Below are 57,671 nucleotides of genomic sequence, written 5' to 3' on the forward strand. Positions count from 1 at the left end.
ACTTCTCCGGCGAGCGGTGCAGGTCCGCCGACTGCTGGTCGCACGCGCTGGTGTCCTTGCGCTGCGCCGCGGTGAACGACGACAGGCCCGCCGCGATCGCGTTGTTGCTCCGCGGCTCGACCTTGACGTTGTACGGCGGATCGGTGTTGACCAGGTGGATCACCGCGCCATCGAGCAGGCGATCGAGGTCAGTCTCGCTGCCGCTGTCGCCGCACAGCAGCCGATGCTCGCCGAGGGTCCACAGATCGCCCGGTTGCGTGATGGCCGCATCGGGCATGGCCGGCACCGGCGCGTCGATCTCGCCGTCGCCGAGCAGCAGGCCGTGGGCGCGGCCGAGCTCTGCGAGCATCGCCGTCACATCGTCCGAAGTGAACACGAGATCTTCGAGAATCGCGCCAAGTCGATTGGCATCGGTCGTCGCCATCGCCGCCAGCGGATCGAGCGTGACGAGCAGTTGCTCCGCCTCGGTCGCGCTGACATCGAGCACGAGCACGGGCACCAGTTCATCAGGCGTCGTCTCGGCGCGCAGGTGGCCGTCGATGAGTTCGAGCGTGCCATCGTCATGCTCGCGGCAGAGCAAGGCGTCAGCGTACCCGATCTCCTCGAGCACGCCACGCAGGACGTCTCGTTGGGCCTTTGGGTGCGTGCGCCAGTTGCGCGGGTGCGCCTTCAGATCGCCCGCGCGAACGCGCCGCAATTCACGAACTCGATCCTTGATGGTCATGTCGAAATCCTTTCGCTCAAGTGTGAAATCAAGCAGCGCCCAACGCCGCACGATCCGTCATTGCCATTGGCCCGTCGGGCCCACGGGCGTGAGGCCTCCAGCCAGCGACGAAGCCCCAGGGCGCACGCCAAGCGAGCCCCACGCCGTCGCGGGCGTTTGTTTCCATCTGAACCACCACCCCCCAGCCCACGGCCACGCCCCCCCCCGGGGGGCATTGCAAAACCCGGGAAAACTCGCGCACAGCCATCGCGTCGGTCACCTGCACATCGGCAGAACTTTCGATCCCCCCCGGTCGCGGGGAGTCGAACAGGCGGGTGACCGCTGCGCACTGTCGCGCACTGTCGCGACAGTTGCAATTGTCACCTATGCACGCGGGCGCGCGCGCACGCGCGCACACGCGCACGCGGAATGACTTGTGGTACGATGGGGACTGTCGCGACAGTTCGTGACAGTGCGGTGCAGTAGCGTGGTTCATCGGGCACCTCCGGCGAGCCCGATCCCCTCGTAAAATGCTTGCTGCCCCGTGCCACGACGGCGTGCCACGCCGGGGGCGGCGGCCATGAGATCACGCCCGAATGCTTGCTTGGTGCTCACGGCGTTACGGCCATCCTGTTCGCACCACCCCTTCCATGCTTGGTAAAGATCGTCGATCCATGCCCGGTGCCCCACGCCGACGACGCAGCAGTCACGAATGAAAGCACCGACGGGGGAGGCCAAATCCTCCAGGTCACGGATGGCGTCCTCGCCGCTCTTTGGCTGCACAAACCGACCGCGCGCCCGCAGTCGCTTCCACCCGTCGATGGCCCATTGGAGGATGCCCGGCAACTCCGCGAGCAGTTGGTCGGTGAGCGTGACGTCTTCGTGGCCATAGAAACTCGTGCTGAGCCGGAGCACGAGGAAGCGACCGGCGAGCGCCGTGCTAGCGTCATTGAGGCGAGGCAGTTCGTTCGTCAGAAACATGAACCGCGTGGGCAGTTTCATGCTCACCGAGCCCAGGAACTTGCGGTCGACGGTCAACGTGTCCTCGCCTGAGATGCACAGGAGGCGCTCGACCACCGTACCGACGTTGTCGCCGCCAAAGCGAGCATCGCTGACAATGGCCAATGACTTTTCGATCAGGGGCTGGAGGCCGAAGTTGCCAGCGAGGCTGCTCGTGGTGGGCCCAACGACGTTGCCCGCGCCGACCAGGCGGGTGATGATGCGTCCGATCGTCCCCTTGCCTGACCGCCTGGGCCCGACCAGCAGCAGCATTTTCTGCTGGCTCGTGTCGCCCGTGAGGCAGTAGCCCATCCACTCCTGGAGGAGGGACACCGATTCGAGATCGTCGCCGAACAGCTGCTCGAGGAACTTGATCCACCGCTCGGGCGGCTCGGGGTCGGGGTCGTAGTCGAAATCGAGCGCGTTGATGGTGAACAGCGCGGGCGTCGGGGCCAGCACGCGCCCTGTCGGGATATGCAGGTTCAGCGACTTGCAGGGCAGCAGTTCGAGCGCGGGCGGACGGTCCTTGCCGCCGCCGAGCCATGATGGAGACACCGTCGAAGCGGGGAGGTGAACGAAGGCGCGGATGGTGTCGAGCGCCTGCTTGACGGTGGTCGGGTTGGACTCGAAGTCCACCAACTCCAGCTCGCCGGTGCTCTTGTTGACCACGTACCGCAGCGCCCTGTGCAGCCACGGCTGGAGCCGTTGCTTGAGCCATTCCTCTTCGACCTGGCAGTAGCGATTGTCGCGCCACTCCATGAGCAGGCCAGCGTAGCCGTGAAGCGTGCATCCACCAGCGTGCTGGTTGAACTCACGCACATACGCCTCGGCGGTCGGAAGCGTGCGCCGCGGCGACAACACCAACCGTCCCGTAGCGGGATCGTGCTGGCCGAGAGGTATGAGCAGGTCGTCCGAATGGTCGTCGGTGTTTAACGGTTCAGACTGGGTGCCCACCGACGCCCCAGCATCGAATCCGCTCCCAAACGTGGTCCGCGTCGGCTCCGGCTCTTCGTGGAGCAGACCGCACAGTCGTGCGCCGAGCGAGCACAGTCGCCACGCCTCGTCACGAGTTACGCCTTTGGACGCGAGTGCGAATGCCGCCTTGTTGAGGGCCTCGTTGCGCCCCGGCGCGCGGACGAAGCCGCGCAGGAAGTTGAGCGTTGTCGTGGTGAGCCTGGTTGTCGGAGCCTCGGGCAGCGACTTCACGACGCAGGACTCACACGAACCACTCACATAGGCGTCGCCCCCATGCTCGTTTGGCTCGTTCGGAAGCCACGCCTGCGTGTTCTTGACCGTCTTCGGAAACACCTCCGGCTCGCCGTGCCGATTGAAGCCCCAGGCCTTCGACCAGGCAACAAACGCATCGGCGTCCATCGGCTGGGCAAGGCGGAAGAAGCAGTGCAGTCCTTTGCCGCCCTTGGAGGTGAAGACGATCGGCTCGGCTGCGAGAAAGCGAGCCACAGAGTCCGCCAGCGGCACGGTGCCGCCGTCGCCAGTGTGATCGTCGAGGTCCACGCAGAAGACCTGCACGCGGCCTTCGCGGTGTGGCACCAGTCCCAGCCGCACAGCACCATGAATCCGATACGGTTTCCCGCCCTTGTTCTTCGACTCGAAGGACTCATCGGCCAGCGTGCCGCGCCGGTAGGCGTCGATCGCACGCTCGGCATCCGCCCGCGACATCACCCATCCAGGAGACAGTTCGCCTTCGCGCATCGGGTAGAGCAGCGCCACGCGATCCGGCTCGCAGTTGGGCAGCAGCAACTCGAGCAGTGAGAAGCGATCGATGCGGCTGGCGTGATGGCATTGTGCGTCTGCCAACATTCAAACCTCGCCGTTCTCGTACTCATTGTTGGCCGTCACGCGGTGGACATGGAAGTCACTCGGACCGATGCCCCGCTCGGCCAGTCGCGTCAGGACCCGAGCCAGACACCTGCCGACATCCGTGCGATCATCGATCTCGATGCTGCGGCGCCCCGTGGCGATATGAATCGATGGATCGATCCTCATCGCGGTGCGGCCACACAACCCCTCCACCGCCGTCGTCGCGACCGCAACCAGATCCTCGATGTCTCGCGTTTCGACATTCTGATCGAACTCGAACTTGAGCCTTGAACGGACCATGCTGTCATTCTCCTGTCGCACCACGTCACGGCCGCCGGACACGCTCTATATCTGCATCCGCAGGTTGTTCTGTCGCACCTACAGCGCGTCGTCAAGGCCGGATTCGAGCAGAATGTGACGAATCTGGGCGATCTTGCGATACACAGTGGATCGATGGATCTTGAGATTGACAGCCAACTCAGCCACAGACTGGTGCTTGAGTCGCTCCGCCACACGTCTCAGATCGAGGGGCAGCACGCTCAGTGCTTCATCGAGATCAAGTCGCGTGGCGACTGCATCTGCGACCTGAGTGGCTCGCTCCACGACATCAGCATCGTCAACAAGTGAGTGATGGTGTCGCGACCTTCGCAGCCGTCGCGCGATATGCCGCGCCTCAAGTTCAACAACACGACTGGCAAATGTCTCTGCTGATGCCAACTCGGGATTGAACTTTCCCATGGCGCGGCAGAGTCCGCAGTGCAAATCCTGCGCTGCATCGTCTTTCGCCGACTCATCCAGATTGAACTTGCGTGCCAGCCTGCTCACCTGGAACCGCACACGCTGATGCACATACTCGCCCGCGAGAAACGCGCCATGATCGTCCGCCGTCATTGAAACTGAACCCATTGCACCACCAATGGCCCGGGGGCCAAGGTGCACCGGCAGCAGCGCAGGGCTTGCACGGTTTTGGCTGCGTGCGGGAGCGAGACCAGGAGCAAAGCGGCCCTGCTCCCAGTACCTGAGAGAACTCAGTTTTTCAGGCGTGCACGGCACCACACGCAGTCCCAAACGCGGCGGCCCCAAGCACTTAGAGCAGAAAAAAATATGGCTGAATATTGGACTTGCGAATCGAAAGTTCAGCGGCACCAGTCAGAGCACGGCACCAGTTTGAACGCGCATCGCCACGACCCGCGAATCGCGACGATCGGATCGCCTTCGAGCCCAAAGTTGCGACGCAGTGATATCGCGAGCTCGCTCCGTTGCTTGTCCCATCGCCCTCGTGCGGTCAATGTGGACCACGAGTAGACCCCATCACCCTTCGCCAGCGTCTGAAGCAACTCCCACTGCTTCAGCGGTCGATCGGTGCGTGCATCAGTCATCCCGAGACTCCTTGCATTCCACTCACGCACGTACCCTTTCGTCTCAACCTTGATGTCTGTCTCGCTGAGAAAGCGAATCGTCAGGTCAGACCACTTCGTGCCTTCGGGCAAACCAATCGATGCATGTTCGATGGCTGGCTTCTTGCGACTGGTCCGTAGCACCACGCGTGCTCGTTCGTTGAGCCAGCTCGCCAAATACTCCCGGATCTGATCAACCGGAGCCTGACTCGGCTGAATTATCCACTGAGGCCACGTCACGACTTCCACGGAGATCGGGGCAAGATAATGATGGACGACGAGCACTCGACGCGCGGGTCGCTCAAACTCCTTCTCGATGCGCACCTCAAAGACCGGCTTGTTCCCGAAGCCTGCTTCTCGACACAGCGCGTTGATCTCGTCGATATTGAGCCCCTTATCCCATGACGGCACCTTCTCGAAGAGAATCCAAGGCTGACTCACGAGCGCTTGATCCGCCCGGGCCAACGCAGACCACACAGGGTCCTGCCACAATCGAGGGTTCGTTTCGATGCTCATCGTGCTGCTCCCGAGCGAGACCGCAGCACGATCGTAGAGCCAAACCTCCCCCGTCTCAGGTGCAACCGCTCTCTCTCGTCGCTCCAGGCCGTTGGCCATTGCTCGAACGCATCGCTCTCCACATCTCCCGCTGCCTCCCCCACTCAGTCTCGGCCGCGATCGGCCTCAGGTCGCGTTCGGCTACAGGGTCACGCCCCTCGCTCACCGGCGGCATATCAAGGATCGCTTCCTGGATGTCCGGAGCCAGATGGAGCAGATTCATGATCTGGGTCGCCCGCGCCCGTGTGATGCACCCCGCCCGGGCTACCTCCGCCTGATCCGTCATCGCCCCCGATGCAATCAACCCGTCGATCTTGATCGCCAGCGCCATGAGCCGCGTGACCCGTGGAAGCGGCGCTGGGGCTGTCGGCGGGGGTGCGGCCGCGGGCTTCATCAGGCGCCGTCCCCGCCCCGCCGTGGTGAATGACACACGCCTCGATACCGTCAGATCAGACACACATCCTCCTCCCATACCCCGCTGTCCGCATTGAACGTCACCGTGACCGTCTCGGTCACGGCGTCCCACTCCACACACTTGACGAGCAGACGCACCAGCCGCTCACGCTCGGCCGCGTTGAGCTGCTCCCACAGCGGATCGAACGACTCGAGCGCCCCGGCCAGTTCATCCTCATCGATGGCGCGCTCCCGCATCGACGTCAGGCGAGCGTCCAGCTTCCGCCCCCGCGCATCAAGGTCGCGGATGCGTTCACGCAGGTCGGCGGCAAGCGAAGCGCTGCCGTTGCGGTCGCGGCCGTCCGCGACCAGATCGCGGAGCTCTCGCCGGGCCTCTTCGACCTCTGCAGCCAAGCCCGCCCGATCGCCTTGGAACACGTCCAGCCGCTCGCGCAGTCGACGCTGCGCCGCTGCCATCGCATCGGCCACTAAGCCGTCGTCTCGCCCGATCGCCCGTAGTTCATTGATGACAAACGACTCGAGTTCCGCGGCAGGCAGAGACGGACCCGGACAGACAGCCCAGCCTTCTTTCTGCGCCCGGCTGCAGACATAGTATTGGTACCGCTTGGTCCCCCCACCGCTCAGCTTACAGCTGGCAAAGTGGTGCCCCATGGCGCATTGGCACGCCCGGCAGCGCACCAGGCCCTTGAGCAACGCCCCGTGCTTGTTGCACGGCGAGCGGCCATCCCGCGCTCGCCGTGTGGACAGGAGCTCACCCACGGCTCGAAACACATCTTCGTCGAGGATCGCCTCGTGCTCGCCGTCATAGAGTTCGTCGTGGTGCCGGACCCGTCCAATGTAGACCGGATTCGTCAGCATCTTGTGCAGCACCGCCTTGTCAAACCGACGCCCGCCCTGGTGCTGGCCGTTCTTGGCCACCCAGCGCTTCGTCGTCCAGCCCCGGTCGTTGAGTTTCGCCGATGTACGCAGCAGGGACTGTTCTGCAAGGTACAACTCGTAGATCGCCCGGACCCGCTCGGCCTCACGATGGTTGACCTTGAGTTTCGACCCGCCAGGCCCCGGTTCAAGATCGTAACCCAGCACCGGTCGACCGCCGGCCCACTTGCCCTTCTTGCGGGCTGCCGCGATCTTGTCACGCGTGCGCTCGGAGATGATCTCCCGCTCAAACTGGGCAAATGACAGCAGGATGTTGAGCGTCAGCCGACCCATCGAGTGGGCCGTGTTGAACTGTTGGGTGACGCTCACAAACGACACCCCGTGCCGCTCAAACGTCTCCATCATCCTCGCGAAGTCGAGCAGCGAACGGCTGAGCCGGTCCACCTTGTAGACCACCACGCAATCGACCAGCCCGGCCTTGATGTCATCGAGCAGCCGCTGCAGCGCCGGGCGCTCAGCGGTGCCGCCACTGAAGCCGCCATCGTCGTACCGCTCGGCGCTGCACACCCACCCGGCTGACTTCTGGCTCGCGATAAACACTTCGCCCGACTCACGCTGGGCATCGAGCGAGTTGAACTCCTGCTCGAGCCCGTCCTCGGTGCTCTTGCGGGTGTAGATCGCGCACCGGATCGTCTTGGGCGGCTCCGCCTGGCTCTGCCGATCGCGCGAGCGCGTCATGCCGGCTCCTTCCCGGCGCCCCGGTTCATCTGAGGCTTGCTGAGCCCGAAGAAGTGGAACCCGTTCCAGTGCGAGCCGCTGATCGCGTGGGCGACGGCGCTCAGCGAGCGGTACAGGTCGCCGCGGTACTCGAAGCCAGTCGCCCGGACGGTGACCCGGTGCTCCCGGCCCTTGAAGACCCGCACCAGCACGGCCCCGGGCGGGGGCACCCGCTCGTCCCGACCCGGCGACACCGTCCCCACCACCGTGCGCAGGGCCCCGCCCGCGTCGTCCGGGGACGAAGGCAGCCGGACCCGCAGGTCTGCGTCACGGGCCATCGTCGCCGCCTTGGCGCGCGTGCGTTCAACCGTACGAGCCGCGAGGTCGCCCTCAGCGAGCACCTGGATCCGCCACGCAATCCGGCGCTGAAGCCATCGCCGGTTGCTCGAACGAGCCGCCTCGCCAAAGACCTGCTCGTACCGCTCTCGAAGCTCCCGCGTGCCCATCGCTTCGAGTGCAGCCAGATCCTTGTGCACACGTGATTTCACGTTCCGCATCACGCTCCTCCTGACTGACATGTCTCGCTCGCCGACCCCACGCCTTCGATCACACTGAGGCCTGCATGTCCTGGCATTTCCACTCGCGTGACGGAGGAATCTGAGAGCGCCGGGCTGTCGCACAGCTCAGTGGGCTGCAGGCTGCTCCGCTCGATGACCCGCGCGAGCCCATCGCCGAGCAGATCGACGATGTCTTGGCGTCTTTCCCGCGTGCGTGCCGACTTTGGCGCATGAGACCGCTGACCCGCATTCCGTGCGTTGCGTCTGGCCATGTTGGTTGCCTCCAGCCCCGAAGGTCTGCTCACCAACAGGGCTTGCATCTTCTATATCTGCAGTTGAGGGCGGGATGTCGCAGGACTTGCGCGTGAAGATGCAGCATGATGCGAGCCAGGATGCTGGCGATCTCGCTGAGGCGCCGATTCGTCGTCATGCCCGTCAAAGCGGTCGGTCGCACGGCGTCATGGAAAGACATCGTCATTGCGCACATCTTGGGAGGTCTCACCTGTGGGCAGTCGGCCGTGGTGATCAAGGATTGATCGCTGCGGCACGACGCTGGCGGCTGAAGACCTACTCGAAGCCATGCCGAATTTGCCCGCTAGGGGGTGAGGGCAACCATGCTGCAGCCGTCCCACTTTGAGATTCGCCTTCGCGACTGAACGCACTAAGCAAGGATCGAAGGGCCGCAAATTCTCGAAACTGCACACAAGAGCACCCCTTGCACGCCATGTCGTTAACCGAGAGTGAGAGAGCGCGAGAGTCCAACCCCCAGTGGCTCCACACATCCGGGGTTCCGCTCGGCACCCATGCGTCGATCCCGAAACCGAGAGCGCCGGACCCCGGCCCGGACGCCCCCAATGGCCCCGATTTCGAACCCTCCCAGTAAACAAACAGGCCCGCGTCCTTTGGACACAGGCCTTGAAAGCTCCCCGAGTAGGACTCGAACCTACAACCTAGCGGTTAACAGCCGCTCGCTCTGCCATTGAGCTATCGGGGATACGCGATACGAACCGACATGCCAATCCACCAAAATAAACCAAACAAAACCGACGTAAACAAAATCCTATCTCCACTGCACGGCAGCGGCTCAACCTGCAACTTCCGCCATAGGGCCGAAAGTGCACATAGCCTAGCCAACGTCGGCCCATGGTCAAGTTCAATCGTGTTCCCAGGCCATCAGATTCACCGTTCAGGTCCGCCTGCAACACCTACAGGTCTTTTCACAGCCTGCCACGTCCGAAAGAGTGGCTGCTGACAAGGCACCAAAGGCTTCTGCAGCACAATCCGCCCGCCACATACTGTCGCATGGCCGACGCATTATGATCGCACAGCCTCCCAACGCTTCTCGAGCCTCTTATCCGACACAGGCTCAATAGTCCTCAATTCCTGTGCAAACAGCGAAACACGAAGTTCTTCGATCAACCACCGGAATTCTTCAAGCGCCGGATCGACGACACCCGCTGCATCGTGCCGGGCCAGACGTTCGGCATATATCCCCCACCACTTTGCTACCTGCCGCGCGAGTTCGAGGTCTCGCGCAGGTCCCTGTTCGCGCAGCCTCTCAAGACGCCGCTGAACCGCCCGCAAGTATCGCGGATAATGCTCAAGTCTCGCATATGGCACTTTGGTCAAAAATCGCTTTGGCAACAACTGCCCCAACTGAAAACGCACATCGCCCAGACTCATCACCCACCCTTCGGGCGATGGCTCTGCCAATCTCAGCGAAAGATCGTGCACGCGCTCGAGAATCTTCTCGATCAACCCGCACACCTCATCGACTGTCGGTCGGAGCCGGTTCCAGCCGAGGTCGAGCCTGGCCGCGAACTCTTCGCGAGTGCGCACTGATTCATCATCGCCGATGAAGACCCGATCGGCCACAAGTAGCAAAAGATCACGCCGCAGCTCATCACCCGGGCCGAGTGCGGCATAATGCAGCGTCATCTTCTCGATGTTCGGCAGATGACGTTCGTAATACTTGAACTCCTCGCGCAGATGCCGCACATACAGCCGCGCCAGCCCGGCTCGAAACGCCCGCCTGGCTTCGATCCTCGAACTCAGCACCCGCAGCGCCACAGTCTTGCCCTGATCGACCAGAGTCGGGTACCCATGCAACACGAACGATCCGCGACGGATCTCGACCTCTGCTGGCAACTCACCGAAATCCCAATCAAGCAGGTCATCGCGCTCCATCGCGTTCTCGGTCGCGTGAGCATAACTCGCCGCGATCTGCGCACGCAGCGACTGACGCAACTCGCCGAGATCGCGCCCGATCGCCAACTCGTGCCCGGCTGTATCCACCACGCGATAGCGCACCCACAAATGTGGCGGAATCTCGTCGGGTTTGAACGCCTCGCGTGGCACGCTCACGCCCGCACGCCGACTCAGCGCATCGGCCAACGCATCGATCAACGGGCGCTGACCAATCTCCAGCGTCTGCGTCAGTTCGCCCGCAATCGCCGCAGCATCAAAGTGCCGCCTGTACGTGCGCGGCAACGTGCGGATCAACGCCGCGATCTTCTCCTCAACCATGCCGGGGACCAACCAATCCAGTTTCGCAGGATCGACTTGACCAAGAAACTCGACCGGCACAGTGATGGTCAATCCGTCATCAGCCGCTCCGGGCTCGTGCGCATAACCCAGCGGCAGGTGAATTCCTTCGACCAGCATCTGATCCGGATACCGCTCAACACCAACATCCTCTGGAGTCTTGAGCAGCAGATCGTCGAGCGTCATGTACAACACGCGCGGCTCTTCACGCTGCGCACGCCGAAGCCAACGTTCAAAAGTCCGCGTGCTGTGCACATCCTCTGGCAGGCGCGCGTCGTAAAACGCGAATCTCGCCATTGCGTCGGCCAGAAGATCGTTGCGCCGGGCCTTGGCTTCGAGCCCGCGCACGCTCGCTTCCAGCTCTCGATTGTGTGCCAGGCACGGCGGGTCGATTGTGATCGCCCCTTCCACGAGCGCATGATGAATGAAAATCTCCCGAGCTTTAGCCGAGTTGACACGCCCAAAATCAACCGCGCGCCCTGCAACGAGCTCCAGCCCAAGCAGCAAAACCCGCTCGCGCGCCATCACCACCCCACGCCTCTCATCCCAGTACGGATCGTTGTGCGTGTGCTTGAGAAGATGTCGCCCAGCCTCCTCGATCCATGTCGGCTCGATGCCCGCCACACAGCGAGCAAATAACTTCGTCGTGCGCACAATCTCGGCTGCCATAATCCACTTCGGCTTGGAAGCGAACACCACCGAACCCGGAAAGATATGAAACCGCGTCGAGCGCGTTCCCTCATACTCGAACTTGTCACGCCGATATCCCACATTCGCGATCAGCCCCGCAAGCAGCGACCGATGAATGGCGTCATGATCCGCTTCGGCCGCACTCACATGCAGTTTCAACTCCGCTGCCACTTCACGCAACTGCGACAGCACGTCACGCCACTCGCGCATGCGCACCATGCTCAGGTAGTTCTGTTTCAACGCCTTGGTCAGTTTCGAACGCGAGAGCGTGCGTTCCAACCCGTGATAGAAGTGCCACAGATTCAGATAGGTCAGGAAATCCGATTCCGCATGCTCGAACTGCGCGTGGGCTTCGTCGGCTGCGTCGCGCTTGTCGTGAGGCCTCTCGCGCGGATCCTGCACCGACAGTGCCGCCGCAATGATCAGCACCTCGCTGACGCAATCCTCTTTCGCCGCTGCCACGATCATTCTGCCGATCTGTGGGTCGATCGGCAGCTTTGCCAGTTGCCGCCCGGTTTCCGTCAGTTTCCCTTCCTCATCGACCGCACCGAGCTGGAACAGCCGCTCATACCCGTCGCGGATCATGCGGCTGTCGGGCGCTTCCAGAAACGGAAACTCCTCGGCTCGCCCCAGACCCAACGCCATCATCTGAAGGATCACACTCGCCAGATTTGTGCGAACAATTTCGGGCGGAGTGAATGCTTCACGCGATTGAAAGTCGCGCTGGCTGTACAAACGAATGCACACACCCGGCGCAACACGCCCGCATCTCCCAGCACGTTGATTCGCTGATGCCTGCGAGATTGGCTCGATCTGCAAGCCCTGCACCTTTGTGCGTGCGCTGTATCGACTCAGTCTGGCTTCACCAGGATCAATGACATACCGAATCCCCGGCACAGTCAGCGAAGTCTCCGCAACGTTTGTTGCAATCACCAGCCGCCGCCCGCGGTGCGGCTTGAACACACGCTGCTGCTCCGCCATCGAAAGTCTCGCATACAGAGGCAGTATCTCAACCTCGTCCCCAGGCCCGATCCGCTCGCGCAGCGCGCGAGCTGTCTCACGGATTTCGCGCTCACCGCTCATGAAAATCAGCACATCGCCCGAGGGTTCGCTGGCCAGTTCATCGACCGCGCGCAGCACGCCTGCAATCTGGTCGGCGCCCTCAGCATCACCCGCATCCAGTTGCAACGGCCGGTACCGCACCTCCACCGGATACGTCCGCCCTGAAACCTCCACGATCGGCGCGTTCCAGAAGTGCGCACTGAAACGCTCCGGGTCGATCGTCGCCGACGTGATGATCAGTTTTAAGTCGCGCCGCCGCGGCAACAGTCGATGCAGATATCCGAGAAGAAAGTCGATGTTCAGGCTGCGCTCGTGTGCTTCATCGATGATGATCGTGTCGTACGCTTCGAGACTGCGGTCGCGCTGCGTTTCGCTCAGCAGGATGCCATCGGTCATGATCTTGATCATGGTGCGGTCGCTCGTCTGATCGCCGAATCGCACCTTCGAACCGACCACTCCGCCCACCGCAACGCCAAGTTCATCCGCAATCCGGGCTGCAACACTTCGAGCTGCAATGCGCCGAGGCTGCGTATGCCCGATCACCCCGGCAACACCGCGACCCAATTCGAGGCACATCTTGGGCAGTTGCGTCGTCTTGCCCGAACCAGTCTCGCCACAGATCACGACGACCTGGTTCGACTCGATCGCGTCAAGAATCTCGGCCCTTCGTTCGCATACCGGGAGATCTGTCGGGTATCGGACCTTCGGGCGTGCTTCCAGCCGCAACTCCCGCCGTGCGATCGACGCCTCGATCCGCTCAGTGATGCGTTCGAGCATGCGTGGTGTGAGCTCGCGCCCCGCGCGCTCGACCTGCCGAAGCCGACGCCGAATCTCGTGCTGATCAGTTATCATGCACGCACCCAGCCTCGCCCGCAGGTCATCCAGATTGTCAGCATGCGGCTCAGGCATATGCAGTAGTACTCAAAAACACCCCAAAATTCCCTCGCGGGCAGTGTGAAGAATCATTTGCGGGAAATGAATCGTCTTCGTGTTGACTCCGAAAGAAAAAATGCTAACCTTTTCGGCAACCCGGACCGATACAGATCCGGACAGTATGTCCAGAGACACCGTCATGAAACGTTATCACCTTTGCGACACCATGCTTCAAACGATCCAGATTGGGTCGCGGTGGCTCGTCTGCGAGGGTGAGATCGGGTAGCAAAGTCCGAATCTCAACCAAGGCACACGCAAGCCACCGCACAAAACGCGGTGGCTTGTTTCGTTTCTGGTCCGTGAGTTTTTGCCCTGTCGATGCACAATGCAGGAGTTTCCCATGAGTCTTGACAACGCAATCGTGCTGGCTGTTTCCGGCAACCTCATCACTCTCAACCGAGAGCAGACGGTCGCTGAGATCCGCGACTGCCTGCTGCTCTCCGATCGCGTGATTGCCGTTGTCGGTGCTTCGCAGGCCGAGACGCAGGCCTCGCTCGCGCAAGCCAATCTCCTGCCCCCGCACACTGACCCCGCAGTGTTGGCGTGGGTCATGTCGTCGCCACAGCGGCGTGCCGCGTCGCTACTCGTTGAAGGCCTGAGAGAAGTGGGTATCAGCGCCAGCGTCGCAGACACTGCACAAGTCGGACCAACCACACGGGGTCCGATGCTCGACGCTGAACCTCGCACCATCAAGGCTCGCCCTCTGGCCAAAACCTTCGAGCAGGTGCAGGTTATCGTCTTCCCAGCTGGTGCCGCACGCTCCGAAGACCTCCGCCCCGCACTGGTCGGGAGTGGTCACCCACTCATCACCGCCTCTTTCATCGCAGCCACGCTCGCCTTGCCAGCACGCTACCTCGTCGCCGATGACGAAGCCGCACGCTTCGACCACGCTGAACTTCTGACGAGCGACGCGATCTGGTCGATGCTCCCAAGACTCGATCAGCATGCCATCTTGTTCGCGCAGCGTCGGGGGGTCTCCTTCAGCATCGCCTCGCCAGCCGCACGATCGCTCTCACGCTGCGGCCACACACGCACCCCTTCCATGGCCGACGGTGATCGACAGCCTCTCGCCACACCCCTTCAGGCGTGGCATGCTCTGAGTGAAGTCAAGCGCGATGGTCGGGCACAAATCGCACGTTCAACTTCCAGCCTCCCCGATGCCGCACAAACATTCCGCTTCATCAAGCATGAAGCCCCACGAGTGCGCAGCGATGGGCGCGAAGCCGTGTAAGTCATCCGCCATCTAATTCTTCGATCCCTCTGCACCGGGCGAGTCGAGCGGTCCTTTTGCTCGCCCGGTGCGCTTTTTTCCACGCCAATCCCCGCCTGTTCCTCAGATCAACCCCAGATGCAACTTCGCTTCGTCGCTCATCATGTCCTTGGACCACCGTGGCTCCCACACAAGTTCCACTCGCGCAGCCACAACCCCTTCCGCCGTCTCAACCGCTGCCTTCACCGCAGCCGGAATCGAATGCGCCTCCGGGCATGCCGGGCTCGTCAGCGTCATCGCAACTCTCACCTGGCCATTACTGTCCGGCTCAATCGCGTAGATCAGCCCAAGATCAAACACATTCACCGGAATCTCCGGGTCGTACACCGACTTGATCGCCTCGATGATCCGCCCGCGCAGCGTCTGGGCATCGGGAGTCGCAGACGGCGCAACCCGCTGCCGCTCTCGCTCTGCACCCGAATCAAAGATGCGCATCTCGCTCATCGCCCAGCCTCCATCTCGACCGCCAGAGCCCGAATCCGGCGAATCATGGCCTCAAGCCCATTGCGCCGCGTCCCGCTCAAGTGCGCATCGAGCTCGAGTCGTTCCAAAATCCCACGCGCATCCACAGCCATCGCCTCGGCAGCCGTTCGCCCGTTATACATGCTCATCACAATCGCAATCAGCCCATTGACGATATGTGCATCGCTGATCGCCCGAATGCGCAACCGATCACTCCCCCCCCCCTCGCGCTCAAGTCGCAACCAGACCTGCGCCTGACACCCATGCACGCGCGCATCGTCCGTCCTCTCGCTCTCAGGCATCGGAGGCAACCGCTTGCCCAGATCGATGATGTACCCGAAACGTTCCTCCCAGTCGCCGAGCAACTCGAACGTCTCGATGATCTCGTCTAGTGTTGGTAGCTCGCGCATCCCATGAGCCTATCACGCGAGCATTCGTCGAGCACGCTCGATTCCCTCGACCAGCACATCGATTTCCGCATGAGTGTTGTACATCGCCAGCGACGCCCGCGCAGTCGCCGTCACGCCAAACCGCTTCATCAGAGGCTGCGTGCAATGATGCCCTGTACGAATCGCCACTCCGAACCGATCCAGCACCGGCGCCAGGTCATACGGATGAACGCCATCGATCGAAAACGTCACAATCGGAATCTTGCGTAGCGCCTGCCCGTAGATCCGCAATCCCTTGATCTCGCTCAACCTCGTCTGTGCATGCTCGAGCAGCGACGCCTCATGGGCCCGAACCCCCGCATCATCAAGCTCCCGCACAAAGCGTATCGCCGCCCCAAGCCCGATCGCACCCGCAATATTCGGCGTGCCGGCCTCGAAACGCGCCGGAAGCCTGGCGAAGGTCGTTTTCTCAAAGCTCACCGATTCAATCATCTCCCCGCCACCTCGATACGGCGGGAGCACCTCCAGCAACTCCTCGCGCCCATACAACACTCCCACGCCCGTCGGTCCGAACATCTTGTGCCCCGAAAGCGCCAGAAAGTCGCACCCGATCGCACGCACATCCACCTCGACATGCGCTCCACCCTGTGCCGCATCGATCACCGACAAAGCCCCCGCCGCCTTTGCCATCATGCACACTCGCGCGACGTCGTTGATCGTCCCCAGCACATTCGACACCATCACACACGCAACGACGCGCGTCCGCTCCGTCATCAATCGCTGGGCAGCATCCAGGTCCAGTTCGCCCGAGTCCGTCACCGGAATCACATCAATCTTCGCCCCGGCTCGCTCGCACGCCATCTGCCATGGCACGATGTTCGAGTGATGCTCCATCTCACTCAGCAGCACACGATCGCCCGCTCGCAGCCTCGCTTGCCCCACCGAACTGGCCACGAGATTGATGGCATCGGTCACGCCACTTGTAAAAATGCACTCGCGCGACGACTCCGCCTTGATAAACCCCGCTGCTGCCTCGCGCGCCGATTCATACCCACGCGTCGCGCGCACACTCAACTCGTGCATCCCCCGATGCACGTTCGCATTGTCACGCCGATAAAACTCATCCATCGCCTCCAGCACCTGACCGGGTTTGTGCGTCGTCGCAGCGTTGTCCAGATACACCAGAGGCCTGCCATGCACCTCCTGCGCCAGGGCCGGGAACTTCGCCCGCAGTGCCTCCACATCAAACCCAGCGCACGCCATAGCCCCCTCGCTTGCCGTCATACCTCGATGCTCAATCCCCGCGCCATCGGAAGCTTTGCGATCATCTCCGCTGCCAAAAGCCGCCGCACAGGGACCAATTCCATGCGATCAAACCCCTCTGCAGCGAACGCATACACCAGCATTGCCCGCGCAACAGGTTCGCTCAGTCCGCGTGATCGAAAATAAAACACCGCCTCATCATCCACACGCCCGGTTGTCGCGCCATGCGTGCAACGCACATCATCGGCGTAGATCTCCAGTTGAGGCCTCGCATTCACCCGTGCGTCATCCGACAGCAGCATATTCCGGTTCGTCTGAATCGCATCTGTCTTCTGTGCAACCTTATCTACCACGATCCGCCCCGTAAACACGCCACGCGAGCGGTCGTTCATGATCCCCTTGTAGTACTGCCGACTCTCGCAGTTTGGAGCCGCATGACGCACGCGCATCGCATTGTCCAGATGCTGATCGTTGTGCCCCACGTACAAACCATTGATCAGACAGTGCGCATGCTCGCCCGCCAGCACCGGAACCACGTTGTTGCGCACAATCCTTCCGCCCAGCAGCACCGTATGAGAGTGCACCTTGCTGCGCGCGCCCTGCTCGATGAGCAGCGTTGAGACATTGAACGCTCGCTCGCTCTCACGCTCCAGCACATAATGCTCGACAAAACCCTCTTCTGCCGCCACGATCTCCGTCAGCGCGTTGCTCAGATACACCGCTTCGTTGCTCAGTCCAGCATACTGCTCGATCACCTTCACGCTCGCGCCTCGATCAGCCACGATCAGGTTTCGACAATGCGTCGCCACAGGCTCCTGCGTGCTCGTACCGATCGACAGCACATGAATGGGCTTTGCAGCCTCACGTCCCGCTTCGACGTGCACAAACAATCCGGGCCCGAACTTTGCATCATTCAAAGCGGTGAAGCCGTCATCATGCTCGCGGCTCAATCTCCCCAGGTGCCGCCGCGCCGACTCGCGATCAAACGCATCCCCAATCAGACAGCACGTCACACCAGTCCCAAGGCCCGACAGATCGCTCAAGTCCTCACGAAACACTCCATCCACGAACACCGCTGCCGCTGCATCAAGATCCGGTATCACCAGCCTCGCCACGTCCGCACTCGTCACCTTCTCGCCAGGCGAAGCATCCTGCCACCGCGTTTGTGCAATCACCTCCACATTCGTGAAACGCCACGCCTCATCACGCAATGTCGGATACCCAGAACCCTCAAACTTCTCGCGCCCGAGGCTGCGAAGCGTCTCAACCCATGCAGGCTCGAGTCGATCCATGATGCGCTCCGTCGTGTTGTCCAGCACCCTCGACATCATTGCTCCTCAGGCTCAGCGCCCCGCACCCGTCGTCGTAGACTCGCGCACACCGAATGGCGCATACCCATGCTTCTCCAACTCATGCGCGACTTCCTTCCCGCCGCTCTTGGCGATCCGACCGCCGATCAGCACATGCACCTGATCGGGTACGATGTAGTTCAGCAGTCTCTGATAATGCGTGATGAGAAGAAATGACCGATGCCCGTCGCGCATCGAGTTCACGCCGTCAGCCACGATCTTGAGCGCATCAATATCCAACCCGGAATCGCTCTCATCGAGAATTCCCAAAACAGAATCCAGCACCGCCATCTGAAAAATCTCGAACCGCTTCTTCTCCCCGCCGCTGAACCCCTCATTCACATTGCGCTTGAGCATCTCGAACGGCACATTGATCTGCTCGGCCTTGGCGCGAAAGTGCTTGAGCAGAGCGCCTGCGTCCAGCTCGTCCTTGCCCTCGAACGCGCGCTTCGCGTTCACCGCAGCCTTGAGAAACTGCATCGCGCTCACGCCCGGGATCTCGACCGGATACTGAAACGCCAGAAAGATCCCGGCATTGGCTCGCTCGTCGGGCCCGAGCTCCGTCAGATCCTGACCCTTGTACAGAATCTCGCCTTCGGTGATCTCATAGTCTTCTTTGCCCGCCAGCACCTGGCTCAGGGTGCTCTTTCCCGAACCATTGGGCCCCATGATCGAGTGCACCTCGCCGGGCATGATCGTCAGATCAACGCCGCGCAGGATCTCGACCGAAGGCTCCCCTTCCAGCCGAACATGAAGATTCTTGATTTCCAGCAGCGGAGTCGATGTCATCTCCGAATTTCCTTTCGTCTAACTGTTCGAGCCGCTCCTTCAAGGCTGCGACTCATCAAACCATTCCTCATCCCACCGAGCCTTCAAGCGAAACCGCCAGCAGCTTGTTCGCTTCGACCGCAAACTCCATGGGCAGTTCACTGAACACTTCCTTGCAGAATCCATTGACCAGCAGGCTCACCGCGTCTTCCTCGCTGATGCCGCGAGCGGTGCAGTAGAACAGCTGATCCTCCGCGATCTTGGTTGTGCTCGCTTCGTGCTCCGCGGTCGCGGTCGAGTTGCGGATGTCCACATACGGAAACGTGTGCGCCCCGCACTTGTCACCGATCAGAATCGAATCGCACTGCGTGTAGTTGTGCGCATTGGTCGCGCCCTTGTTCATCTGCACGAGCCCCCGATATGTGTTCTGCCCTTCACCAGCCGAGATTCCCTTGCTCACGATCGTGCTCGTCGTGTTCTTACCGATGTGAATCATCTTCGTGCCCGTGTCGGCCTGTTGTCGCAAGTTGGTCAGCGCGACCGAGTAGAACTCCCCCTTGCTGCCATCACCCTGAAGAATCACCGACGGATACTTCCAGGTGATCGCAGACCCTGTCTCGACTTGTGTCCACGATATTCGGCTGTTCTCGCCCTTGCAGATCCCGCGCTTGGTCACGAAGTTGTAGATCCCACCCTTGCCCTGCGCATCGCCCGGATACCAGTTCTGAATCGTCGAATACTTGATGTACGCTCCCTTGAACGCCACCAACTCCACCACCGCTGCGTGCAACTGATTTTCGTCACGCATCGGCGCGGTGCAGCCTTCGAGATAACTCACCTCCGCTCCTTCATCCGCAATGATGAGCGTCCGCTCGAATTGTCCAGTATTGCGCGCATTGATCCGGAAGTAGGTGCTCAGTTCCATCGGGCACTTGACACCCTTGGGCACATACACAAACGACCCGTCGCTGAAGACTGCCGAGTTGAGTGTGGCAAAGAAATTATCCGAGTAAGGCACCACACTGCCGAGATACTTCTGCACCAATTCCGGGTGCTCGCGCACAGCTTCAGAGATTGAACAGAAAATCACCCCATGCGACTTCAACTCCTCCTGAAACGTCGTCTTCACCGACACCGAATCGAACACCGCATCAACCGCAACCTTGCGCCCCTCGGCAGGAGTCGCAGCAGCCCCCACCACGCCCAACAGAGCAGCCTGCTCGCCCAGTGGAATGCCCAGTTTGGCGTAAGTCTCCAGAATCTTGGGATCCACCTCATCCAGACTCGCAGGCCCGGTCTTGGGTGCCGCGTAGTAACTGATACCTTTATAGTCGATCGGAGGGTAGCCATAGGGCAAAAACACCCATTCAGGCTCCTTCATCTCCAACCATTTCCGGTAGGCCTTCAGGCGCCAGTCCAATAGCCATTCCGGCTCTGACTTCTTCGCAGAGATAAAACGGACAATATCTTCGCTCAAACCGGGGGGGGCATAATCCTGCTCGATGTCCGTCACGAAGCCGTACTTGTACTCCCGGCGATCGCTGGTAATCTTTGCGACTTCTTCAGTGGTCGTCATGCGCACCCCCTCGACGAGGACAATAAACGGATCTCAAGATCCGTTAATGAGATTGAGAATCATTCTAAAAGATAAGTCTAGCGCGCCGAAGTCATTCCGTCAGCCTGTACGTTCGGTTCCACTCCTCAGGACCACCCTCCCCAGCAGATGGTGTTCCGCCCCGCTCGGCTTGAGCACGCTGCTCATCAAACAAATCTCGCGCACCGCAAACGTGCCAGCTTCAACGGGTACTGGGCCGATCTTCTCAATCCCGCCTGGTCGCCATCTCGCGAGCGTCACATGTGGCACATATGCACGGCCCGAATTTTTGTGACTGAATCGGTGGGCCAACCTCCGCTGCAATTCTGCCAGTTCATACGGCAAGTCCAGCTCGACGGCGACCAGTCGTGGCGAACGCTCCGGGAGGCCGATCAACCGGATTGGAGTGACTTCAAACGCTGCAAGCCCAGAAGCCGCCCGCTCCAATGTCTCGCGAATGCGAGGGAGTTCGCGTCGCTCAACCGGCCCGATGAAATGAACCGTCAGGTGCATGTCGCTCGCCACCTGGTGCGGCGGAAGTGCGACCAGTTCGAGAAGCCCTACCAACGCCACCACAGTCTGAGGCGGGGGATATGCCGCGACAAACAACCTTACCTTTTCTGAATGAAGCGGCATAGGCGATTGTTGCCGCGTCACAGCACGCTGACAGTTCTGCAATCTTCTTCATCGGTCTGAAATCTGGTACGATTTGACAACACGGTTCCGGAGATTTGGCGATGCGCTTTATGCCAATTACGCTTGCTGCCCTTGGTCTGTGTCTTGGCGTTGCACCAGTCCGCGCCGCCCCACCAGACGATGAACGCATGACGTGGTGGCGTCAAGCCCGCTTTGGCATGTTCATTCATTGGGGCCTCTACGCCATTCCCGCCGGCGAGTGGGGCCAGGGAACCGACCACGGTGAGTGGATCCGCACCACGGCCCAGATCCCACTCGAAACCTACTCGAACTTCCAGCACGATTTCAACCCGGTTCACTTCGATGCCGACCAGTGGTGCCGCATCGCCAAAGACGCCGGCATGCAGTACATCGTCATCACGACCAAACACCACGACGGATTCGCCCTGTTCGACTCGGGCGTGAGCGACTTTGACATCATGTCCACGCCATTTGCACGCGACATCATGGACGAACTGGCCGATGCATGCCGCCGCCACGGACTGCGGATCTGCTGGTACCACTCAATCATGGACTGGCACCACCCGGACTATCTGCCACGACGAAACTGGGAAGCCGATTCGCGTCCCGCCGAGGGTGCCGATTTCGATCGCTACGTCGCCTTTCTCCACGCGCAAGTCACAGAACTGCTCACCAAGTACGGCGACATCGGCGTCATGTGGTTCGACGGCGAGTGGGAGAACACCTGGACCCACGAACGCGGCAAGGAACTCTACGAACTCTGTCGCAGCCTCCAACCCGACGTCATCGTGAATAACCGTGTCGATGTCGGCAGGCAGGGCATGGCAGGATTTTCCGCCGAAGGCTTTTTTGGCGACTTCGGCACGCCCGAACAGGAAGTGCCCGCAACAGGCCTGCCAGGTGTGGACTGGGAAACATGCATGACCATGAACCGCCACTGGGGATGGAACAAACATGACACGCAGTGGAAATCAACGACCCAACTCATCCACACCCTCGTCGACATCGCAAGCAAGGGTGGCAATTTCCTGCTCAATGTCGGTCCACGCGCCGATGGTACATTCCCGCCCCAGGCCGAGCGAAGGCTCACCGAAATCGGACACTGGATGAACCTCAATGGCGAAGCAATCTATGGCACGACCGCAAGCCCTTTCATCAACCTGCCATTCGTCGGTCGCGCCACGCTGCGCGAAGGAGACGAGCAATCGACGATCTATCTGCACGTCTTTGAATGGCCCGAGACGCACCAGATCACGCTTCAGGATTTCGGCGGTAGCGTCATCGGTGCACGCCTGCTCTCGGACCGCAACACCGCCTTGCGCGTTCAGGGACCGCCACACAACTCGCAATTGGCACGTGCCCATCGCATCGCGCGCATCCTGCTCCCACCCGTGATGCCCGATGAACGCTGCACCGTCATCGCACTCGATATCGAGGGGCGGCCCGTGATCTTCAGCGAGCCGGCGATTGCGTCCTCGTACGATGCGATCTCTGGCAATTCGGAGATCGTCTCGTTCGTCAACCCAATCGAAATCAAGCTCTCGACGCGCACCGGTACGATTCGCTACACCCTCAACGGACACAAGCCGACTACATCTTCTCCGCAATATACCGGCCCATTTGTTCTCAGCGAGAGTGCAACGGTCACTGCAACGACGTTTGACGGAAACTGGGACATGTCGGATCCTGCACAGCGACACTTCCAACGTGTCGAACCACAGGCAGGATCGGCCCAGCGCGGAGCATCAGCCGGGCTCGCGGCCCAGCGGATTGACGGAGTGTATTCATCACTTCCTGACTTTGCCGCGGCACAACAAATCGGAGCTGCAACAAGTATCGGTCTCACGCCGGAGTGGTCCCGAGAAAACATCGCGCTCCGCAAGAGCGGCGTACTGACGCTCGAACACGACGGCATGTACCACTTCTCGCTCACTTCCGACGATGGTTCCCGATTGTGGATCAATGGAGTACTCTTAATCGACAATGACGGGCTTCACCACGCCAGAACAATGCACGGCTCGGGCGCCCTCGCCGCCGGTCATCATCAAATCGTCGTCGAGTGGTTCAACCGATCGGGCGGGGCAACGCTCGAACTGCTCATGGCCCGCGATCACCATCCCCCCGCCCCGGTCCCCGCAAAGGCACTGAGCCACTGAATCTTGCACAAGACACAGGAGTCTGCCATGAATGATCGAAGGGAGTTTCTCGCCATGATGAGCGCAGCCGCATTCGGCGGGATTGCAGGTTCAGCTTCAGGAGGTGCTGCTGGCTCGTCCTCACGCGGGCCGGGCGATGAGCACCGGGGGCCATGCGTCATCGCAAGCGCCAATGGCCTGCGCAACAACGACACAGGATGTGTCGTCACGGCGATGAACGCCGTCCGCCGCGGTCTCGATCCCGTTGATGCCGTCGTTGCAGGTGTCAAACTTGTAGAAGATGATCCCGACGATCATTCAGTCGGCCTCGGCGGGTTGCCCAACGAAGACGGAATCGTGCAACTCGACGCCTCAGTCATGCACGGCCCGACCCACAAGGCCGGTGCCGTCGCTGCACTCGAAAACATCCGCTACGCCTCCGAAGTCGCCTTGCATGTGCTCAAACGCACCGATCACATTCTCCTGGTCGGCGAAGGGGCAAAGAAGTTTGCACTTCGCATGGGATACAAGGAAGAAAACCTTCTGACCGACAAAGCCCGCAAGATCTGGCTTCAATGGAAAGCCAACATGAGCCGGGAGGATGACTGGCTCAACGATGACGAGATGGATTTCCCCCCGCCCGCGCACTCACGCATCGACCCCACACAGCCTTTCACCTACGGCACCATCAACTGCTCGGCAGTCAATGACCAGGGCACACTGGCAAGTTGCACCACCACGAGCGGACTGAGCTACAAGATACCCGGACGCGTCGGCGATTCACCGATCGTCGGTGCAGGCATGTACGTCGATAACGAAATCGGAGCCGCAGGCGCGACCGGGCGAGGCGAGGCAGCCATCGCAAACTGCACTGCCTACGAAATCGTTCGCTCCATGAGCCAGGGCATGACACCGACCGAAGCCTGCCTGCACGCTGTACGCCGCATGGCAGACCGCACACTCGAGAAGCGGCTGCGGAACGATAAAGGACAGCCAAACTTCAACGTCATTGTCTACGCCCTGCGCAAAGACGGCGCGTACGGCTCCGCATCGATCCACCCCGGAGCGCGATTCGCTGTCTACGACTCCACAGGCCCGAAACACGTCAACGCCGCGTCGCTCTTGTAGTGCCACACTCTGTCAGAAAATCATCCCGATCTGGGCAAAGATCGAAAACTGGTCGTCGTTCGGGCTTGCGAGCAGACCCGAACCCGTGCTCGTGCCGACGAGCGAACCCGCCTGAGCGTCAAGATACCACATGGCCTGAACCTTCACAACCACAGCGTGGCTTTCCGGAATGACATACCAATTAAGCCCGGCAGTGATCGTGCCAAAGTCGTGAGTCACCCCGGGTCGGTCATCGTCAGCGATGACGATGTCGTATCGCCCCCAGAGTTCGACGGCGTCGCTCACGAAGACCCCGCCTTGCACCACCACGCCAAAGTCATCGAAGCTTCCGCTCGCAGTGTCCGAATGTCGCCCGATGAACGCTGCAAAGGCGTTCCATCCATCGCCTTCGAGCGAGAGATCGAGTGTGTACTGCGCGAAGTCGAGATCGGTCGTGTTGCCCGTTTCGCCGCCGGTCTGGTAATGACCCGCTGCGCCAATCATCGCGGCAAAGTCTGACCCACGCCAACTTGTGAAGTCGCGGAACTGGCTCCACGCGCCTGCAAGTTTGTGATCGAGGCGACCCGTAACCGCAAAATCAGCCGCACTCGCAGCGTCAAACCGCGTGTTGAGCGTGTTCATGCCGTTGTGGATCGCAATCGCCCCCCGCCAGTCCTCCGACTCGCGTGAAGCCTGCACCCCAAGACTGCGCGACTGCGAAAAAACTGAGTTGGTGGGCGATCGCTCAGCAGCAAGTAGAATCGCATCGGATACCAATTCCTCGCGCAGCAGCGGCATCTTGAACTGCCCGAACTGCAGCACCCAGCCGCTTTCAAGCCGATGCCCGATGAACCCATCCAGAAGCGTGCCCGCTCCGCTCGGGCTGAGCTCGGTCATGACGTTGAAGGTCCAGTTCTCCATGATCTGGCCACTCAACTGGACCCGCGAGCGACGGGCCATGAACCCGTTTGTGAAGTCGTTGCCGCCTGCATCATCATCGCGCCAGTTGAGGTGATAACGAAACTGCAAGTACCCGCCGATGTTCAATCTCGCGCCTTCACTTTCCTGCGCGATGAAGAACTGCTTGTTGCGAACTCCGGCCGATCCGCTTGCGATTGACCCCTCCTGAGCACACGCGTGTGCAGCCATCCACGCCAGCACAGCCAAAGCACGAACAGCAGTCGCAGAAATCGGTGTCATGAGTAAACTCGCGTATACAAAGCCAAGTGTTGAATCGCCTGCGGACCAACCCCGCTCACAGGATCGTCAAGTAAACGCTTCTTCACAGTCGGAGAACTCATCCACAGCCTCAACTCTCGACCTCAGAATCGAGTGTGTTCGCCCCGCGCAGCATCGAGCGAAGCTTGAGCCGAGCGCGAAATGCTCGGGTGTACACCGTTCCGGCCGCTATGCCGAACATAGCCCCGACATCTTCCGCGGTCAGTTCGCGCGTCGAGAGCAATACCAATGCGAGCCGCTGATCCTCAGGCAATGACTCGAGCGCACGCAGAAGCTCCCAAGTTGTCTCGACCCATGCCAGCCGATCCATCGGCGAATGCTCAGCCTTCTGGTATGCGGATACCCTTGAAATTGCCTGATTCAGGCTGGTCACTCGGCGAGCCCGCGACCGCACGCGCAGCGACTCGCGCACCGCGATGCGATAGAGCCAGGTGCCGGGCCTGGCCTCCCCACGAAAAGACCTCGCGCCAGCATGGGCGCACAGGAAAGTCTCCTGCAGCGCATCCTCCGCCAGCGCAAAGTCGCCCGTGATTCTGAGAGCAAGGCCGAGCAGCCCATGCTGGTGCTGCTCGAACAATGCTGCAAGATCAAGTGTTGATTGCGGCTGCTGATTCAAGCGTCTGCATCCTTGCCGCTCAGCCACCCTGTAGTACTGAGGTCGCCACTGAGCATCCGCTCGTGTCGCTGCACACTGCGCGCGGTGCCATACTGCTTCCAAATTGCGGGAACAACCAGAGCAATCGCCACCGCAAAGATCGCCGCATTCCAGTACTTGCTGTCCATCAACGAATCAACGATCGCCAGGAGCAGGCCGATTGTGCAGATAATGCCCACAGCCTGCATCACAACACGTTCGTTGCGACCAATCGCCCTGTGCTGCTCGAAAGCCACTTGCGCCACATTCGTGGATCCTTCGGCAATCTGAAGAGCAAGCCGGCGACGACGGCACAGCACCCACCAATGGAGCAGAATCGGGAAGGACCACGCAACTGCCATGAACGGCACTGAGCCCCAGCTCAACAGCCCCGCCCAGGCGCTGATTGTCGCGAAAACAATCCCAAATATGGAGATCAATCCCAGCACACGCAGCATCTGGCGATCGTGCCGGAGTTTCTCCTGCACCGCTCCCGATGCTTTCCCAAAGTCGAAGTGATCAATGGCGCCTTGGATTGCCGATTGCATGCTTTGCTCCTCTTCTTCGAGTTGTTCAATCAACTCGCGCAGATCCGGTCGACGCTCGAGCAACGCAGCGAGTTCGCGCTGCCCGGACTCATCAAGCAGACCCAGGCGGTTCTGCTCGTGCAGCACGCCCATACGGTCCAGTTCGGTTGGGTTTGGGTCACTCATCACCAGATCAGAGGGCGCGTACCCCCCGAGCCTTCCCTCATCGGGACAATAATTCTCGCGTTGGGCACAATCGCACTCTTGTGGCGAGCCATCTGGCCGGCCCCTACCCTCACGCGTCGATCGAACGATTCACAAACCAATACCGATCACGCTCCGAAAGTAAACACGATCAGATCCGTCCGCACCTCATCAGGATTGCCACTTTGCTCGGCATCGAACTCGTCCGCAACATCGGCATCATGATTGTCGCCTCGGCTGGCGCGATCCTGATCCTGCGCAGGTTCAACGTCCCCACCATCGTTGTCTACATCCTCGTCGGACTTCTTCTCGGGCCGATCCTCGGCCTCCTGATTCTGACGCCACACGAAGGTGACGCACAATCCGACGCTATCGCCACTGTTGGTGAAATAGGCATCGCACTCCTTCTGTTCATCGTCGGGCTCGAACTCAGCCTCCACAAGATCAGAGACGTCGGCAAAGTCGCCGTCATCGCCGGACTCGGCCAGGTCGTCTTCACCGCCTCCATCGGTCTGGTCCTGTGTCTCCTGCTGCGCTTCACCATGATGGAGTCCATCTTCATCGCTACCGCCTTGACCTTCAGCAGCACCGTCGTCGTCGTCAAACTTCTCGATCAGAAAAAGGAACTCACGAGCCTTTACGGCCGCATCGCTGTCGGCATCTTCCTTGTGCAGAATCTCGTTGTCATCATCGCGCTGACTTTTCTTGCCGGTCTCGGCAAGCACGACAACTTCGAACTCGCAACCGTCGCAACAGGACTCATTCGCGCGTTCGTCGGCATGGGCGTACTGCTGCTCATTTCGCTGGTGGCCGCCAAATACTTGCTCAATCGTGTGTTCGCCTGGGCATCGCGCTCGCCCGAAACCCTCCTCATCTGGAGCCTCTTCTGGTGCTTCGCTTTCGTGCTTGCTGCCGAAGCAATGAGCCTCTCGCCGGAAATCGGTGCGTTCCTCGCTGGCGTTTCGCTCGCGCAACTCCCCTGCAGCGAAGAACTCCGACGCCGTGTGCACCCATTGATGAACTTTTTCATCGCCATTGCCTTCATCTCTCTCGGTGCACAGATGAAACTCGGCGATTCCGCAGCCTACTGGTTCGAGGCCACCATCCTCTCCCTTTTCGTCCTCATCGGCAACCCATTCATCTTTATGTGGATCATCTCCCGCTTCGGCTATGGCGAAAAAACCGCCTTCATGACCAGCGTCACCGTCGCACAGATCAGTGAGTTTTCATTTATTTTTGCTGCAATGGGTGTCAGTGCCGGCCTCATAGGACCACCGATTCTCTCAGTCGTAAGCGTCGTCGGCCTGGTCACGATCGCGCTCTCGGCCTACATGATCCTCTACAACCACGTCCTCTACCGCTGGTCCAAAGCCGCAGGAATCCTGCGCATGTTCAAGGCCCGCCAGAACGACGAACAACCGATCGCAGAAACGCTTTCCAATCACATTCTCGTCGTCGGCATGAATGCCCTCGGCCGGCGCATTGCGAGCGAACTTCACAGCGCTGGGCAGACCGTACTCGCCATTGACAGCGACCCGCGAAAACTCGCCGACCTTCACTGCCGCACGCTTCTGGGAAACATCGAGTATCACTCCGTCCTCGAAGAAGCCGGCCTCGCCCACGCACTCCTCGGCATTTCCGCCCTCAACATCGAAGAGGCCAACGCCCTGTTCACATATCAGTGCACCAGCCACAACGTTCCTTGCGCCATACACGCATTCGACTGGACTGTCTTCGATGAACTCCGCTCGCTCGGTGCCGACTATCTCATCGACTCCAAGGCCCAGGGAAGCGCACGCCTCGTCGAAGAACTCCATAAGCGAGGCATCGTGGACGCATGACCACGCTCCTGATCATTCTCGCAGCCGCTGCCGCTGCCCTCGGGGTCGCCACACTCCTGCGCCTTCCCACAATTCCCGTGTTGATCGTCTCAGGCCTTGCGTTCGGCGGGCTGATGAGCGTCTTTCCACAGACTACACATGAACGCACTGACTTCATTGATGTCGAACTCATCAAGGATGCCCTCGTACTCGGACTCACGTTTCTGGTCTTTGCCGCGGGGCTCGAACTCAACCCCGCGCGCGTCATGCACCGAAGGCGGGCAGCGCTGTTCATCGGACTCGCGCAGTTCTCTTGCCTGCTCATCATCGGTACCGGCGTGGCCATGCTCTTTGATCTCTCACTCATGGCCGCCCTTCATCTCGGCCTGGCTGTCGCTGCCAGCTCCACCGTCGTCGCGGTGCGCATCCTCCAGAAGCGAAGGCAATTCTTCGAGCCCTTCGGCCGCCTCGTCCTCGGCGTGCTCCTGCTGCAAGACATCCTCCTCATCGTCATCATCGCAGCTCTTTCCGGCGCAGAGCACGGACTGTTCGGCATTGCCTCGGCAACACTGGCCACTCTGGCCCTCGTCGGCCTCACGTGGCTCTGTGCACGCTGGATCGCTCCAACCCTCATCATCACTCTCAAACTCGATCAGGACAGCCTGCTGCTTGTCGCACTTGCACTCCTCTTCGGGTTTGCAGGCCTCGCATACGCGATGAAAATCCCTCCCGTTATCGGCTGCTTCCTCGCTGGCGTCTCGCTCTCGGGCTTTCCTGTCAATGGCGTCGTTCGCGGACAACTTCAATCGCTTAATCAATTCTTCCTGGCCATCTTCTTCGTCTGCCTCGGTGCAATCCTCAATGTCCCCACATCCGGGCAGATCCTGCTCGTCATCACCATGGTCGCCCTTATTCTGGTCGTCACTCCTGTCATCGTCGTCATTGTCGCCGAACGCTTTGGCATCAGCACACGCGCCGCGATCGAGAGCGGCCTGCTTCTTGCCCAAAGCAGCGAGCTCTCGATTCTCGTCGCGGTGGTGGGCGTTGCAGGAGGCTATCTCGAATCCGATATGCTCTCGGTCATCTCGCTTGTTGCAATCATCACCATGATCCTGACGTCATTCATTGCCACGGACGCCGTCACCTGGAAACTGCTCCACCTGCGCCCCGCATTGCGTCGCGATTTGGCAGGCGAAGCGCCCACCGAGCACATCGTCATGCTCGGGTGCGGCTCAAACAGCCAGGTTCTGCTCGATCTGCTTCTGCTCGAAGGTCATCGCGTCGTCGTTGCCGACGATGATCCGGTTGTCATTGCAACACTCCGCGGTCGCGGAATCGACGCCATTCGTGGCGACGGTGCAGACCCGCAAGTGCTCTCGGCCCTGTCCGCCGAGAACGCCCGTGTCATCATTTCCACAATGCGCCGCATCGAAGACAACGAACGTCTCATCGCTCGCGTCAAAGGACCGATCGTCCTCGTGCGCATCGCCGGTGATTCCGAGTCCCGCCGCATAGAACGCGCCGGTGGCGTTGCAATCCGCGAAGATCTCGCAGCCGCAGCCGACTTCATGAACTGGTTCAACACACGCTTCCAACACAACACGATGAAACCCGCCTGAGGCCTTGCCTTCATCTCAAATCAAGAAATCGCAAACGCTGCTCTTCAGTCGGAACCAGACAGCCCGCTTCGACGCCAAGGCGATGCCGATTTCTCGCAACCTTGCGGTAGACCCAATCACGCATGGGCCTGGGCACAACACGCCAAAGCGCCAACCACCGCCAAGGTGCCCGCATCCGCCCCGCGATGCGCAGCGCCGCGTCGCTCCGCACATACGCACGCCCCCCATCGATCAACACCATCGTGCCTTCGCCAGCAGTCGCCGCTGCAAGACCAAACTCATCCAGCAGACCTTTCCCGACCGACGACGTTTGCGACGCAAACACGAACTCAGGCCCGCGCTCGTGTGTCAGTATCCATTGCACCGAACGAACGCACAAACCACACGCACCGTCGTATAGCACTATTGGAACCTGTCCCCATTGGGCATCGCACGCCATCACGATTCAATGGTATACCGATTCGTTCTGAACCGAGTCACATCTGCAACCCTCACTGAGGCAGCTTATAGCCCCCAAACTGATGCAACCACCCAACTGCCACCAGCGAATAATTCCTCCTCAGCATCAGTTTACTTGTGAGAACAAGTATCGTCAGGCCTCAAGGACCAATCCTTCTGAAAGGAATCCAATGAACGCAACCTCCCCCACTCTTCGCCCCGCACGCTCCCGTGGCCAGACCAACTTCGACTGGCTTCAGAGTTGGCACTCTTTTTCGTTCGGCCGGTACGTCGACCGCAACAACATGGGCTTCGGCCCGCTTCGCGTCATCAACGACGACATCGTCGCACCAGGCGCCGGGTTTGGCCTCCATCCTCATGACAACATGGAAATCCTCACCTGGATGCTCGCCGGCAGTCTCAAACACGCTGACAGCACCGGAAACTCCGGCGTCATCGTCCCCGGCGACGCTCAACTCATGTCCGCAGGCCGAGGCATCGAGCACAGCGAAATCAACGCGTCCAAATCCGAACCCGCCCACTTGCTGCAAATCTGGATCCGACCCGCGCAGCGTGACCTCGATCCTGCTTATCAGCAAAAACACTTCGACAGCGCTGGCCGCAACAATAAGTGGCAGACCATCGCCTCCCCGACCGGATCCGATGGGTCACTGGTCATCAATCAGGATGCCACAATCCGCGTGACGGATCTCGCAGCCGGTGCCTCGATTGTCCTGATTCCCGCCAAATCCCGCCGGTCGTACGTCCATATCGCGACCGGTCAAGCCACCACCGAGGATCACACCTCCCTAGAAGCGGGGGATGCCTTGACATTGGAGGTCGCGCTCCCGATCACAATCCGGGCGACGACCGACACCCAGATCCTGTGGTTCGAGTTCGCCTGACCTTGCCCGTCCAGATCAACCCGCCTATTGTCCTCTCCGCGCTGCGGCATCTGCCGGCGGAGGAACCGATCATGAAGAGCGAAGGCCACCCCACGTACTACCCGTCCTGCAAAGTCTACTACAACGGCGAAGTCGTCATGACCGTCGGAGCCACCGTGCCCGAGATGCATGTTGACGTCTGGTCCGGTTCGCACCCGTTTTTCACGGGTAAGCAGGCGTTCGTCGACGCTGCCGGCCGCGTCGAGAAGTTCCAGAAGAAGTTCGCTGGCGACTACTTCAAAAAGGGCAAGAAGTAAGCCTCCCGGTTCAACGCAAACATCCCCAAACGCCGAACTTCACTTGTTCGGCGTTTTTTATTGCCCTACAGTTCCATGATTGTCATTTGCGTTTATCCGGATGAATGGATCAATCAACCGAGACGGCCCCATGACCAGTTCGTTTCTTCAGGCTCTCCGTTCCCGCGTGCTCGTCCTCGATGGAGCGATGGGCACCCAGATTCATGATCGCGACCTCGACCTCGAGCGCGACTATCTCCACTGCGAGAACTGCACCGATGTCATCTGCCTCTCCAGGCCCGATGTGATCCAGTCGATTCACGAGGGGTATCTTGAGGCCGGCGCCGATGCGGTCGAGACCAACACCTTTGGCGGTGCGCGCCATGTGCTCAGCGAGTTCGGGCTTCAGGATCGCACTTTCGAACTCAGCAAGCAAGGCGCCGAGATTGCCCGGGCTGCGTGCGCACAGCACTCGACACCCGATCGCCCGCGATTCGTGCTCGGTTCAATCGGGCCGGGCACCAAACTCATCAGCCTCGGACAAATCACCTGGGATGACATGCTCGCATCGTACCGCGAGCAGGTGCGAGGCCTGATCGCCGGCGGCGCCGACGCTCTGCTCATCGAAACAGCGCAGGACCTCCTCCAAGCCAAGTGCGTCGTCAATGCCTGCCTTGCTGAACTCGACGCTGCCAAGCGCTGCCCCATCGACGATCTGCCCATTCTCGTCAGCGTCACGATCGAGACTATGGGCACAATGCTCGTCGGCAGCACCATCGAAGCTGCAATGATCGCGCTGCGCCAATACCCGATTACTTCCATCGGCCTCAACTGCGCCACCGGTCCGGTCGAAATGGCTGAGCACGTCGCGTATCTCTGCCGCCACTGGCCAGGATTCGTCAGCGTGCTGCCCAATGCCGGACTCCCCACTCTCGTCGATGGCAAGACCGTGTATCCCCTCAGTCCCGAACCCTTCGCACAGGCGATGAAACGATTCATCGATGACGAAGGCGTCAGCATCGTCGGCGGCTGCTGCGGCACGACACCGGCGCACATCCGCGCCCTGGCCGATCTCATCGACTCACGCCCGCAGCCCAAGCGTACGGTCACCATTCCACCCCCCGCTGCCAGCTCGCTCTACAGCGCAGTCGAGTTTCGACAGGATCAGTCATTCCTCATCGTCGGCGAACGCTGCAACGCTTCGGGCAGCAAAAAGTTCCGCGACTTGCTCGAAGCCGAGGACTGGGAAGGCATGGTCTCGATGGCCAAGCAGCAGATGCGCGAAGGCTCGCATGTGCTCGATGTCAACGTCGACTACGCCGGGCGCGACAATGCTGCGGACATGTCCGAACTGATCTCACGCCTTGCCCGCGCGGTCGATGCGCCGATCATGCTCGACTCGACACAAACGCGCACACTCGAAGCCGGACTCCAACGCACCGGCGGCAAGTGCATCATCAACTCCGCCAACTTTGAAGACGGCATCGAGAAATTCGACTATGTCTGCTCGCTGGCAAAACGCTACGGCGCGGCCCTCGTCATCGGCACGATCGACGAAGACAAGGAAGCCGCCATGGCGCGCACCGCCGACCGCAAACTCGCGATCGCCACGCGCGCCATCGAACGCGCCGCTGCTGTTCACAACCTCGGCGTCGAAGACATCTTCATCGATCCCCTTGTCCTGCCGATCTCGACCGGCATGGATGCCGATCGCCGCAGTGCGCTCGAACTCGTCGAGGGTGTGCGCCGCATCGCTGCTGCGTTCCCAAGTGTGCAGATCACAGCCGGAGTATCAAACGTTTCGTTCGGCCTGCGCCCGCCCGCCCGCGTTGTGCTCAACTCCGTGTTCCTTCATACGCTTGTCGAAGCCGGCCTCACCAGCGCGATCGTCCACGCGAGCAAGATCCTGCCCCTCAATCGCATTGAAGATGAGCACAAGCAGGCAGCGCTCGACCTGATCTACGACCGAAGGCACGAAAGCCGAGGCGGAACAGGACTGCCCGCCGGCATCGATGACATCGACTTCGACCCGCTTCAGAGGCTCATCGCGCTCTTCAAGGATGCCACGACTGCTGACTCTCACCGCAAGAGTTCGCGCACCCTCACACTCGAAGAACGCCTCCGCGCACACATCATCGATGGCGAACGTGACGGACTGCATGCTGCGCTCGAAGAAGCCCTGGCCGTCTACTCACCGCTCGACATCATCAACGATCACCTGCTCGACGGCATGAAGACCGTCGGCGAACTCTTCGGCTCCGGCCAGATGCAACTCCCCTTCGTGCTCCAGTCTGCCGAGGTTATGAAGACCGCAGTCGCGCACCTTGAGCCCCTCATGGATCGCGTCGAAGGTCAGACACGCGGCTCAATCGTCCTGGCCACCGTCAAAGGCGACGTCCACGACATCGGCAAGAATCTTGTTGACATCATTCTCTCGAACAACGGCTACACGGTTCACAACCTCGGTATCAAGCAGCCAATTTCCGACATTCTCGCCGCATGGCGCAAGACAAAGGCCGATGCGATCGGTCTCTCCGGGCTGCTCGTCAAGAGCGTTCATGTCATGGAAGAAAACATCGTCGAACTCAACACGCAGGACATCAAGGTGCCGCTTATTCTCGGCGGCGCGGCCCTCTCGCGTCACTACGCCGAAGGCCACCTGCGCAGGCAGTACCACGGCCAGCTGCTCTATGGCAAGGACGCCTTCGATGGCCTGCGAATCATGAACCTTCTCATGCAGGGCCGAGCCACCGAACTCGATTCCGAAATCAACGCGCGCCAGTCAAAGCGCGCCGACGCCATTCAGAAGGCTGAGGAATCGCGTGCTGCAAGCGAGGAATCCGTACTCTCCGAGGTCAGCACCGGAGAATCCATCGCGACACTCGCCCCGCGCAGCGCCGTCGCGCGCGATGTCGAACGCCCGACGGCTCCATTCCTCGGCTCGCGCGTCATCACCGAAATTGCGCTCGACGGTATCTATCCATTCATCAACCCGATCGCGCTCTTCCGCGGGCAATGGCAGTTCCGAAAGGGATCACGCACCGACGAGCAGTACGAGCGCGAACTTGAAGACGTCGTCACCCCAATCTACGAGCGTCTCAAGGCTCAATGCCGCGACCAGCGCATCCTCCAGCCCTCAGTCGTCTATGGCTACTACCCCTGCGCCTCCGATGGCGACGACCTGATCGTCTTCGCGCCCGACGACCCTGCGCGTGAGATCGAGCGATTCACCTTCCCGCGGCAGGTCACCAAACGCCGTCTGTGCATCAGCGACTTCTTCATGTCGATCGACGAGTGCGAAGCAGCAGGCAGGCGCGATGTGCTCGGCATGTCTTGCGTCACAATGGGCTCGCACATCAGCCAGGTCACGCGCGAACTCTTCGAACGCAACGACTACACCGAGTATCTCTACCTCCATGGCCTGGGTGTCGAGGCGGCTGAAGGACTCGCCGAGTTCTGGCACAAACGCATGCGGCAGGAACTCGGCATCGGCAACGACGACAGCCCACGCATCCGCGACCTCTTCACACAGCACTACCGCGGCAGCCGCTACTCCTTCGGTTATCCGGCATGCCCAGAAATGGCCGACCAGGACAAACTCTTCCGCCTGCTCGAACCCGAGCGCATCGGTTGCCACCTGACCGAGAACTGGCAGATTGACCCCGAACAATCAACGAGCGCGATCATCGTTTACCACCCGCAAGCCAAGTACTTCAACGTATGAGGCCCGCTCTGGTTCTCAGATGCCGATTCACGTTCAGAGAATCTGCACCGTTCGCAGCCGATCCGGCTCAAGTCGCGCCTCGATTCGATCGATGGCAGTTGTGAAGCCATGTCCATCGACGCTCTGGGACATATCGGACCATCACCCGCGAAAATCCCCGCGAACGACGCCTCGCGCGTTCGCGCCACAATGCTTGTCCGCCCCATCAGCGCCGCATCAGCCCAGAGCTTTGCTGCACGTTCCGAGTCGGCAGTTCGTCGCAACGCCGACGGCGACTCAGTCTCCTTCTCGTCATCGCGCTCAATCGCCTCGCCCGCCAACACACACAATGCGCAATCTGCTCTGAGCGCTCGCTCGCAGAGCCTCGATGTCTACGCCTGATTTACGCTCCGTCAGTTTCGTGCTCAAAAAAAAACGCGGAAGGCCCGTGCCCTCCGCGCTGTGGAATTGTCCTGACGCGAACCGTTTTACCGATCAGTGTCGCTGATGCCGAAGCCGCTGCGATCGGGACTTGCCGGGCGTGCTGGCCTGACATAGGGCCTGCGCTCGAGCTCTTCGAGAATGTGCGTGATGGCAGCATCGAGTTGCGGATCCCCGCCATCGACCATCATTGACGGATCGTCGATCACTTCGATATCGGCATCGACACCATGACCTTCGATCCCCCACGATCCATCCGGACGGTAGTAGCCGAACGTCGGAACCGCGGTGTAGCCACCATCGACAAGCCCGGGCATGCCCGTGATGCCGACGAGTCCGCCCCATGTTCGCGTGCCGATGAGTTTGCCAAGCCCCGCTTCCTTGAACAACGCGGGGAACATATCGCCGCCCGAACCGGCAAGACCATTGATGAGCATGACCTTCGGCCCCTGATGGCTGTCTGGCGGCCAGGGCCAATCCTGCCCATCGCGCCGAGCCCAGTAATTCGTCCGAGGCCTCTTGAGCAGTTCGATGAATCGCGTCGGAATCTGCCCGCCGCCGTTCCACCGCTCGTCGATGATCAGTGCCGACTTGTTCAACTGGCCATAGAACCCGCGGATGAGTTCATTCTGCCCTTCTACACCCGTGTTGGGCACATAGATGTATCCGACACGGCCACCAGTCTTCTCATCGACATAACGACGCTTGGCTTCAACCCATGCGCGCGTCCGAAGCCCCTGCTCCGAACCGATCGGCTCGACCAGAATCCGACGATCGTCATCATCGCCGAGCACCGCGTTCTTGCTCAGTGTCAGTTGCGTCGCACGCCCCGCAATGCCCTGGAACAACGCATACGGGCTTTGCTCAACATCCATCGCAATGCCATTCACCGCCAGCAGGAAGTCGCCCTCGTGCGCATCGACACCCGGCAGGCTCAGAGGCCCACGCGCGTCATCATCCCATGGCCCGCCTTCGTGTATCTTCGCAATGCGATAGCCGGCATTCCCGGCTTCATCCTGCGCAAGCTCGAAATCGACCCCGAGCAAACCAACCGAAACACTCGGCGCCGTCTCGATGTCACCGCCCCAGTAGTACGCGTGCCCGACATTCAGTTCCGCGATCATCTCGCCGATGATGAAACTCACATCCGTGCGGCTCGACGCGTACTTGAGCATGTTCTCATAGCGCGTCAACACCGCCGGCCAATCTACGCCGTGCATGTTCTCCACATAGAAAAAGTCGCGGTGCCGCCGCCACGCGTCGCGCAGGATCTGCGACCATTCCGTCCTCGGGTCGATACGCGCTCGCATGCCACTTGTCGAAACAGCTTTCCCGCTGCTGCCCGCGCTCGCCTTCTGGATCGTCGCGCTGCTGCCGCGCACGACAAGCAGATTCTTCCCGTCAGCCGACATGTCAAACCCACCCGCGCCCGCCGACACCGTCTTCTCCGATTTGTCGTCCGAGGTCATGTCAAAGAGCATGATTCCGCTCGAACCTCCTGAACCACCGGTCGAGAACCGCGCGTAGATCAACTGATTCTGGTCGTTGACCGCACGAGCGCCAAAGCGACCCGACGCAATCGGAAGCCTGAACGCACGCGACTCGAAGCCCTCAAAGTCGATCTCGACACCTTCCTTCTCGGCCTTGTCATCTTTCGCCTTGTCCGCTTCCGCTGCGCCTTCGGTCGGACCGATCCGCGAGCGGTTGGCCTCGAACGTGAAAGTCCCCATCACCCCGCTGATCGTTCCGCTCATCGAATTGCCCGAGACCGTCAGGTTCCAGGTGATGGTCTCGTTGTTCATTGTCAGTGTCAGCGTCAGCGACTTCGAACCCGCGTCCCATGTGCCGCTCGAAATCGTTGTTGAACCCATCGCAGAACTCATCGATCCTGTGACGTTACTGCCATCGCGCAACTGCAGCTCAAAACTGACCGGCAAGCCAGATGGTGGCAGCGGCGCGCCGCCCTTGGCGGTGCCCTCCCATAATCCGGTCACGCCATCGTCCTTCCATGAAGGCTCTGCTTTCGACTCGCCCTCTGGTGCTGAATCGTCGGCTTCATCGGCGCCTTCGCCGTCATCGGCCTGGTCCTTCGCGTCGTCCTTCTTCTCTTCCTTCTTCTTGGCTTCATCCTTCCACGTCTCTTCATCGCTCGTCGGGAGCCACGGATACTTCCCGTCCGCCTTGAGCGGCACCGCCAGCATCACCTCCGTACCCGAATAAATGAACGTCGTATCCATATCCGCATAGGTCGGACTGAACGTGCGATTCGACGAATAAAACAAGTACGTTCCCTTGCGGTCGAACACCGGAGCTGAATCGTTGAAGTACCCGCTCGTCACTCTGTGCTCTTCATTCGTCGTCGTGTCATAAACGTACACCGAGCCGGTCATCTCGTCGGTCTGCCGAATCGCATATGTCAGCCATCGGCTGTCATGCGACCAACTGATCGAAGGCTGATTGGCCCACATGTCGCGCGTGACATGTGACACACTGGCAGCTGCCGCATTACCTTCCTCGTCATCGTGCGCCAGCGTCAGCATCCACACATTCGCCGCCTTGTCCGTGAAGGCAATCTTCTTCGAATCCGGCGACCATGACATGCCGTAAAAGAACGTGGGCTTGCTGTCGCCCGCAAAGTCCGTCAGTTTCTTCGTTTCGCCCGCACCGTCCGATTGCGTGATGTACAACTCGTACTCGCCCGTCTCATCCGAGAAATACGCGATCCAGCGCCCATCCGGGCTCCATGTCGGATTGCGCTCGAAAGCGCCGTCAGTGCGCGTCAGGTTGCGCGGCGCACCTTTCTCCGCCGGCAGCGTCCACACATCCCCGCGCGCACTCACCGCAACACGCTTGGCCGTCGGAGAAACGCTCCAGCTCGTGATGAGATTCGACGGGTCAACATCGACCGGACGCACCTTGGCAAAATCGCCCGAAATCCGAACGTCCACAGTTCGGATCGTCCGATTGTCCAGCCTCAGTACGCGCAGTTCAGGCCCAAACTGAAAAATGATCTCACCCTCGCCACGCTCGCCAGGCCCGATCGACGGTGCCTTGATGTCATACTCGGTCAGCGCCGTCACTGCTTCGCGGCGGCCACTCGCCGGGTCGAACACCCAGATATTGAGCCGATGCGTCGGACCATCATCTGACAGGTAATACAGCCGCCCCCCGTGCCACATCGGGCTGGTGTCCGTTCCCTCCCAGTCCGTGATCTGTCGAGCGGTGTTGTCGTTCAGGTTGTACAGCCAGATGTCTGTCGCCATGCCGCCCCGATAGCGCTTCCACGTCCGGTTGTCCGTCGTATGCGGCGTGTACGCCAACCACGCACCGTCAGGGCTGATCGAACCCACCGCCCCGTACGGAATTGGCATCTCAGTCAGATGCCCGCCCGAAGCACTGACGGTAAACAACTGCGTCATGCGCCCGAGCCCCGAAAGCCCGCTCATATAGAACAGCAACTCATCCTGCTCCGTCCACTCGCACAGGATCTCCGTCCCCGGGTGATACGTCACACGCTCCGCGATCCCGCCTTCGACCGGAATCGTGTACAAGTCGGAGTTGCCCTCGTAGTTGCCGACAAACGCAATGCGTGAACCATCCGGGCTGAACCGCGCGAGCACTTCATCACCCCGAGGCCCCACCAGTTTGCGAGCCTCGCCACCCATGCGATCAACAACCCATATATCCCCGCTGTACGAAAACGCGATGTGCTTGGCGCTGATATCTGGGTACCGGAACATCCCCGCATCGGGCTTGTCCTGAATCATCGCTGCTGCGCTTGCTGCAAGACCCGCCAACACACTCCAGAACCAGACATTTCTCATTCCACGCTCCTTGATTGACCACGCTCGCGGGAAAATCCCGCTCCTCGATCGAGTAGACATCTTACCGGGATGCCCGAGCACGAACACCCCGCCACCATTTTTTGCCCGCGCATCTTCCTGCTCCCGTACACTCCGCCCATGACGCCCACCGGCCCAATCGAGCCCTGGATCCCCGGACCGCGCACCACCCTCGCGACCACACGCATCTTCACCCTCGAATCCCAACAGTGGACGTGCCCGACAGAACCCGATCGCTCTGGGAATTTTGCTGTCATCAACTCGCCCGACTGGGTCAATGTCCTCGCCATCACACCCGATGAAAACATGGTCCTTGTCGAACAGTTCCGATTCGGGGTGGCTGGTCTTTCACTCGAAATCCCCGGCGGCATCGTTGATCCCGGCGAGGAACCCGCAACCACCGCTGTGCGCGAACTGGCGGAGGAAACCGGATACGTCGGCGACCCACCCATCCCGCTCGGTGCCATCTCGGGCAATGCTGCGATTCTCAACAACCGCGTCCATACCTATTTAGTGCGCAACGCTCGCCTCGATCGGCCTCAGAATCTCGATGAAAACGAACAGATCAGAGTCGTCCTCGCACCGCTCAGCGACGCTCCCAGACTCCTCCGCTCAGGCACCATCCATCACTCGATCGTCGTCGCAGCCTTCGCCCTCTACAACGCATGGACCCGCGAGCAAGAGTGATTCGGTGGAACCTCTTTGAAATCAGGGTGACTGGATTCGAACCAGCGACCTTGTGGACCCAAACCACACGCTCTACCAAGCTGAGCTACACCCTGTCGAGCCAAACAATACGCCGCCATTTGCAACGCCGCACAAAAACATCGCCGGCCCGCCTCGGGTCGATGACGGACCGGCGCGTGCTGACATTTTCACCAAACGGCACCCTACATCGGCACCTCGCGGAAGAGCACAATCTCCGGCTCCAGAACGGTCTCCGAATCCTGCCGAACCCCGTCAGAGTTCGAATCAACCCACGTCCCGACCTTTGAGCGATCAATAACCATGACGTACCGCCGCGCCAGGCTCGGCAGCATCGGGTCATTAGGCCCGAGATTGCTCACATCCTCGCGCGAATAACCCTGGATCACGAACCACACCGCGAAGTAATCGCTCCGCACCGTCACCAGTTCGAGCACCTGACTGGCGATCACCAGTTGCTCGCTGTAGTCGTTGCCGAGTTCATTGCTGTAGTGTGCGTTCGCTGCGTTATACGTCGTGTTGGTGAATGGATCGAAGTCCACATACCTCTTCGATTCGAGGCTCACTCGGAACGGTGCAGTCCCGCCCGTGCGTTCGAGCGTCTTGAGCGCCAGAGGCATGCTGCCGCTGGAAACATCGCGCCCGAAGTAATCCATCTGCATCGGCGCAAGTTCGCGGTAGTACGTCACCGAGTCAGGGCCGAAACGCGCCGCAAGCAGCTCGCCCGTGTGCGCAAATCCTGGAGCCTCGCGAATCCCTGTGATGCGAGTCAGCAGCGAACGCCCGAAGTCTTCGCGACGGTTGTCGCGGATGAGCAGCGGATTCGGAATCCGGTTCGGTGTGAGCGGCAGGAACCCATATCCAGGGTCGGCAGAGAACCCATTGAGCAGCGCCTGCGGGAACGCAGACCCGCGATACGCCACCTGCCGCGATCGATCACGATATGACTCCAGCGTCGCCGCGATGTCCATCCTTGACAGATCCGGAATGCCCAACTGCGCGCGCGCAAAGTCGACATATGGCGTCGGGTTGTACGGGCTCGGGCTCACAAGCCCCATCTCACCACCAAGTCGCCACACCCAGTTCTCAGGTTCGCCCAAGGCGTCCCACGCCAAACTCGGCGCGAGCATGCCGATGGTTCGCAACGTCGAGAGTGGAGCCGTGTTCACATTGATCTTCCCCTGCATCGGATTCTGCAAGACCTGATTGGGCGTCCCCGTGACACCAGTCTGCACTGCATCGAGCAGCCGCAACGCCAGAGGCGTCCCGACGCCCATACGCGTATCGGTCGCAAGATCGAAAACCCCGTTTCGGTTCGCATCGCGGAACGCCACGAACTTGTCAATCCACAAGTGCCCGCGATCAAACGCATACTCGAAGTCGCCCGTCGCAGCCCCGTTGGGCGGATCCGTCGCCTTGCGCTTGGCCGGGTCGTAGTACGTGTACCGACCCTGCACGCCTTGCAGATACACCGGCGCAGTTCCGCTCGGGTCGTACCAGTCGAACCCGAGTGCCAGGCTCCACGCCTCGCTGAGCGTCAGATAGCGCCCAGGCAATGTTGGATCGTTATCCCGGTCATCATCAGCAAGCGGATCAAACTCGGGTCCGATCGCCAGTGGCGACAGAATATCCGTTACCCGCGAAATATCCACCGCAGGCAGAGGCCCCGCACCATCGGGGTCAAACTCGAACCGATCGTTGCGGACATGCAGTTCGGGCGCGATGAAGTCCACGCCCAGAGGCCTTGCCTGATTCGGTGCAAGCACGGGACCATACAACTCATCATTCAACTTTGTGCGCTTCGCGCTGCTGTTGGTTGTCCATTCATTCGGAGTTTTGTTGAAGTCCGCTCCAACCGGTTCGTTCGATGCGATGAAGCCCGACAGACGCCGGAATGCCCAGGATTCGTCGAAGTTGATTTCCGCATCGCTCAGCGTCCCAGAGGGCAGCTCTCCGCCCTTGACATTCAATGAGTCCGCAGTCGTCGTCGTCAGTGACTCGATACACCAGATCGGCAGCACACCACGCATCAGGCGTTCCTGGCCCGTGCCATCGCGCCCCGAGTTGTTGGCCGGGAAACCACGCCGCCGAATGAACGAGTGCGGAGCGATCGTCCAGCCCGTATTGTCGCGAGCCGTTGCCTGAGCGTTCGATTGATCGCAGCCCTGCGTGCCCGTCACCCGAGGCCCGCCCGTCGGCCCCACGCCATAACCCCCACGAAACTGCAGCCGCGAATCCAGATGCCCGACACGCAAATCTCCCGCACTTACCGCCGACGGGTTCGGCTCGCGCAGCCGGTCCATCAACTGATCATTCTCGATCCAGTTGCCAAACTCCGTTGAGCCAGTCTCCTGTTCATCGGTCGTGATCTTCCGCCACAACCGCACAACCTGCCAATCGGGCGTTCGATACGTGTCCGAAGCCGAAGGCTGCGTCCACAGGTCCTCGAACCGATCCGTCGGAATCGGCTGGTTCTCATCCGTCACGCCGAACATTAACCCCGTCTGCGGATCGAACCGCCGAATCCAAACCGCACTTTGATTCCCTGCCAGAGTGTCGAGCCTGAACTGCCGTTGCAGCCATGCGTCAACCGCATCCTCCGAGAGCGTGACGCCCGTGTTGTACGCATTCAAGTACCGCTGCCAACGCGCCAGGATCTTCTCCTTGTCCTCCTGCGCAAGCATGTAGAACACGCGCGTCGCACCCGGCATGAGCGTCACCGACTGGAACTGATACTCAGGCGTGGTCTGATTTACATCCGGCGCAACGTACCGGGCAAGTTTGAAAAAACGCCCGCCAAACTCAAGGTAATAGTCGAACCCGCGCCGATCGCTCGTCGCCGGAGCGCCCAGCGTCACCGGAACATTGAACGGGTTGTGCAACTTCACCGCAAGCACCTGCATCGTGAAGTCCGAGTTCAGATCCCACAGATTGCCCGACGCGGCATCGCCCGCTGTCAACTGTCCGCCGATCGTGATCTCAACAGGTGGGGCCGGAGGCTGACCGATGGGTGTCGGCCTCAGGCAGTCCGGGTTGTAGTCGATATCACCATTCGGAGCGCCGACCAACCCAGTAATGTGTGGCGCATCCGTGAACACGTTGATGCTCATCGCCTCGACGATGAACGGCTGTGCTTCGATGCCGTACACGTTGAGCACATTCGCATCGACCGTGCCGCCTCCTCCAGTCGGGGAACCATACGCTTCGGGCACCGTCATCCTGTTGCCCAGGAACCACCCCGCCCAGCGCACACGGTTCTCGTTGGTCTCCTGATTCAACTGATTGATCACCGCCGGGGCACTTGTCAAGGCCACCGTCGCCACCGTTGGCGTGTTGTCCAGATCGTACTGATCCTTCAGATTCACCGCGAGATGAGCAGCCTTACGCAGCGCAAACTCAGGGCCTCGATACCCATACGACAGCGTGCGATACTCGTCATACGTCGGGCTCGGTTCCGCATCCCACGACGCAACAATGTTCGAGTATGGCGAAAGCGCACGCCTGTACACACCAAAAATCGCCTCAAGGCTTCCCCCAGCAAGCGTCGAGAACCTCGACTTGACTTCCGCGTTGTCAAAACGCGTCGAAAACACCGCCTCCGAAGACAACAGCGGGCTCAAATTGTGCAGCTCCGCTCCGCCACTGATTGTCGTCAGCCTCCCACGCGGGCTCAAAGTCATCAGCGCGAGCGCATCCGGGTCGATCTTCCCGTCTGGTCCTGCAACCGGAGTGGCTGCGAACACGTCATCCCCTGTAACATCATCATGCCCGCTGTACTCAAACGCAAGATCACGCGTCGAACGCAACGGCCCAAGCCTCCGCGTGGTCGTTCGCGCCAGTGCCACATTCCCAGGATTGGTTCCGTCATCGAGTCGCCCATCCGCCGCAAACTCCAGACGCGATGCCATCGAAGGGTCATTGAGCCCCCGGCGCACCAGCAACTCGCCCAGATCCGCCACACCAAAGATTGCAGTACCAAACCGCTCGCTCGGCTCAGTCTGACTCGCATTCCGAGCCGTCGGATCCAGCGGGCTCCGCCGACCCACCGTCTCGTATCGCTCCTTGCGGTTCATCGCCCTCAGATCAGGGTCATCCAGCGCGTTGATCGATTCTCCCTGCTTCAAAAATCCATACTCCAGCAGTGAGAACGGCATCAGGAAATCCGACGCCTCATTCGGGTCCAGCCTCGTCACATTCCCGCGATGTGCCGCGCTGATCGGCAGCGAAGCCTGATCGTTCTGAATCGCCCGCAGAATCCCGTCATACGCATACCACCCCACCCAGAACGACAGCGGCGCATCCGCCACCGAGCGCGTGTCATACATCGCATAATCCGACGACGGATCCGTCGAATTGCCCCCGTTCACCCGAGGCCTCGAAATCCCGCTCCCGTACGTCAATGGCTCATCAACCACGCCCGCAATCACACTGCGATACTCGAACGCCGCATCCTCCATTGTGAGCACACGGCGCAGACTGATCTCGGCTGGCGATGATCCGATCGGCGCAAATGTCGTCGGCGCGACCACATCGTCCGTTGCGGTATTCACATTCACACGCCCCGAAAGATCCTCGACACGCACCGCAATAAACAGCCTCAAATTCCCAGAACGCGGCAGCAGACTGTCCGTCCGGTTAAGCACCGTCGAATCCGTCAGTTCAAACCATCGCGCATCCGCAAACCCATCGCCATTCGTATCGGCATACTGATACAACGGGAAGTCTTCGTGTCCCCAGCCCGCGATTTGCCCGTTGCGACCAAAGATGTAGAACGGCTGCCCCACAGGAAAGAGCATGTTCCGCTGATACATTGTCCAGTGCGCCGGACGATTCAGATCGGCAGCCCCGCCAAACGGCGTGTTCAATGTCGCCTGAAGCCGCCCGTCGGGCCTCCGCTCGAGCAACGAAAGCCACCGACTCAACTGCGCCTGCCCCCCCGCTCCAGTCCCGATGCCCGACTCTGCGTCAAAGTTGTTGCGCAGCGCAAAGAGATTCACAAACAAACCATCCGGCGCGACATTCGAAATCTGCAGATAATCAACGTTGTCCATCCACCACTTCGTCGGATCATCCGGATACAGCCTCTGCGATGGAAGGCCCAGGAAAGTCGGCTCGCTCGACGCCAGGAACGGATCATCAAACACACGTGGGTCCAGCCTCAGATCCCCGCTCCACGCGACCGGATGGCTCCCCTCCGGACGGAACCTGAAGCGACCAACATCAAGGCCCGAATACCCCGCAAGCCCCGGAATGCTCACACGCGAGTAATCCGTATACGGATAATCCGTCGTCTCGCGATACGGCACCGACGCCACGCCGCTCGAGTTCGACCCCGGCAGATAGGCATACGACAGCCGGTCCTTCGCGATGATGTCCGCGATATAGCGCCCAACGTCCGGACCCGTCTGGTCCAGATCCTGCCGACGCTCGACCGCCCGAGCAGCACGCTGATCCCCGACCCCGATCGTCAGGTACACCGCTGCAAACACCGCCATCAGCGCCAGAACTCCGAGCACCAGAATCAGAATCGACCCACGCCGACTCGATCGCTTACGCCTGATGATTTCCATCTCAACGAGCAACATCGTGCATCTCCCGATCGTGCTCAGCACAACCAACTCCGACCGTCCAACTCAAAGCGCCCCGACCGACCCGTCGGAAAAAACGCCTCGAACCAATCACCGATTCTTCAGCCCGCCATTGGGAACTTCGAACACCACCTGATACGACGCCTCGATCGTCGGATCCGTTCGATCCGCCAGCGTCATCGTCACGCGAATCAGCGCTGGCCAAAGCCAGGGCCGAACCTCCGAAGGATCCTGCAACGCATCCGCACCCCACGAAGAATCCTGAGGATCGCCCCCCGTGTTCGGCAGTCGCCCAGGCCCCGGATCGAAATACCCGAACAGCGAGACCTCGGTCTGCGCACCCGGCACAATCGCCGGTACAGGCAGCCCCGCATTGATCAACGCCCGCGTCGGATACAAGTTATTCCCATACGAACCCGGACTCTCGCCCGTGAACCGAGGGAGCACATCGCGCGCCGGCACACCGTCGAAGGGCTGCGCAATCACAACATCCGTCCCCTGATTGAACGTCCCATTCCCGTTCACATCTTCATACCGAGGCAGGCCGTACCAGATCAACTGCTTGTACGTCGGCGAGTTGGGCACCTGATCCACCAGCCCGTACGACCACTCCACGATGAACTCCGTGCATCTCGGTACAAACACCGCACTCGTCAGCATCTCCTGATCCGCTTCGCGGTACGAACGCTCGAACTCTTTCTGCTGCACATTGCCCGTCAACCGTGCATCCTCGATCGACGCCAGTGGCGGCTCGGTTTCATATCGAACCCGAATTCGCATGCGATTTGGATTGAACCACGACGGATCGCCCGGCAACGCCTCAAGCATCCACGCCTGCATCAATGCACGATCTGTCAGTGCACGCGGATTGAAGACCTGACTGAAAACCTGACTCGAAGTCCAACCGCCGAACTGGTTGGGCATGCGATCCATGTGGTTGACCGTCGCTCTGATTTCATTCAGGCTCGTCGAAGCAATGTCCACCACGCCCGACGATGCACGTCCGATCGGATTCAACGACCGCGGCTCACGTCGAAACGTCTGTGGCGTACCCCAGGCATTGCCCGGACCTGCAGGCCTCTGATCCGCAACCCCGCGAAAGATGCTCTGCAGCGCAGGCTGCAACGCCAACTGCTTCTGATTGTCGATCAACTGTTCGCGCGGTATTGAGAATGGTGCCGCTGCCAGTTCTTCGGCCACACTCGTCTCACTCGCGCCAGGCGAAGTCAGAAGCGTCACGCGACGAATCAATGCCCAATCCGAAGCAAACTCGTTCGGATTTCTGACCCCAGCGCCTACCGCTGTTACACCGAAATCCGCGTTCGGGTAGTAGTTGTGCTCCGAGATCATCGGGCGGTAATACGGATTGTTGCGGTCCGCAACAGTCTGCACCGGCCGAATCATCTTCTTTCCATGCCCGTAATATATCTGTGCCGTCGAAGACCGCGCGATCATGTCCGGATGCAGCGCTCGCCGCGCCGTCACAAAATCAGGACCATCCGACACCGCAAAGAACATGATCTCGTCGATGCGTCGAGGCCGGGCCACCGGCTCGGCTTCAAACCGCCGCGGATCAAACAGGCCAATATTCTGCCCCCGATTCGCGTACTCATTGCGAATGACCAGGAACCCCTCCCGCGTCATGCGGTTGAAGTCTTCGCGCATCACTCGTTCGATCTGCGCGGCCGTCCGGTTCAGATCGCTCACACGCTTCCCGCGCGTGATTGTGTCGCCCACCATCCCGAAAATCCCGGCGATGCCCACTGCCACCAGCGCCACGATCGCCACAACGACCAGCATCTCCAGCAGCGTAAACCCGGATGACTTGAAGCGAACTCGCCTCATGATCTGCCCCTTCCGATTTACCATTCAGGCCTGATCGTGAACGCACGAATCGGCTTCTGCGTCGTGAACAGAATCTGCTCAACCTTCACGCCGCGCGGATCGGTTCCCGCCACATAGTCCGTCTCCGAAGCCGAATACGCGCGATCCACAATCACCGCCAATTCCCCGCTCTGCCCGCGCTCCGGAACCCCCACAACATTGAGCACATTGCCCAGATTGTCGATCAGTATCTGCCCAGGTCGCGCAATTGTCGCTGCCCACAGGTCCTGCTGCCATTGCGCCGTGCCTCCGCCAAGAACCACACGCGAAGGGTCCGCGCTGCGCACCAGCACCGGCAACGTCATCGGCATCGAATACGACCCCCGACCATCGCCCGTAGGCAACCGCGTCGTCGGATCCATCCCCACCGCAAGCCGTCGCTCCTGCGCCGATACCCGATTGCCCGTCAGCACATCCGAAAGCGTCCGACCCGCAGGCACACGAATCCCCGGATCGATCCGCCTCACAAACACCGCCAGCTCGAGCGCCGTCCGATCACCGCCCAGACGCGAACGCCTCGGAATGATGTCCCACACATACTGAGGCTGCTCTCCCGTATAAGGCTGCGGAAACAGACGACTCGTCGCCGGAATCTCGTACTGATCCTGTGCGCTCGGCGTCGTGGCGCTGCAAGTCAGCGACAGCACGCGCCCCATTCCAACCATGATCGTCCCGGTCGCCTGATACGACTGCCCGCCCATCATCGGCCCCATGTGCGTGTTCGGGCCCCAACGCCACGTCGGCTCCCACAGAAAACTCATGTTCTGCGGACTCAGGTCATACCCGGTCGCACAATCAAGCGCATTGGCCGCTGAAAACCAGAAATCCCGCCGAAGCCCATCGAACGCAACCAGCCCGTCCGCATTCTTCAGCACACCCTCGACCGTCTGCCCGATTACCGCCCCGCGTGTGCGATCGACCGCATCGCGCTGCTGCGCAATCACCACCGGGAACACCGCTGCAAGCCCCAGCATCCCCAGCGACAGCACCAGCACCGCGATGAGCACCTCGATGAGCGTGAACCCACCAACCGCCACAGATCTGGACCGAGTTGAATGCTTCATCGCCTCACCTCCGTCAGTTCGCCCGAGTAGGTGTCGACCCAGTACCGCATCGCGATCGGCTCATCGGTCTGCTCGAAGAACACGCCGTTACCGATGGTTCCGTCTGCGTTCTTCGTGGTGTCGCCATCAATCCAGCGGTTGATGCTCTGCCGCAGCCGACCGAGCCCTGCAGGCGACGCGTTGAACGGCGAGTTCTGCTCAAACAAGCCGTCAAAATCGATCGCAATCGATCCAACATCCGCATGCGAGGCATACATCGACCCGGTGTTCGTTCGTCCCGCACGTCGGCGGCTCAGATCCCTCGCGCCCAGCGCCCGCAGCAGTTCCGTCTCGTTGTACAACGCCACACGCGAAACATCCCGCACCAGCACCGTATCGTGCGACAGATTCCCGATCAGACGCCGGCGCTCAGCTTCGTCCGCGCCCTGATACAACTGCCCATTGCCCAGCAGATCCGCCTCCGTCAGCACACGCCTGGCCCATGCGTACGCATCGTCGGCTAGGTCCGCACGCTTCCAGATCATCGGGTCCGTGCGGTTGGTCGTCGCGGGAATCCGATCGACCGATGAAGGTCTCGGATCGACCAGCAACGCCTCGCCCGCATCACGCACCAGCCTTCCAGTCTTGCCCTCGAACCGCACCATAAAACTCTGCCGCGGCGTGCGCGAGTTTGCACCGCCCTGTGCCACGCCACGATTCACGTCGTAAAACCCGTCCTCAGGAAACACCCAGTTTCCACGATCCCACGCGTTGAATGGATCGTTGTACATGATCGAGTCGTACCAGTCCGAGTTGATCGTCCTCGCCGGTGCATACCCGCGCACCATCCACCCACGAGGCATCACCAGCGTCTCGCCCACAAGCACCGGCGCAAACACATCGCGCTTCACCCTTGTGTTCGGAGCCAGAAATCCCCCCGACACCGCACCATCGATCCCGTCCTCGATCGTCCCCACATACTCCGCAGCCACCACCCGCATACGACCCGACTCCGGATCGAACAGAAACACCGCAGCCGCGTCATTACCCCGGCTCGACTGCAGCGCCACATCACGCGCCACCGCCACCGCCGTGCGCAGTGTGTTCTCCGCCAGCGAGCGCGCATTTGACGCCGTCATCGCCGAGAACGCAGGTACCGCAACCGCAATCACGATCAACGCGACCGAGATCACCACAAACAACTCCACAAGTGTGAAGCCCCCGAGCCGCCCTGCACGCATGTCGGTTCTCATGGCCCCACCTCCACCACGTTGTCCGACGCCGCACGCCGACGAACTTCCGCCTCCGAAACACTCGGCCCCAGTCCCAGTTCGCTCCGCAGCAACGCAATCGGCTCAGTCCCAAACACCTTGTTCGCGCCCGCGCTCACAATCGCCCATGTCGCCGACCGAAGCGAAGCATTGCCTTCCGTGACATCAATCGTGTTGTTACCCAGCGCGTCACGATGCACCACCGGATCGAGCAGCACTCCAGGGATATTCAAATCCAGAGTCGATCCCACCGTATCCGAATGCAGCCAGCGATAGTACCGAAACGCCTTGCCATTCCCATCGACCAGCGCCGAACGGTTCGCCATCGAACCCGGAGTCGTGCCCCCCAGTTCCTGCTGCTCGATGTCGTCGAAATACGCCGATTCGATTCTCGCGGCGCGACGCCCCGTATCCATGAAAGGCTCATACACGCGGTTCTTCCCGCCAAGCGAATCGCCGACACCGGTCCACGAACCATCGGCCGCCGGCGCGTACATCCCAAGCCCCTCAACGCCATCAATCGTCGCACCCAATGCGCCCGCGATATAGAACGCCAGCGAAAACTTACTAAACCGCGGATCGCGATAATCCGGGTTGCCACCAGTCGGATTCAGCGCAGTCCCACGCAAAAACGCTCGCCCCTGCGTGCTCCCCATCTGATACACATTCACAAAAGGTCGATTGAACTGCCCCGAATACACCGGCCCGCTGTTGTTCATCGCCCCCCGCGCGGTCGCGCTGAAACTCCCCATCTCCGAGCCGTCAAACACCAGAGGCACCTTGAACCCAAACTCCGTCTCGAACTGCACCACGCTCTGCTTGAGAGCGCTGAGCGTCTGCTGCGTCGCAGCCTTGCGCGCAAAAACACCCCCTGCCTGCAACCCCACGATCAACAGCGCCATCAGCGCCGCAACTACGACAATCGACACCAGCAGTTCCACCAGCGTGAACCCGCGCTGTTCGCAACCGCATTTCAATCTCGAATGTCGATTCGTCATCGCTGCTCCGCTCGTCTGCATTTCGACCATACCTGTGTTCAATCGCACCACCGCGCTCCGCGCTTACATGCCTCCGCCCTGGAGCGATTCGATCATCGCAACCAGCGGAAGGAACATCGCGACCACGATCGTTCCAACCATGCCGCCCAGCACCACAACCATCAATGGCTCAAGCAGCGACACCAGCGATGCCACCGCAACGTCCACCTCTTCGTCGTAGTTGTCCGCGATCTTGAGCAGCATCACGTCCAGCTCGCCCGTCTCTTCGCCCACGTCGATCATGTTCACCACGATCGGGTCGCACGTCTTGCTGTCACGCAGAGGCCCCGCAAACGTCTCGCCCTCGCGGATCGAGTCGTGCACCTTGCCCAGCGCCTTCTCGAACACAAAGTTTCCCGACGTTTCCTTCGTGATCGTCACCGCTTCAAGAATCGGCACACCCGCCGAGATCAGCGTGCCCAGCGTACGCGTGAAACGAGCAATCACGGTCTTGCGCACCAGCCCGCCGAACACCGGGATCCACAGGATCACAACGTCCGTCGCTGCACGCCCCGGAGGTGTCTTTCTCGACAATTTCATCACCATGAAGAAAATGACGCAGGCAATCGCAGTGATCACGCCACCAGGGATCGTCTGGCCCGGGTTCTGCCCGCCGAACCATCGGCTCGTGTTGATCAGCCACACCGTCAGGAACGGCAGATTCACGCCGAAGTCGTTGAAGATCGCCTCGAACTTCGGAATGATGAAAATCATGATCGCAGTCAGGATCAGCACCGCGATCGAGATCACCACGATCGGATACACCATCGCGCCCTTGATCTTCCGCTTGAGCCTTTCGCTCTTTTCCATGAACTCCGCAAGACGCTGCAGAATGATGTCCAGCACACCGCCGATCTCGCCCGCATTGACCATCTTCACATACAGCGTATTGAAACCCTTGGGAAACTTCGCCATGCTTTCCGAAAGGCTTGTGCCGCCCTCGACCTCTTCGACCACGCCCTGCAAGATGCTCTTGAGAAGCCCGGGACGCTGCTGACTTTCGAGAATCTGGAGCGACCGCAGCAACGGCAGGCCTGCGTCCTGAAGCGTCGACAACTGCCGCGTGAACATCGTCAACTTCTTGGCCGACACCCCACCGATCGCAAACGTCTGCCCGGCCTTCTTGCGCCGCTTCTTGGCCGGCGCCGAGCCTGCCTCACCCGGAGTCTTGCTCTTGCTCGACTTGGCAGCCTTGACCGACTGCGGGAAGTAGCCCATTGCCTTGATGCGCGTCACCGCTTCTTCACTGCTCGTCGCGTCGACCGTCCCCTTCTGGGTCTTGCCGGACTGGTCGATTGCTTCATACGAAAATGTCGCCATGACTGCTTCTCCAGGGGCCTATACGCCCCGCAACCATCACTCTCTTCGACTGCTCCACACGAACTTGCGTGCACTCGTCGCACGCGAGCCGCATTCGATCATTCCTCGTCGAGCGTCTCACGCACGACCTCGTCGATCGTGGTCAACCCTTCATAAATCGCCAGCAACCCGCTCTCACGCAGCGAACGCATCCCCCGACGCCTCGCCTGCTGCCGAAGGATCGCCGTGCTCGCTTCCTTCATCACCAGTTCGCGCATCGAGTCATCCATCTCCATGATCTCGAACAGCGCCATACGACCCTTGAACCCGCCGCCAATCTGGTCCGTCTTGCCCGGCCTGAAAAAGGTCCGCCCCTTCACATCGTCAGGCCTCAACGCCAGTTCCATCAACTCCTCTTCCGAAGGCGTGTACTCAACCTTCGTCTTCGGGTCCAGCGTCCGCACCAGTCGCTGCGCCACAATACCTTCGATCGTCGCTGTCAAAAGGAAAGGCTCAAGCCCAAGATCCACCAGACGAATGATCGAACTCGGCGCGTCGTTCGTGTGCAGCGTGCTCAGCACAAGGTGGCCCGTCAACGACGCCTGCACCGCAATTTGAGCCGTCTCGAGGTCGCGGATTTCGCCCACCAGAATCACGTCCGGATCCTGACGCAAAAACGACCGCAACGCCCTGGCAAACGTCAGCCCCGCCTCTTCGTTCATCTGCACCTGGCACAGACCGTCAATGTCATACTCCACCGGGTCTTCAGCCGTCAGAATCTTCGTCGTGATCTCGTTGAGCTCCGCAAGCGCCGCATACAGCGTTGTCGTCTTGCCCGAACCCGTCGGCCCCGTCACCACCACAATCCCGTTCGGCTTCCTGATCAGCGCCCGGAACTTCGTCAACTCTTCATCACGAAACCCGATCTTGTCCAGCTTCAACTGCACATTCGACCGGTCCAGAATACGCATCACCACGCTCTCCCCATAGATCGTCGGCAGCACCGCCACGCGAAGATCCACCGGGTTCCCCCCCACCGTCAACTCAATACGACCGTCCTGCGGCAGACGACGCTCCGCAATGTCCAGATGCGACATCACCTTGATACGACTCGTGATCGCAGGTCCAAGGTGCTTCGGCGGCGGAACCATCTCATACAGCACGCCGTCGATCCGATACCGGATCTTGAACTCGTGCTCAAAAGGCTCCATGTGAATGTCCGACGCCCGGTCCTTGATCGCCTGCAGCAGCACCAGATTCAGCAACTTGATGACCTGGTTGTCCTCCGCAGCCTCGGACAACTGATCCAGATCCATCGAGGCCCCGCGGTCCGCAAGCCCCGCAAACTTCGAGTCCGTCGCCATCGCAGCCACCACGTCGAGCATCGATTCCTGCTTCGCGTAGTACTTGCCCAGCAACTCGTCGATCTTCGCCGCATCCGCCACCACCGCCTGCACATCAAAACTCATCAGCAGCCGAAGGTCATCCACCGCCCGGAAGTTATCCGGACTTTTCATCGCGATCTTGAGTTTGCGCCCCTTCGGGTTGAACTCCAGTGGAATCACCTGATACGCCCGGGCATTTTCCGCCGGGATCGAGTCGCGTACCTCATCGGGGAGGTCAAGTCCCGTCAGGTCCACATACTCCATCCCCGCCTGACCCGCCAGTGCTTCATCCACCTGCTTCTGATTGCAATACCCCAGTTCAATGAGCAACTGCCCAATCGGGATCCGCCTCGTCTTCTGGATCCCCAGTGCTTCGTGAACCTGTTCTCTCGTCACCGCACCCATCTTGGTCAGAACCCGACCAAGCTTCCGGCCCTTCATTTCTGATGGATCAAGTTTCGCCATGCTCATCTCCCCGGGTCGAACCCGGGACAAAAGGCGGACCTTCCGCCCTTATCCATTATATTCGACGACAACACCCTACCGGTTCAAGCGCAAAATATCGCCCAACCAGATCTTATGCGTACCATCACTTTGATTTGTGCACTTGCAGAGCGAAGAAAAGCACAATCGCTCATCCCGAGCCACCCGATCAGGACCCATGCTCTTCCGGATCATCAAGTTCAGGACGCCCGATCGTTCCACCCGCTGCATGGATCTTGTTCGACAAGTCAGTTTGATTTTTGCACTTGTCGATCATCTCTTCCGCCGAGATCTTGCCCTGGCTATACAGCGACCACAGATGGTCGTCGAGCAACTGCATGCCATACCGCTTCCCGGTCTGGATCATCGAATCGATGCGGAATGACTTGTTGTCGCGGATCAGGTTCGCGATGGCAGGGGTGACAACCAGGAACTCGTAGGCCGCCACCATGCCCTGCACATCCGTCCGGGTCAAAAGCACCTGACTCAGGATACAGATCAGTGCGGTTGACAACTGCACCCGAATCTGGTTCTGCTGCGCAACCGGGAAGGCGTCGACGAGACGGTCGATCGTCTTGGCCGCCCCCGTGGTGTGGAGGGTTCCGAACACAAGGTGACCAGTTTCCGCTGCTCGCACCGCCGCCTCGATTGTTTCGAGGTCGCGCATTTCGCCGACGAGAATCACGTCCGGATCCTGACGCAGAGCGCGACGAAGGGACTCGGCAAAGCTCGGGACGTCGTTGCCCACCTCACGCTGGTTCACAATCGACTTTTTGTGGTGGTGGTAGTACTCGATCGGGTCTTCCATCGTCACGATGTGCCGATCCATGTACATATTCACATAGTCAATCATCGTCGCCAGCGAGGTCGTTTTGCCCGAACCCGTAGGTCCTGTCACCAGGAACAACCCACGGGGGCGCCGAATCAGGTCGCGACAGATGTCGGGCAGACCGATCTGCTCGAAGGTCAGCAATTTGTTTGGAATCTGCCGCAACACGATTGCGATATCGCCGCGCTGCCGGAACACCGACACGCGAAAGCGGGCAGCCGTGCCATACGCAAACCCGAAGTCGGTACCGCCTTCTTCCTGAAGTTCCTGCTGATTACGCTCGGGCGTGATCGACTTCATCAGCCCGACCATGTCGTCGGAATCGAGCACTTTGGTCTGAAGATTGCGCAGCCCGCCATGAAGACGGATCGTCGGCGGGCGCCCCACAGTCAGGTGCAAGTCGCTCGCGCCCGTCTTGACCACAGTGTCGAGCAACCGATCAATCTGCATTGTGGACATCGATCAACTCCAGAAAACCCGGCAATCGCCGGAGAACTCTTCATCACTCCCGAGGCTCAATCCTGCGACTCTCCAACCTGGCTCACGCGTGCGATCTCTTCGGGCGTTGTTACGCCATTGAGTACCTTGAGCCTCCCGTCCGCAACCAGAGGCCTCATCCCCGCTGCCAGCGCCGCCTTGCGCAACTCCGACACAGGCGACAACTTGAAGGCCAGATCACGCAATTGCGCGTTCATCAGCATCATTTCGAAGATGCCCTTACGACCTTTGTACCCGCCTGGCGCGTCATCGGTTGAGACGGCCTTGTACACCCGACCCACCGCCTCATCCAGCCTCAGCCCGATCAGGTCCAGATATTTCGGGTCGATTTCTTCACGCGTCGCCAGTTTTCTCGAAGGCTCGTGCAGCACGCGAATCAATCGCTGCGCCATCACCGCCTGAATCGAACTGGCCACTAGGAACGGCTTGATCCCCATGTCGATCAGTCGCGTAATCGCCGAAGGAGCGTCATTCGTGTGCAACGTGCTGAACACCAGGTGCCCGGTCAGCGCAGCCTGAATCGCAATCTCGCCCACTTCGCGGTCACGAATTTCGCCCACCAGAATGATGTTGGGCGCCTGGCGCAGCATCGACCGCAGAATCGCGGGAAATGTCAATCCGATGCTTTCACGCACCTGACACTGGTTAATTCCGTCAAAGTTATATTCCACCGGATCTTCAGCCGTGATGATCTTGCGGTCAGGGCGATTGAGCACATCGAGCGCGCTGTACAGCGTCGTCGTCTTGCCTGAACCTGTCGGCCCGGTCACCAGAAAAATGCCGTTCGGTCGGCGGATGATTTTGTTGAAAATATCCAGATTATCCGGTTCAAAACCAAGATTCACCAGACCGATGCGCACCGCATCAGGCCTCAGAATACGCAGCACCACGCTCTCGCCGTGATACGCCGGGCACGCCGAAACACGATAATCGATCATCGTGCCTTCAACTTCGAGTTTCACACGCCCGTCTTGCGGCACGCGCTTCTCAGCGATGTTCATGCCTGCCATCAGTTTCACGCGACTGAGCATCGCATTCTGCATGCGTTTGGGCAGATTATCGCGTTCTATGCACACACCATCGATGCGATACCGAAGTCTCACCCTGTCGTTCATCGGCTCGATGTGAATATCCGATGCCCGCAGCCGCACCGCTTCAGACAGAATCCGATTGCACAAACGCACGATCGGAGCATCTTCCGATGCGACGTCAATCGAACGATCGAGCGATCTATCCACCGAACGGTCGATCGTCCGGTCGATCGAATCCGTGACCAGTGACTCATCGCGCCCCACCTGTTTCTCAGGGCGTTTACCCTCGATGAAGTTCTTGATCTGGCTCTTGCTCGCCAGCCTCGGCTCGATCTGCGTGTTGAGCCTGAAACGCAGGTTCTCCAGCAGATCGAGATCGAGCGGGTCGTGGATGATGAGTTGCAATCGGCCGCCGGCATTCCCCATCGGCAGCACGTTGTACCGCTTGATGAGTCCCTCGTCGATGCCCTTCATGTTGACCTGCCCGGCCACACTGGCCGCCGACAGATCCACGTATTCCATGCCAAACTGCTCTGCCAAGGCTTTGGTGACCTGTTCTTCCGTGCAGTACCCAGCCTCGACCAGTACTTCACCCAACCGTCGGCCAGTTGCCTTGGCAACCTTGATCCCGTGCGCCACTTTTTCTGCGTCCGTGACCCCCCAGCCGACCAGAATGTCTCCCAATTTCTTGCGCGATCGTGCCATCGGT

At 60.4% G+C, this 57,671-nt stretch carries 42 protein-coding genes and 2 tRNA genes; 11 read left to right on the forward strand and 33 right to left on the reverse strand.

The genetic code is table 11. The features are described from left to right. The 9 genes from KF757_14025 to KF757_14065 all read right to left on the reverse strand — a co-directional run. The coding region (locus KF757_14025) for a DNA modification methylase (protein MBX3324094.1) at positions 1 to 724 on the reverse strand (724 nt) is incomplete at its 3' end. A 471-nt stretch (positions 725 to 1,195) separates the two neighbouring features. Further along, complete coding sequence (locus KF757_14030; GenBank protein ID MBX3324095.1) at positions 1,196 to 3,523, reverse strand: hypothetical protein; 2,328 nt, start codon at positions 3,521 to 3,523, stop codon at positions 1,196 to 1,198. Continuing rightward, positions 3,524 to 3,823: a hypothetical protein gene (locus tag KF757_14035; protein MBX3324096.1), complete on the reverse strand. Its 300-nt coding sequence runs from the start codon at positions 3,821 to 3,823 to the stop codon at positions 3,524 to 3,526. Between the two features lie 78 nt (positions 3,824 to 3,901). After that, positions 3,902 to 4,429, reverse strand: coding sequence for a sigma-70 family RNA polymerase sigma factor (locus KF757_14040; GenBank protein ID MBX3324097.1), 528 nt, complete (start codon positions 4,427 to 4,429; stop codon positions 3,902 to 3,904). A gap of 230 nt (positions 4,430 to 4,659) precedes the next feature. Continuing rightward, positions 4,660 to 5,436, reverse strand: a complete 777-nt coding sequence (locus KF757_14045; GenBank protein ID MBX3324098.1) for a hypothetical protein — start codon at positions 5,434 to 5,436, stop codon at positions 4,660 to 4,662. Positions 5,437 to 5,491: 55 nt separating this feature from the next. Beyond that, positions 5,492 to 5,932 carry a hypothetical protein gene (locus KF757_14050; protein ID MBX3324099.1) on the reverse strand — a complete coding sequence of 147 codons (441 nt, stop codon included), beginning with the start codon at positions 5,930 to 5,932 and terminating at the stop codon, positions 5,492 to 5,494. Then, positions 5,920 to 7,503 (reverse strand): recombinase family protein, encoded by a 1,584-nt coding sequence (locus KF757_14055; protein ID MBX3324100.1) that lies wholly within the window; start codon positions 7,501 to 7,503, stop codon positions 5,920 to 5,922. Before KF757_14055 ends, KF757_14050 begins: the two co-directional genes overlap by 13 nt. Then, complete coding sequence (locus KF757_14060; protein ID MBX3324101.1) at positions 7,500 to 8,039, reverse strand: DUF2924 domain-containing protein; 540 nt, start codon at positions 8,037 to 8,039, stop codon at positions 7,500 to 7,502. Before KF757_14060 ends, KF757_14055 begins: the two co-directional genes overlap by 4 nt. Beyond that, on the reverse strand, positions 8,039 to 8,311 hold the full coding sequence (locus KF757_14065) for a hypothetical protein (protein ID MBX3324102.1): 273 nt from the start codon (positions 8,309 to 8,311) through the stop codon (positions 8,039 to 8,041). The genes KF757_14060 and KF757_14065 overlap by 1 nt, the downstream gene beginning before the upstream one ends. A gap of 105 nt (positions 8,312 to 8,416) precedes the next feature. Between KF757_14065 and KF757_14070 the strand changes: the two genes are divergently transcribed. After that, positions 8,417 to 8,575 (forward strand): hypothetical protein, encoded by a 159-nt coding sequence (locus KF757_14070; protein MBX3324103.1) that lies wholly within the window; start codon positions 8,417 to 8,419, stop codon positions 8,573 to 8,575. A 386-nt stretch (positions 8,576 to 8,961) separates the two neighbouring features. Here the strand turns inward: KF757_14070 and KF757_14075 are convergent. Then, positions 8,962 to 9,033, reverse strand: a tRNA-Asn gene (locus KF757_14075). A 320-nt stretch (positions 9,034 to 9,353) separates the two neighbouring features. Beyond that, a complete protein-coding gene (gene hrpA / locus KF757_14080; GenBank protein ID MBX3324104.1) occupies positions 9,354 to 13,244 on the reverse strand; it encodes an ATP-dependent RNA helicase HrpA in 3,891 nt (1,296 codons plus the stop codon). Positions 13,245 to 13,608: 364 nt separating this feature from the next. Between hrpA and KF757_14085 the strand changes: the two genes are divergently transcribed. After that, entirely contained in the window at positions 13,609 to 14,499 is an 891-nt protein-coding gene (locus KF757_14085; GenBank protein ID MBX3324105.1) for a hypothetical protein, read from the forward strand. A gap of 102 nt (positions 14,500 to 14,601) precedes the next feature. Here the strand turns inward: KF757_14085 and KF757_14090 are convergent, their stop codons facing one another. The 7 genes from KF757_14090 to thpR all read right to left on the reverse strand — a co-directional run bounded on the left by KF757_14090 (position 14,602) and on the right by thpR (position 20,999). After that, positions 14,602 to 14,973, reverse strand: a complete 372-nt coding sequence (locus KF757_14090; GenBank protein ID MBX3324106.1) for a DUF59 domain-containing protein — start codon at positions 14,971 to 14,973, stop codon at positions 14,602 to 14,604. Positions 14,974 to 14,978: 5 nt separating this feature from the next. Continuing rightward, the gene (locus KF757_14095; GenBank protein MBX3324107.1) at positions 14,979 to 15,410 is read right to left on the reverse strand and encodes a SufE family protein; all 432 of its coding nucleotides are present in this window, start codon (positions 15,408 to 15,410) and stop codon (positions 14,979 to 14,981) included. A gap of 12 nt (positions 15,411 to 15,422) precedes the next feature. Further along, positions 15,423 to 16,652, reverse strand: a complete 1,230-nt coding sequence (locus KF757_14100; GenBank protein ID MBX3324108.1) for a cysteine desulfurase — start codon at positions 16,650 to 16,652, stop codon at positions 15,423 to 15,425. 17 nt (positions 16,653 to 16,669) lie between these two features. Beyond that, positions 16,670 to 17,980, reverse strand: coding sequence for a Fe-S cluster assembly protein SufD (gene sufD, locus KF757_14105; protein ID MBX3324109.1), 1,311 nt, complete (start codon positions 17,978 to 17,980; stop codon positions 16,670 to 16,672). A 15-nt stretch (positions 17,981 to 17,995) separates the two neighbouring features. Further along, entirely contained in the window at positions 17,996 to 18,790 is a 795-nt protein-coding gene (gene sufC / locus KF757_14110) for a Fe-S cluster assembly ATPase SufC (GenBank protein ID MBX3324110.1), read from the reverse strand. Positions 18,791 to 18,857: 67 nt separating this feature from the next. Then, on the reverse strand, positions 18,858 to 20,345 hold the full coding sequence (gene sufB, locus KF757_14115; GenBank protein ID MBX3324111.1) for a Fe-S cluster assembly protein SufB: 1,488 nt from the start codon (positions 20,343 to 20,345) through the stop codon (positions 18,858 to 18,860). A gap of 99 nt (positions 20,346 to 20,444) precedes the next feature. Then, the gene (gene thpR / locus KF757_14120; protein ID MBX3324112.1) at positions 20,445 to 20,999 is read right to left on the reverse strand and encodes an RNA 2',3'-cyclic phosphodiesterase; all 555 of its coding nucleotides are present in this window, start codon (positions 20,997 to 20,999) and stop codon (positions 20,445 to 20,447) included. Positions 21,000 to 21,100: 101 nt separating this feature from the next. On the opposite strand from thpR, the gene KF757_14125 reads away from it, so the two are divergent. After that, positions 21,101 to 23,176, forward strand: a complete 2,076-nt coding sequence (locus KF757_14125; GenBank protein MBX3324113.1) for an alpha-L-fucosidase — start codon at positions 21,101 to 21,103, stop codon at positions 23,174 to 23,176. A 27-nt stretch (positions 23,177 to 23,203) separates the two neighbouring features. Continuing rightward, on the forward strand, positions 23,204 to 24,283 hold the full coding sequence (locus tag KF757_14130; GenBank protein MBX3324114.1) for a N(4)-(beta-N-acetylglucosaminyl)-L-asparaginase: 1,080 nt from the start codon (positions 23,204 to 23,206) through the stop codon (positions 24,281 to 24,283). Between the two features lie 12 nt (positions 24,284 to 24,295). On the opposite strand, the gene KF757_14135 is transcribed toward KF757_14130, so the two are convergent. The 3 genes from KF757_14135 to KF757_14145 form a co-directional block, all read right to left on the reverse strand. Beyond that, complete coding sequence (locus tag KF757_14135; GenBank protein MBX3324115.1) at positions 24,296 to 25,462, reverse strand: hypothetical protein; 1,167 nt, start codon at positions 25,460 to 25,462, stop codon at positions 24,296 to 24,298. Between the two features lie 109 nt (positions 25,463 to 25,571). Continuing rightward, a complete protein-coding gene (locus KF757_14140; GenBank protein MBX3324116.1) occupies positions 25,572 to 26,117 on the reverse strand; it encodes an RNA polymerase sigma factor in 546 nt (181 codons plus the stop codon). After that, on the reverse strand, positions 26,114 to 26,848 hold the full coding sequence (locus KF757_14145; GenBank protein MBX3324117.1) for a hypothetical protein: 735 nt from the start codon (positions 26,846 to 26,848) through the stop codon (positions 26,114 to 26,116). Before KF757_14145 ends, KF757_14140 begins: the two co-directional genes overlap by 4 nt. Before the next feature lie 203 nt (positions 26,849 to 27,051). Between KF757_14145 and KF757_14150 the strand changes: the two genes are divergently transcribed. Then, a complete protein-coding gene (locus tag KF757_14150; protein ID MBX3324118.1) occupies positions 27,052 to 28,707 on the forward strand; it encodes a cation:proton antiporter in 1,656 nt (551 codons plus the stop codon). Further along, on the forward strand, positions 28,704 to 30,305 hold the full coding sequence (locus tag KF757_14155) for a cation:proton antiporter (GenBank protein MBX3324119.1): 1,602 nt from the start codon (positions 28,704 to 28,706) through the stop codon (positions 30,303 to 30,305). Before KF757_14150 ends, KF757_14155 begins: the two co-directional genes overlap by 4 nt. 10 nt (positions 30,306 to 30,315) lie before the next feature. On the opposite strand, the gene KF757_14160 is transcribed toward KF757_14155, so the two are convergent. Continuing rightward, a complete protein-coding gene (locus KF757_14160; protein ID MBX3324120.1) occupies positions 30,316 to 30,669 on the reverse strand; it encodes a DUF393 domain-containing protein in 354 nt (117 codons plus the stop codon). Between the two features lie 265 nt (positions 30,670 to 30,934). Between KF757_14160 and KF757_14165 the strand changes: the two genes are divergently transcribed. From KF757_14165 to KF757_14180, 4 genes are all read left to right on the forward strand, one after another. Then, positions 30,935 to 31,648, forward strand: a complete 714-nt coding sequence (locus KF757_14165; protein MBX3324121.1) for a pirin family protein — start codon at positions 30,935 to 30,937, stop codon at positions 31,646 to 31,648. A 71-nt stretch (positions 31,649 to 31,719) separates the two neighbouring features. Further along, entirely contained in the window at positions 31,720 to 31,944 is a 225-nt protein-coding gene (gene rpmE, locus KF757_14170; GenBank protein ID MBX3324122.1) for a 50S ribosomal protein L31, read from the forward strand. Between the two features lie 130 nt (positions 31,945 to 32,074). Next, positions 32,075 to 35,647 (forward strand): methionine synthase, encoded by a 3,573-nt coding sequence (gene metH / locus KF757_14175; protein ID MBX3324123.1) that lies wholly within the window; start codon positions 32,075 to 32,077, stop codon positions 35,645 to 35,647. Positions 35,648 to 35,755: 108 nt separating this feature from the next. Continuing rightward, positions 35,756 to 36,028: a hypothetical protein gene (locus KF757_14180; GenBank protein ID MBX3324124.1), complete on the forward strand. Its 273-nt coding sequence runs from the start codon at positions 35,756 to 35,758 to the stop codon at positions 36,026 to 36,028. Between the two features lie 86 nt (positions 36,029 to 36,114). Here KF757_14180 and KF757_14185 read toward each other — a convergent pair whose 3' ends face one another. Beyond that, positions 36,115 to 39,891, reverse strand: coding sequence for a PD40 domain-containing protein (locus KF757_14185; protein ID MBX3324125.1), 3,777 nt, complete (start codon positions 39,889 to 39,891; stop codon positions 36,115 to 36,117). 138 nt (positions 39,892 to 40,029) lie between these two features. On the opposite strand from KF757_14185, the gene KF757_14190 reads away from it, so the two are divergent. After that, positions 40,030 to 40,596, forward strand: a complete 567-nt coding sequence (locus tag KF757_14190; GenBank protein ID MBX3324126.1) for an NUDIX hydrolase — start codon at positions 40,030 to 40,032, stop codon at positions 40,594 to 40,596. A 21-nt stretch (positions 40,597 to 40,617) separates the two neighbouring features. On the opposite strand, the gene KF757_14195 is transcribed toward KF757_14190, so the two are convergent. The 10 genes from KF757_14195 to tadA (KF757_14240) form a co-directional block, all read right to left on the reverse strand. Further along, positions 40,618 to 40,691 (reverse strand) — tRNA-Pro (locus KF757_14195). Positions 40,692 to 40,799: 108 nt separating this feature from the next. Then, positions 40,800 to 46,199, reverse strand: coding sequence for a hypothetical protein (locus KF757_14200; protein MBX3324127.1), 5,400 nt, complete (start codon positions 46,197 to 46,199; stop codon positions 40,800 to 40,802). 93 nt (positions 46,200 to 46,292) lie between these two features. Continuing rightward, the gene (locus tag KF757_14205) at positions 46,293 to 48,047 is read right to left on the reverse strand and encodes a prepilin-type N-terminal cleavage/methylation domain-containing protein (GenBank protein MBX3324128.1); all 1,755 of its coding nucleotides are present in this window, start codon (positions 48,045 to 48,047) and stop codon (positions 46,293 to 46,295) included. Positions 48,048 to 48,064: 17 nt separating this feature from the next. After that, complete coding sequence (locus tag KF757_14210; GenBank protein MBX3324129.1) at positions 48,065 to 49,150, reverse strand: prepilin-type N-terminal cleavage/methylation domain-containing protein; 1,086 nt, start codon at positions 49,148 to 49,150, stop codon at positions 48,065 to 48,067. After that, positions 49,147 to 50,382 (reverse strand): hypothetical protein, encoded by a 1,236-nt coding sequence (locus tag KF757_14215; GenBank protein MBX3324130.1) that lies wholly within the window; start codon positions 50,380 to 50,382, stop codon positions 49,147 to 49,149. The genes KF757_14210 and KF757_14215 overlap by 4 nt, the downstream gene beginning before the upstream one ends. Further along, entirely contained in the window at positions 50,379 to 51,398 is a 1,020-nt protein-coding gene (locus KF757_14220) for a type II secretion system protein (protein MBX3324131.1), read from the reverse strand. Before KF757_14220 ends, KF757_14215 begins: the two co-directional genes overlap by 4 nt. Before the next feature lie 63 nt (positions 51,399 to 51,461). Further along, positions 51,462 to 52,757: a type II secretion system F family protein gene (locus KF757_14225; protein ID MBX3324132.1), complete on the reverse strand. Its 1,296-nt coding sequence runs from the start codon at positions 52,755 to 52,757 to the stop codon at positions 51,462 to 51,464. Between the two features lie 98 nt (positions 52,758 to 52,855). Further along, positions 52,856 to 54,586 carry a Flp pilus assembly complex ATPase component TadA gene (gene tadA / locus KF757_14230; GenBank protein MBX3324133.1) on the reverse strand — a complete coding sequence of 577 codons (1,731 nt, stop codon included), beginning with the start codon at positions 54,584 to 54,586 and terminating at the stop codon, positions 52,856 to 52,858. Between the two features lie 187 nt (positions 54,587 to 54,773). Next, the gene (locus KF757_14235; protein ID MBX3324134.1) at positions 54,774 to 55,892 is read right to left on the reverse strand and encodes a type IV pilus twitching motility protein PilT; all 1,119 of its coding nucleotides are present in this window, start codon (positions 55,890 to 55,892) and stop codon (positions 54,774 to 54,776) included. A 56-nt stretch (positions 55,893 to 55,948) separates the two neighbouring features. Beyond that, positions 55,949 to 57,667: a Flp pilus assembly complex ATPase component TadA gene (tadA, locus tag KF757_14240; protein MBX3324135.1), complete on the reverse strand. Its 1,719-nt coding sequence runs from the start codon at positions 57,665 to 57,667 to the stop codon at positions 55,949 to 55,951. Positions 57,668 to 57,671 lie beyond the last annotated feature (4 nt).

The organism is Phycisphaeraceae bacterium, from assembly GCA_019636795.1.
Classification (GTDB): domain Bacteria; phylum Planctomycetota; class Phycisphaerae; order Phycisphaerales; family UBA1924; genus JAHBWW01.

Coding starts and splice junctions, on each gene's coding strand:
- KF757_14030 (MBX3324095.1), bottom strand. CDS start 3,523: ATGTTGGCAGACGCACAATGCCATCACGCCAGCCGCATCGATCGCTTC.
- KF757_14035 (MBX3324096.1), bottom strand. CDS start 3,823: ATGGTCCGTTCAAGGCTCAAGTTCGAGTTCGATCAGAATGTCGAAACG.
- KF757_14040 (MBX3324097.1), bottom strand. CDS start 4,429: ATGGGTTCAGTTTCAATGACGGCGGACGATCATGGCGCGTTTCTCGCG.
- KF757_14045 (MBX3324098.1), bottom strand. CDS start 5,436: ATGAGCATCGAAACGAACCCTCGATTGTGGCAGGACCCTGTGTGGTCT.
- KF757_14055 (MBX3324100.1), bottom strand. CDS start 7,503: ATGACGCGCTCGCGCGATCGGCAGAGCCAGGCGGAGCCGCCCAAGACG.
- KF757_14060 (MBX3324101.1), bottom strand. CDS start 8,039: ATGCGGAACGTGAAATCACGTGTGCACAAGGATCTGGCTGCACTCGAA.
- KF757_14065 (MBX3324102.1), bottom strand. CDS start 8,311: ATGGCCAGACGCAACGCACGGAATGCGGGTCAGCGGTCTCATGCGCCA.
- KF757_14070 (MBX3324103.1), top strand. CDS start 8,417: ATGATGCGAGCCAGGATGCTGGCGATCTCGCTGAGGCGCCGATTCGTC.
- hrpA (MBX3324104.1), bottom strand. CDS start 13,244: ATGCCTGAGCCGCATGCTGACAATCTGGATGACCTGCGGGCGAGGCTG.
- KF757_14085 (MBX3324105.1), top strand. CDS start 13,609: ATGAGTCTTGACAACGCAATCGTGCTGGCTGTTTCCGGCAACCTCATC.
- KF757_14090 (MBX3324106.1), bottom strand. CDS start 14,973: ATGCGCATCTTTGATTCGGGTGCAGAGCGAGAGCGGCAGCGGGTTGCG.
- KF757_14095 (MBX3324107.1), bottom strand. CDS start 15,410: ATGCGCGAGCTACCAACACTAGACGAGATCATCGAGACGTTCGAGTTG.
- KF757_14100 (MBX3324108.1), bottom strand. CDS start 16,652: ATGGCGTGCGCTGGGTTTGATGTGGAGGCACTGCGGGCGAAGTTCCCG.
- sufD (MBX3324109.1), bottom strand. CDS start 17,980: ATGTCGAGGGTGCTGGACAACACGACGGAGCGCATCATGGATCGACTC.
- sufC (MBX3324110.1), bottom strand. CDS start 18,790: ATGACATCGACTCCGCTGCTGGAAATCAAGAATCTTCATGTTCGGCTG.
- sufB (MBX3324111.1), bottom strand. CDS start 20,345: ATGACGACCACTGAAGAAGTCGCAAAGATTACCAGCGATCGCCGGGAG.
- thpR (MBX3324112.1), bottom strand. CDS start 20,999: ATGCCGCTTCATTCAGAAAAGGTAAGGTTGTTTGTCGCGGCATATCCC.
- KF757_14125 (MBX3324113.1), top strand. CDS start 21,101: ATGCGCTTTATGCCAATTACGCTTGCTGCCCTTGGTCTGTGTCTTGGC.
- KF757_14130 (MBX3324114.1), top strand. CDS start 23,204: ATGAATGATCGAAGGGAGTTTCTCGCCATGATGAGCGCAGCCGCATTC.
- KF757_14135 (MBX3324115.1), bottom strand. CDS start 25,462: ATGACACCGATTTCTGCGACTGCTGTTCGTGCTTTGGCTGTGCTGGCG.
- KF757_14145 (MBX3324117.1), bottom strand. CDS start 26,848: ATGAGTGACCCAAACCCAACCGAACTGGACCGTATGGGCGTGCTGCAC.
- KF757_14155 (MBX3324119.1), top strand. CDS start 28,704: ATGACCACGCTCCTGATCATTCTCGCAGCCGCTGCCGCTGCCCTCGGG.
- KF757_14165 (MBX3324121.1), top strand. CDS start 30,935: ATGAACGCAACCTCCCCCACTCTTCGCCCCGCACGCTCCCGTGGCCAG.
- rpmE (MBX3324122.1), top strand. CDS start 31,720: ATGAAGAGCGAAGGCCACCCCACGTACTACCCGTCCTGCAAAGTCTAC.
- metH (MBX3324123.1), top strand. CDS start 32,075: ATGACCAGTTCGTTTCTTCAGGCTCTCCGTTCCCGCGTGCTCGTCCTC.
- KF757_14180 (MBX3324124.1), top strand. CDS start 35,756: ATGTCCATCGACGCTCTGGGACATATCGGACCATCACCCGCGAAAATC.
- KF757_14185 (MBX3324125.1), bottom strand. CDS start 39,891: ATGAGAAATGTCTGGTTCTGGAGTGTGTTGGCGGGTCTTGCAGCAAGC.
- KF757_14190 (MBX3324126.1), top strand. CDS start 40,030: ATGACGCCCACCGGCCCAATCGAGCCCTGGATCCCCGGACCGCGCACC.
- KF757_14200 (MBX3324127.1), bottom strand. CDS start 46,199: ATGTTGCTCGTTGAGATGGAAATCATCAGGCGTAAGCGATCGAGTCGG.
- KF757_14205 (MBX3324128.1), bottom strand. CDS start 48,047: ATGAGGCGAGTTCGCTTCAAGTCATCCGGGTTTACGCTGCTGGAGATG.
- KF757_14210 (MBX3324129.1), bottom strand. CDS start 49,150: ATGAAGCATTCAACTCGGTCCAGATCTGTGGCGGTTGGTGGGTTCACG.
- KF757_14215 (MBX3324130.1), bottom strand. CDS start 50,382: ATGAGAACCGACATGCGTGCAGGGCGGCTCGGGGGCTTCACACTTGTG.
- KF757_14220 (MBX3324131.1), bottom strand. CDS start 51,398: ATGACGAATCGACATTCGAGATTGAAATGCGGTTGCGAACAGCGCGGG.
- KF757_14225 (MBX3324132.1), bottom strand. CDS start 52,757: ATGGCGACATTTTCGTATGAAGCAATCGACCAGTCCGGCAAGACCCAG.
- tadA (MBX3324133.1), bottom strand. CDS start 54,586: ATGGCGAAACTTGATCCATCAGAAATGAAGGGCCGGAAGCTTGGTCGG.
- KF757_14235 (MBX3324134.1), bottom strand. CDS start 55,892: ATGTCCACAATGCAGATTGATCGGTTGCTCGACACTGTGGTCAAGACG.
- tadA (MBX3324135.1), bottom strand. CDS start 57,667: ATGGCACGATCGCGCAAGAAATTGGGAGACATTCTGGTCGGCTGGGGG.